This is a genomic window from Cupriavidus lacunae (assembly GCF_003353055.1).
In the GTDB taxonomy this organism is placed as follows: Bacteria; Pseudomonadota; Gammaproteobacteria; order Burkholderiales; family Burkholderiaceae; genus Cupriavidus; species Cupriavidus lacunae.
Map to the genome: position 1 here is coordinate 1 of NZ_QKWJ01000038.1, position 57,411 is coordinate 57,411.

Consider the following 57,411-nt stretch of genomic DNA (forward strand, 5'->3'; position numbering starts at 1 on the left):
GAGCTGATCAATTAGCTCCTTGGGGATGCTCGGAAGGTCCCGGGGTGTGGCTTTTGGTTTGCGTGGCATACATGCTCCTTGTCGACATGTTATGCCCTACACACAAAATCCCGTACAGGCCCGCGGCAGGAATCGAAAGTCACCCTTTACGGTCAATAGCTGGGAAATGCTGACGTCGCTACGACCCCCTGCAGCAGTGGTTAGCTTAAGTTCCCGATGACATACCTGACGAACGCCTCATCTAGAGATCCTGCTCCTGTCAACCCGATAAACTCCGTCGCGTCTTTGAACCTGTGCGTGATTCCGTCCTTCAGGAAGTAGAAGTAGTCACAGTTGTCACCAATTTCCGAAACATGGTGGGTGGAGAAAAGCACGGATTTCCCCTTTTCTCTTAGGGTTTCCAGGGACCTCCACATATAGACGGCGTACTCTGGGTCAACGCCGGCCGTCGGCTCGTCGAGGATGTAGATGTCAGCATCGGTAGACAACAATGTCAGGAAAACGAACCACCTCTTTTCGCCATAGCTACTGCCGGCGGCCCGCCGACCGTAGAGTGCGGTGAATTTGTCCCGCTCACGCGGACCGAGTTGGCCTACCAATTCCTCGAGTGCGGAGCCGCTGCACTTCGCTATACCCTGGACTAACTCTGCTAGTTCGCCGAGCTTGAGTGCATCCGGAATGGTAACTATCTGCGTCAAGTAGGCCACTCTCTCGGCCGGCACCTCACGGGCAATCGTGCCGGTAGTCTGACTCTTTAAGCCGCACAGGATGTCAAATAGTGTGGTCTTGCCAGCGCCATTTGACCCAAGTAAGCCCACGATACTGCCGCGGAGAGCATCAATATCCACGTCTCTCAGTATCTGTCTGGCTCTATGCTGGAATCCCAGATTCCGTGTTGCAAGTGTCGCGTCGATAAGCACTAGCGGTTGCTCCATTGCGGGTTGATGCGTTGCCGGCCTGCCCCATAGATCCCCAGGCAGATGAAGATGAGCGCATGGATAAGCCATGCAATTGCCAGGTCTCGCTCCCAGGACTCCTCCGAGATTACCTTCGCTCCAACTAGAAATGGATTGAACAGCGCCAGAACAGGGTCAGCTCCGCTTGTACTACTGCCGATCCCAATTACGATGATTGCCGTTACCCCAATGGAGAGTAAGCTGCTGGCGGATTGGAATGTGAGAGGAAGTGTGGCGAGAGATGTCGAGGCCAGCATGAGCAGGGAACAGAATGCCGAGAACATGGTGAAGAATCTCAATATGTCAGTCATCGAAATCCTTGTTAGCAGAATCGATGAAAGGGCGAGAAAGGCTACGCCATAAGCCAACGACATGAAAAGCGACGCCAGATATTGCGCAAGCAGAAAACGCCTCCTTCTCGATGCATTGGTCAAAAAGGTGCGGACGAACCCGCTTTCCCGTCGCCCAATCAGGTAAAGACCGAACCCGAACAGAGATCCCATCATCGCGATGTACCCAAGGCACCATCCAATTGCCTGGGCGTAGTGTTCGATATCGAGAGTGTCATGTCCGCCTGTTCTCAGAGCAAGATATCCAACTGGAGCAACAAGCGACCAGAAAACGCCGATCGGCTCCCTGAGCTGCTCGACTAAAAGTATTCGCGTACAACCAATGAGGCTCTTCATTTCTCCTCTCACGGAAATGGAACCATCTTCGCTGCGCGTTCTGGAAGAAGTGCCCTAAAAATCGTGAAATCGAGCAACTGGAAATCGTCGGAAAAAATAGCATAGTAGATCGGGGCGCGAGATTCTTGTTGAATCGGCATGACTCTTGATATGAATCAAATTTTTAGATGAATGGATATTTCAAATAAAAGAAGAAATCTACCCTGAAATTTCGTGTGCGACGACTCGGAAATTTCGTATTGCGAAAGCCAAATGTTGTGGCCCTGTCGAGATCGACGGCATTGATGCTCTGAGCCATTTCGTTATACAGGCTAAGCTCTTATAGAGTTGCACCCAACACCATTTACGGGAATCTCACAATGTCAGTGCCTTTCATCGTAGCGGCAGCCCAATCCGTTTCCATTGCCGGCGACGTGCAGGAGAACGTTGATCGGCATCTGGTGTTTCTGCGCGAAGCCGCCGCGAGAGGTTCACGCATGGTCGTCTTTCCGGAGCTCTCATTGACCGGGTACGAAATGGCTGTCGCGAACGAATTAGCGTTCCGTGATGACGATGCGCGTCTGGCACCGCTCAGGGATGAGTGCGTTCGACGAGGGCTGACCGCTGTCGTTGGCGCGCCGTTGCGGTTCAACGATGTTGTCCGGATCGGCGCCCTGGCATTGGGTCCGGACGGGACAGTTTCCTGTTATACGAAGCAGTATTTGCATCCGGGAGAAGATTCGGTCTTCGTCCCGGGGTCAGGAGGCCGGCTGCTATCCGTCGACGGGATGACCGTCGCCCTCGCGATCTGCGCAGATACCGGGTATCCGGAGCATGCGGTGCAGGCTGCTTCCACCGGCGCGAGCCTGTACGCCGCTGGCGTGCTGATCACCGCGAGCGGCTACGACGCGGATACAGCGTTGCTTCAAGGCTATGCGGCGCAGCACCGATTTGCCGTGCTGATGGCGAACCACGGCGGGGACACGGGCGGATGGTCACCGATCGGGAAAAGCACGTTCTGGGACGAGGACGGACGATGTGTCGTCGCCGCGGAGGGCACGGGCGCGGCGTTGGTGATGGTGAGCCTGGGTTTTCATTCGAACGAGATGAGCCACTCACAGACCGTAATCACCACCATGACGAGAAGTGGTGCAACACATAGCCAACGAAGCCATCTCGGAGCGTGGCGCAACCAGATCCCCATCATCGCGAGGCAACAGGCGGCGAGCGCAAGTCCTGCTGCAATCAGGTAGTGGCGCTGCGACTGGTACGCCCAGAGATTTGCAACCGGCCCCTCTGCGCCAAATGGATAGTGCTGGGGTGAATGCCATGCCTGCCAGGCGTCAGTCGCGATGACTGCCATCATCGCGAGAAGCACGCCGGACGCTACCCACTTAATACATGACCACAAGATCCATGTCCTTTGCATAGTAGATAAACTCACCGATGAAGCTGTCCATCGAACTCGTCAAATCGATGCAGCCAATGGATCCGGGCACCCAACCGCCGTGGATGGAGAAGTTGGACCGACCGTAGGTTCGTGTCCCTGGAAGGGGCTCGAGCCAGACGCGGTGATGCCCCCATGCGATGGGACCAGAGGGGAATGGCCCGCGCTTGACTATCGCCAGGAGCTTCTCTACGAAGGTAGTGTCGTCCCATCTTTCCATTCTTCCCTGGCGCGCCTTGTAGCGACCGGCCGGAATCGGGCCCAAATTCCGCTCTGCCTGGTGCTCGGGGCCGGAATATTCGCGCTTGCCGGAAGTGGCTGGCCATTGTCGATAAGTTCTCCCATTCTCCAACCAAACCAGCGTTACGCCGTTGAAGAGCAGGGATGCCTGCCGCATGTCAATACGGCGAGCCGTCTCTTCCAGGTTCAGCAGTCGGACCAGATTGTGGGTAGACAGATCGTAAGTCCAACCCGCTCGGCACTGCGCAACGGATCTTAGTTCCGATTGCAAGCCTGGATTGCGATCAATCACATCGCAGATTTGCTCCGCACTCATTCGCACGCGTTCCTCTCCATCGTATGGGTTGAACCACGGATGCGCTCACTACGCACCTCCATTGGGGAGTAAGCCGTGTTGAGTGACAATAGGCCGATCCTGAATTTTGCTTGAAAGGATGTACATCGGAGAACATAACGGGCGCGGATTGGCATCGTTGCCTTCAGGCAGGATGGCGAATCCCCTGTGTTGGGATATCAAATGAGACGAACCTACACCGTCGCTGCGTTCTGGCTAGCGGGCGCGGCGACCACCTGGGCCGCCTGCTGGACCGGAAGTCGAATGAGCTTCCGACTCGATCTCGGCTGGGGTTTTCAAAACCTGGAAGGGTGCTGGGACGTGGGCGTTTGTACTGTGCCTGCCTGGTACACACTCTTGCTCTACCTCTACTTTCTGGGGCCATCAACCATGTTCGCAGTGGTGGGCTGGAGGGCTTGCGACGCTACGCCGAGGCGCCTCGTCCAACTGCTGGGCTAACTCGTTGTGGGCACGGCATCGCTCTACCTGGTGACATATGCGGTGAGTTAGTGTCCAATGCCGCTCGCTGTCGAACCTTTCTTACACTGAATCGAGCAACTGCAATGCGGGGAATGAAAACGAAGGCGTTCTGGCGCCGCATGGGCCTTGCGCTATCCGGCGCCGTCCTTCTCTCCGACGCCGTCGCCTTGATAGCCATGGGCCTGTTCAACTTCGGCATCGTCCTGCCAGGCTGCATCGGCGCGTCATTCCTGCTCCTTGCATGGAAGTGGCCCCGCGTAGCCCACTGGCGAGCAGCCAGCCATAGGCGCCAGCAACTATGGCAAGCAGCATGGATCGCGTTCGCACTGTGGCTGGCGACAGTGGCCATCTTCTTCATCAACATCCACCGCAACACCGAAGCCACCATCCCGGTAAGCTCCCCCGTAAAGGCAATCATCATCCTCGGCTCCGGCACACCAAACTGCGTCGCTTCGCCAACGCTGGTTGCGCGGCTTGATCAGGGCTTGAAGCAGGCTCAGTTGTCGCCGCAGGCAAAGATCGCGGTCAGTGGCGGGCAGGATTTCGGGTTGCGATGCCGCGAGGCCGACATCATGGCTGACTATCTGACTGCCCGCGGTATCGCAGCAGACAGGCTGATCCGGGAAGGCCAAAGCACCAGCACGGAGGAGAACCTGGTATTCAGCCGGCGCTTGCTTGAAGAGCAGGGCGTCGCCGCCACCGATCCCATTGTGGTGGTGACCAGCGATTTCCATGTACAGCGGGCGGTGCGGATTGCCCGGAAGGCAGGATTCGGGGAGGTCGCCGGAGTGGGGGCTGGGACGCCGCTCTACCTTCGGTATAACGCCTGGCTCCGAGAGTACTTTGCGGCGATTAGTGGATGGGTGTTTAGGGAGTATTGACTCCTGCGCAGCCCGCCCTCAAGACAATGTGGCAAGCAACTTGATGAAGTTGCGTTTTGCGCGATAGGTCTCGCGAATCTCCTCCAGCTCGCGGGTGAATTCCGCTCGCTCCTTCAGCTTTGTCCGCAGGCTGCCGATGGCGCGCACGATTTCCAATGCTTCGTCATAGCGCGCGTTGCGCGCACCGCTATCGACAGCGACGGGCAGCAGCCGCTGATAGAGGGCAATCGCGTCACGCGGATGCGTCATGCCACGAACAGCTGCCATCTGGGGCCACAGCAGCGTCGAGACCAGACCGCCGGTGAAGGCATCCCAGGCCAGGTCGTTCTTGTTCTCGGAGAGGAAAATCTTGACCAGTTCGGTGCGCGTCGGCGTCTGCAAGGCATCGCGCTTCGATTTTCCGGTCGACTCCTCCTCCTTGATAAGCGCCAAGAGGTGATTGAGTGCGCGTTCCCGGGTTTGGTCATGCTTACCGATGGCCGTTGCAACCTTCATTAATACGGGGAACGCGTCGGCCCTCGGGCGCATCGCGAAACGACGCCATGCCAACGCATCGGCCTGGTCGAACGCTCCGCGATGCAGATAGGCGTCGACACAGAAGTCGAGCAAGCGCAAGTCAACATTCCCGCCCACCTCCCTGAGGCCGCGCTCCGCCCACGCGAGCCCCTCGTCGAGGCGACCGTGCTTCACGCAAACTTCCGCCACCTGCAAAAAGCGGTACTGACTCGACAAGTCCTTGGAGCAGATACGAATGAGTGCATCAACGTCGCCGTCAAGCTCGGCCAGGGCTTGCATGGCGTGCTCGAGCCTCATACGCCGCGAGTCAAATGACTGGCGAAACTCGTTGCCCGGAGCAAGCGCGGGGAGGGCGTCCCAGGACTCGCCAACCAGTTGGCGATAGCGACGCAACCCGCTCTCGCCCAGGGGTTCTGCATATGCCGGCAGGACATCGTAGAAGGTGTCCCAACCTCCCTCTGCTTGCAGCCGGAAGAGTCGCTCCGCGAGCTTCACCGGGTCGGGGCCGGTCTGTTGGCATGCGTCAAGATGGACGGACGCCAGCTCAAGGATGCCAGGCATCACCCCGCCGCCGGAATCGTCAATCTGCTCGAGACTTTTTTCCGCGCCGGCAATGGCCAGTTCCGACAGTTCGACCACTTGCGCCGCGTGCGGTCCAGCGAGCCTCTGGCGCAACATGTCTGCCAGCGACATCAGGCTGTCGCCGTATGCGTCAGCCTCCCTCCAGTCCAGCGGCCGGGAAATGCGTGTTGCCTGCCGCACCGCAGTTTTCATGCTGGGCAAATCGGATGCCTGTGCCGCACGCGCGCCGAGCAGCAGTTTGTCGCGTAACGTCAAGTCATGCTCGACGGCTTCCAGCAGCAGTTCCTGAAGCGCGTCCTTGCCCAGCGTCACCACGTATTCGCGAATTACTTCCGCGTAGGTCTTTCGCTTCTTGCGTGTTTTCTCCTGGGTTATCTCTTCGGCATGGAATACCTCTGCGCCAGAGTTCTCGAGCCAGGAGAGTGCAACGGCTACCGCGTGCTTGCAGAAAACGCCGACATCGCCTACTGGACAGTTGCATGCATAGGCGAGTTGGCCATCGTCGGTAACGGCGAGTTCGACTCGGTAACTGCGCGTGCCGCGGACATTGGCGCGAAGAGCGCCCTCGTGCTCCTCAAGGCGAGACACGGCGCCGTCGTGGAAATAGGCCTTGCCGCGCGCGAATGTCTTCGGGTCGGCTAGCGCCTGGACCTCGGCAAGTGTGAGGGTTTCAACAAGCTTTGAAGATTCGGACATGGAAAGGAGCGTTCCATTGAAGCAATACCGCAACGGACAGCGGACTGTCACGATGATACCTGTCCGAGCGCGCACTGCTTACTCCTGTGTCAGCATCGGCGGCCAGGGTTCGGGGAGGTCGCCAGAGTCGGGGCTGGAACGCCGCTCTACCTTCGGTATAACGCCTGGCCCCATGAGTATTTCGCTGCGATCAGTGGATGGGTATTGAAGGAGTATTGAATCCTATGTAGCTAGGAGCTGCTCTCAACGGAAGGCCAGTCATCCCTCCATCAACCAGGCGCGCCAACTCGAGGTCGAAGGGCAGCACCCAAAGACTGAGGTCAGCGCTGAACCGAAAGGCCGGCAATGGATATTGAAATGCCTGGCGGCGAGGATAGATACCCGCCGTACCGGACTGGGCCGGTACGTCCCCTTGAGCAGTTGCTCGCGAATCACCGGCCACGCCGACACCAGATGGCGAGCGGTCTGATCAATATCCAGACCATCCACGCCAGCGGCACCCTTGTTGCGTCTGACCCGCCTGAACGCCTGCTTCAGGTTCTCTCGCGTCAGCGCCGCTGCCAACGGCGCCGACCCTGTGTTCTCCGGTTCGCGTCGCGGGCCGCAGGCTTCGTCGCAAACGAGTTCCCGGGCGGCTTCACCATCCGTTTCCCTCGCTCGCCCCGCTCGCGCGGGCTTCTGACGCAATGCCTGTTGCATCGACACGGCTTCGAACACTCCCTCTCGTTCGGTCCTTCGTCGGCGGTCTTGAGCCTTCCCGGCGCTACCCCCGACTACTATGACGTCTGCTGAGACCCCGCTCCGGCTCGACGCCGCCGCCCTTTCAGGCGCAAGGCGGGGCGTCCCCAGGTAAGAACGCACTCCTTCGCTGCACAACCGCCGGATTTACGCCGCCTCCCCTTGATCACAAGAACTTCGCGGTTTTCGGCCCGCTCGTCCTGGTCGGCACCGCCTTCTATCCGGTTCGTGTCCCTCGGCTCGCAGCTTCGCTCCACGCTTCCTCCCCACGATCGGTCACCCTTTCGCAGTTGCGCTTCGCTTCGTTCGCTGTGATCAACTTACGGTGGGACTTGCACCCACGAGAGTGCGCCCATGCTGGGCGCACCGAAAAAAAACCAGCCCTTAGGGCTGGCTTCTTTGTCTGATCTTGAGCGCTCTCTCAAACATCAATATTCCGCGCCACCAACGCATTCGACTCAATAAAGTTCCGCCGCGGCTCCACCTCATCCCCCATCAGCGTGGTAAAGATTTGGTCGGCAGCAATAGCATCCTCAATCTGCACCTTCAGCAGACGTCGTTGCGTCACGTCGAGCGTGGTTTCGAAGAGCTGCTCAGGATTCATCTCCCCCAGTCCCTTATACCGCTGACGAGAAACCCCACGCTCTGCCTCAGCAAGCAACCACTGCATAGCCCCGTGGAAATCATTAACAGTCTGATCCCGCAACTTCTCCCCTTCACCCCGCTGCACCTTAGTCCCTTCCGGAGTCAGCCCCTGGAAAGTCTTAGCAGCATTGGAGAGCGCAGCGTAATCCGCCCCATGAACAAAATCCGCATCCAAATGCGACAACCGCACGTTCCCATGATGACGCCGCGCAATCATCAACCGATGCTTATCCGTCTTCTCATCAAACTGCGCGTAGACGTCAGCGGTGCCATCATCATTAACAGCCGCCCCAATCAACGTCTTCGCATGCATCTCAGCCAACTTGGTCTTCAGCGCCACAGCTGACGCCTCAGCAGCAGCTGCGCTATCCAGATCCAGCGCCACCCCATCAGCAATCGCACGCAGGGCATCGGTATCCACAACGCGTGACAGGCGAGAAATCACCCCCTCAGTCAACTGATACTGCCGCGCCAACTCAGTCAGCGCATCCCCATTGATCTCCGTACCATCCGGCCGCACCAGCACAGCCTTTTCCATCGCCAGCTTCAGCAGGTAGGCATTGAGCTCGACATCATCCTTGATATACCGCTCTTCCTTGCCGTGCTTGATCTTGTACAGCGGCGGCTGCGCGATATAGACATAGCCGCGCTCGATGATGTCGGGCATCTGGCGGTAGAAGAACGTCAGCAGCAGGGTGCGGATGTGCGAGCCGTCCACGTCAGCATCGGTCATGATGATGATGCGGTGGTAGCGCAGCTTGTCCAGGTTGTAGTCGTCCTTGCCGATGCCGGTGCCCAGGGCGGTGATCAGCGTCAGCACTTCCTGGCTGGACAGCATCTTGTCGAAGCGGGCGCGCTCTACGTTCAGGATCTTGCCCTTGAGGGGCAGGATGGCCTGGAACTTACGGTCGCGGCCTTGCTTGGCGGAGCCGCCTGCGGAGTCGCCCTCCACCAGGAAGAGTTCTGACAGGGCGGGATCTTTTTCCTGGCAGTCGGCCAGCTTGCCGGGCAGGCCCATGCCGTCCATCAGGCCCTTGCGGCGGGTCATTTCGCGGGCCTTGCGGGCGGCTTCGCGGGCGCGGGCGGCGTCTACGATCTTGCCGCAGATGATCTTGGCGTCGCCCGGGGTTTCCAGCAGGAAGTCGTTCAGGGCCTTGCCGACGAGTTCTTCGACGGGCAGGCGCACTTCGGACGAGACCAGCTTGTCCTTGGTCTGCGAGCTGAACTTGGGCTCGGGCACCTTGACGGAGAGCACGCACGACAGGCCTTCGCGCATGTCGTCGCCGGTGGTTTCCACCTTGGCTTTCTTGGCGACTTCATTCTCTTCGATGTACTTGTTGATGACGCGGGTCATCGCGGCGCGCAGGCCGGTCAGGTGGGTGCCGCCGTCACGCTGCGGAATGTTGTTGGTGAAGCAAAGCACCTGCTCGTTGTAGCCGTCGTTCCACTGCATGGCCACTTCCACGGCGATACCGTCTTTTTCGGTGTTGGCGTAGAAGATGGTGGGGTGCAGCACGCTCTTGGAGCGGTTGATGTATTCGACAAAGCCCTTCACGCCACCGGAGAAGGCAAAGTCTTCTTCCTTGCCGGTGCGCTGGTCGACCAGCTTGATGTGCACGCCGTTGTTCAGGAACGAGAGCTCGCGGATGCGCTTGGAGAGGATCTCGTAGTGGAACTCGACGTTGGTGAAGATCTCTTCGTCAGCCAGGAAGTGGACTTCGGTGCCGCGCTTGTCGGTGGCGCCGATGATCTTCATCGGCGAGACTTCAACGGGCTGGCCGTCGGGGCCGGTCACGGTCTCGACGATGCGGTTCTGCACGTCGCCCTTGGCGAATTCGATCAGGTGGACCTGGCCGTCGCGGCGCACGGTCAGGCGCAGCCACTTGGACAGGGCGTTCACGCAGGACACGCCCACGCCGTGCAGGCCGCCGGACACCTTGTAGCTGTTCTGGTTGAACTTGCCGCCGGCGTGCAGCTCGGTCATGGCGATTTCCGCCGCGCTGCGCTTGGGTTCGTGCTTGTCGTCGAACTTGACCAGGGGCGGGATGCCGCGGCCGTTGTCGACGATGGAGATCGAGTTGTCGCTGTGGATGGTGACCTGGATCTCGGTGCAGTAGCCGGCCAGCGCTTCGTCGATGGAGTTGTCCAGCACCTCGAAGACAAGGTGGTGCAGGCCGGTGCCGTCGGAGGTATCACCGATATACATGCCCGGGCGCTTGCGTACCGCCTCCAGGCCTTCCAGGATCTGGATCGAAGAGGCTCCGTAGGTGTTTTCCTGCTGCGGGTTCTGCTGTTCGGTCATATCTTTCTACTCACGGCAATGGCGGAATTCGGGCAGGGCCGGCATGGTTGACATGCTGGCGGCGGGGCGCGAAAGGGTCCGCATGGCGGGTTACTAAAAACGGCAAAAGGGGCGGATCGTCGTTTCGATCCTGCCCCCGCTGCGGGATGGTTATCCCCAGGACGTCCCGGCTTGGGCCGGGTGTCGTAGCGTACCGTTTGCTGCTCCGGTTCTTGTCTGGTCTGGTCCTGTCACCGGATCATCAGATGCGCATCGGCATGACGACGTACTTGAAGTTGTCGTCTTCCGGCACGGTAATCAGCGCACTCGAATTCGAGTCGCCGAGGCTGACCTGCACCTGCTCGCTCTTCAGGTTGGCAAGCACGTCAAGCAGGTAGGTCACGTTGAAGCCGATATCGAGCGCGTCGCCCGAGTAATCGAGTTCCAGCTCTTCCTGCGCCTCTTCCTGGTCGGCGTTGGTGGAGCTGATCTTGAGCATGTGCGTGTCGAGGATGCAGCGCACGCCCTTGAATTTGTCGGTCGTCAGGATCGCGGTGCGTTGCAGCGCCTGCTGCAGCCGCACGCGGTCGATGGCGAAGGCGTTCTTGTAGCCCTTGGGAATCACGCGCTGGAAGTCGGGGAACTTGCCTTCGACCAGCTTGGAGATCAGTTCGATATTGGCGAACGTGAACTTGACCTGGTTGGCGGCCAGCTGCACCTGCACCGGATCGTCGTTGTCTTCCAGCAGGCGCTGCAGTTCCAGGATGGTCTTGCGCGGGATGATGACTTCCTGGCGCGCGCCCACACCGATGGCTTCGGTCTCAAGCTCAACGCCGCAGTAGGCCAGGCGGTGGCCGTCGGTGGCGACTGCCATGACCTTCTTGCCTTCCACCACCAGCAGCATGCCGTTCAGGTAGTAGCGGATGTCCTGCTGCGCCATGGCGAAGTGGACCATCGCCAGCAGGTGCTTGAAGGTCTTCTGCGGCAGGCTGACGCTGGCGTTGAATTCGCTGGCTTCGGCAACGGTCGGGAATTCCTCTGCGGCCAGCGTCTGCAGTGCGAAGCGGCTCTTGCCGGATTGCACGGTCATGCGCTTGTCATTGAGCGACAGGGCCACGTCGCCGTCAGGCATGGCGCGCAGGATGTCCAGCAGCTTGCGCGCGGCCACGGTGGTGGCAACGCTGTCGCTGCCAACGCCGCATTCGGCGTGCGTGGTGATCTGGATCTCGATGTCGGTCGAGAGGAAGGAAACGTTGGATCCGGACTTGCGAATCAGCAGATTGGCCAGGATCGGGAGGGTGTGGCGGCGCTCCACGATGCCGCTCACGATTTGCAGCGGACGCAGCAGGTTGTCTCGCGAGGTTTTGACCAATTGCATTGAATTTATCCTTCGTCGTTTGTAATCGGCGACCGCAGAACGCAAACAACTCCAAATTCACTTAGGAATCAAGGAGTTAATATGCCATTGTACCAAGGATAAGCCGCTGCGGTGAAGCGGGGCGGGACCGGCCGGCGGGCCAGCTGTGCCCAAAAAGCCACGCTGGCGCAAACCGTACTTGCCATCCCGTCCCGACTCACCGCAAAGCCTTATCAGTGGCCATTTTCCGGACACTTGCCCCGGCGTCGCTGACGTTAGTTCCCCAGGCGCCACGGAATGTCCGTGGCGCGCATCCTACAGTATGCCAGCCCCGAGGGGCCGACCCTTCAAAATACGCCATTCCGGGGTCACCCCGGGCATCGGCCAGGCATCAGCCCTTGAGCGTTTGCTCCAGCACGTGCAGCTCGTGGTTGAGCTGCGCGTCCTTGCTGCGTTCGTCGGCGATCTTGCGCACGGCGTGCAGCACGGTGGTGTGGTCGCGGCCGCCAAAGAGCTCGCCGATCTCGGGCAGGCTCTTCTGCGTCAGCTCCTTGGCCAGGTACATCGCAATCTGGCGCGGCCGTGCAATATTGGCAGGCCGCTTTTTCGAGTACATGTCAGCGACCTTGATGTTGTAGAAATCCGCGCAGGTCTTCTGGATGTTCTCCACAGAGATCTGGCGGTTCTGCACGGTCAGCAGGTCCTTGAGCGCTTCGCGCGTCACCTCGATGGTGATGTCCTTGCCGTGGAAGTTGCTGAACGCCAGGATCTTGCGCAGTGCGCCTTCCAGCTCACGCACGTTAGAGCGCAGGTGCTTGGCGACAAAGAAGGCGACCTCTTCGGGCACGTTGACGCTTTCCGCGGCGGCCTTCTTCATCAGGATGGCCACGCGCATTTCCAGCTCGGGCGGCTCGATGGCCACGGTCAGGCCCGAGTCGAAGCGCGAGATCAGGCGGTCGTCGATGCCGCTGATTTCCTTCGGGTAGGTATCGCTGGTGATGATCACCTGCGCCCGGTTGGCAATCAGGGCCTCGAAGGCATAGAAGAACTCTTCCTGCGTGCGGTTCTTGCCGGAGAAGAACTGGATATCGTCGATCAGCAGCAGGTCCAGCGAGTGGTAGTAGCGCTTGAACTCGTCGAATGCCTTGCGCTGGTACGCCTTGACCACGTCGGAAACGTACTGCTCGGCGTGGATGTAGCGGATGCGCGCGCGCGGGTTCTCCAACAGCATGTAATTGCCGATGGCGTGGATCAGGTGAGTCTTACCCAGGCCCACGCCGCCATACAGATATAGCGGGTTGTAGGACTTGCCCGGGTTGTTGGCTACCTGGATGGCCGCGGCGCGGGCCAGCTGGTTGGCTTTACCAGTGACAAAGTTGTCAAAGGTCAGGATCGGGTTCAGGCGCGAGCGCTCATGCACCGTGTCGCTGGGCTGGTGGCCGGGCATCGGCGTGTTGCCGCCCATCTGCGGGTGAGGCTGATAGGACGGACGCGGCTGCTGGGATTGCTGCGGCTGCACGCCGTAGGAGCGGGCGCTGGCCTCGGCGGGGTCCATGTGGACCACGTCGATCTCGCCCATGTCGGCGCCGTGCTGCGGGTGGTGATGCTGGCCGGGGTGCTGGCCGCCCATGCCGGACGCCTGGCCGCGCGCGCCGGCCGGGACCGGGGCTGCGGACGGCATGCCGGCCGGGTTGCCGTACTGCGGCTGACCCATGCCGTAGGCGGCTGGGGTCGGGTACTCGCCATAGCCGGGCTGGCCGGGCATGGCGTGCTGGCCCATGGGCTGGCCGCCCATCGGCTGGGCGCCGGGATAGCCGGCCATGGCCGTACCCGGTGCTGCGTGGCCGTCCATGCCGCCCGGGCCCATGCCGGGCTGGGCCGGCTGCATATAGGCAGCGGCACGGCCCGACGCGGCGGGATCCAGCACGAACTGGACGCTGACCTGCGCTTCCCAGTACTCGCAGGCCAGTGCGGTGATGCGCCCCGAAAACTGACTCTTGACCCAGTCCAGCTTGAAACGGTTGGGCGCGGCAATGCGCAGCGCGTGCGTCTCTTCATCGAACGCAACGGGCGCCAGCGGCTTGATCCACGTTTTGAACTGTTGCGGCGTCAGCTCGCGCTCTAATTGCGCGGCTGCCGCCTGCCAGAAATCTTGCATTGTTTGTTTTTTGGTAATCGTACCCGGCCGCAATTCAGCGGTTCTCCCGGCACGCCACAAGCGGCGTCTACGCCGCGCGATCCGGGCCGTCCTTACCGTATTAGGAATCAATTCCGTTCGGTGAGGCCTCCGCGGCATGCCAATGCAGCCGCCAGCGAGCCTTCAGGTTCGCCGCACTGGCGTGCGTTCAGTCATGCGTTGCCGCGGTGGGGGCCCGGGTTGCGCCTGCGCCACGCAGCCCGTGTTGTGTTTGGACCCGGATTGTACCCCCGCCCCTGAGTTATCCACAAAGGATAAGTCTGTGGACAACTTGTGCAAATTCAGTGGATTTGTGTGCACAACCCTTGCTGTGATGCGGCTTTGCGGGGTGTGGAAACGGGTAATTTTTCAGGTAAAACAGGGACTTCGCCTGTGGATGACTGCGCTGACGGTGGCCTGGAGGGCACATTCAGTTACCCACCGGGCGTTGTGGACAATGGCGCACCAGGGGTCATGGGGCGGTGTAGCAATTGTGCCGTTTCACACAGACTGGCGTCTTGACAGCGCCGGAGAAAATCGTTTAAATGGCGGGTTCTGCGATGCGGCAGGGGATCACGTATGCGCATCGCCGGGTCTGGCCTGTCCGTGCCGTCCGCGCCCACAGGCCACCCAGCCTGCAGCGCGCGCCATTCGGCCGGCAGCAAAGACAGAACCAGAATCGTCGGACACGCCGCTGTAGTTCCTTGCAAGCGGCAGCCCCATGCGAACCATACGCGGCGGCCACGGCACCCCGGCACCGGCCGGAGTCGGGCGAGCCAAGATCAACCAGAGAGTGCAACATGAAACGTACCTACCAACCTTCCGTTACCCGCCGCAAGCGTACCCACGGTTTCCGCGTGCGCATGAAGACCCGCGGCGGCCGTGCCGTCATCAACGCACGTCGCGCCAAGGGCCGCAAGCGCCTGGCCATCTGAGGCCCGGGCGACCGGCCTGACGGCGCACCCGGCGCCGGCTGCAGCGTACCGCAGCCGTGCCGGGTCGCCGTCAATGCCTTCCGCCTCGGCTTCAGGTCGGCCGGCAGCTTGCCGCGGGGCGCCGCTTTTGCGCCAGCAGTAGTATTCGCCAGCGCTCGCCAGTGTCACCCAGCGTGTCAGCCCATGCCTTCCCCAAAGCCGCAAGGCTAACAAAGACGGATGAGTTTTCATCCGTTTTTGCTTTGCGGCCCCGGCGGCGCAGCCCGCATTTCGTGCTCTACGTGCGCGCCAATGACCGTCCGGAAGGCCGGCTTGGCGTGGTGGTCGGCAAGAAGTTCGCGCCGCGCGCCGCTGAGCGCAACCTGGTGAAGCGCATGGCGCGCGAGCTGTTCCGCCAGCGCCGTGAACACCTCGCGGGGCGCGATGTGCTGCTGCGCCTGCAAGCCAAGTTTCCGCGCGCGGAATTTGCGACGCGCGCGGCGGTCCGAAGGGCATGCGCGGCGGAAATCGCCAGCCTGCTTGACGTAGCGGCCAAGCCACTGCCGCCACCGGCGCCGCCTGCCTCGCCCTCGGCACCGCCATCCGCGGCGCCACCGGCGAGCCCCTCGCAAAGCCAGCCCCCGGGCCTTCCGGCCTGAACGCGCGCCAACGCCCGCCATGAAGCGAATCCTGCTAGTCCTGCTGCGCATCTACAAGATCGCCCTGAGTCCTTACCTGGGCTCGCAGTGCCGCTTCGTGCCGACCTGTTCCGACTACGCCCGCGACGCCGTGGTCCATTACGGCGCCGCGCGCGGCAGCTGGATGGCCGCCTGCCGGCTGTGCCGCTGTCATCCTTTCGCCCAAGGCGGGTATGATCCCGTGCCGGGCACGGAAGCTGACGACACTGCCAGGCCGGACACCCACGCGGGCCGTTCCGTCCATGCCGCCGCAGGCCATGCGCCTGTAGCGATCCGTCTGCCCAGACCCTGAATTCTCCGACCACAGCCAGACATGGATATCAAACGCACCATCCTCTGGGTCATCTTCTCGATGTCCCTCGTGCTGCTCTACGACAACTGGCAACGCTCCCAAGGCCATGCGTCGATGTTCTTCCCGAGCACGACGCAACAGCAGGGCGCTTCGGCGCCGGCCGCCAGCGGCGCTGCCGCGCAGGGCGACGTGCCCAAGGCCAACGTGGCGCCGGGCGCAGCGGGCACTGCTGCCCCGGCCGCGCCGCAGGCCGCGGCCCAGCCCACCGGCGAGAAGATCGTGGTGACCACCGACACGGTGCGCGCCGAGATCGACACCGCCGGCGGCATCGTGTCGCGCCTGGAGCTGCTCAAGGAGCATGAGAAGGACGGCAAGCCGGTGGTGCTGTTCGAGCGCGACAACGTGCGCACCTACATGGCACGCTCGGGCCTGATCGGCGGCGATCTGCCCAACCACACCACGGTGTTCACCGCCACCCCGGGCCCGCGCTCGCTGGATGGCGCCGAGCAGCTGGAAGTGACGCTGACCGCTGAAAAGAACGGCGTGAAGCTGGCCAAGACCTATGTGTTCCACAAGGGCACCTATGTGGTCGACGCCAAGTTCGCGGTGACCAACGCGGGTGCCGCGCCGGTCTCGCCGACGCTGTACCTGGAACTGGCGCGCGACGGCAGCAAGGTCGAGCAGTCGCAGTTCTACAGCACCTTCACCGGCCCGGCCATCTACACCGACGCCGACAAGTACCACAAGATCACCTTCGAAGACGTGGCCAAGGGCAAGGCCAGCGTGCCGGCCGCCACCAACAACGGCTGGGTGGCGATGGTGCAGCATTACTTTGCCTCGGCCTGGATCCCGCAGACCGGCAAGGAGCACAGCTTCTACGTCCAGCAGATCGACCCGAACCTGTACCGCGTGGGCGTCCAGCAGCCGCTGGGTGAGCTGGCCCCGGGCGCCACGGTGACCACCGATGCACGCCTGTTCGCCGGCCCGCAGGAAGAGCACATGCTCGAGAAGATCGCCCCGGGCCTGGAGCTGGTGAAGGACTATGGCTGGCTGACCATCCTGGCCAAGCCGCTGTTCTGGCTGCTGGAGAAGCTGCACGGCTTCCTGGGCAACTGGGGCTGGTCGATCATCGCGCTGACGGTGCTGATCAAGCTTGTGTTCTTCCCGCTGTCGGCGGCAAGCTACAAGTCCATGGGCAAGATGAAGGACCTGCAGCCGCGCATGACGTCGATCCGCGAGCGCTACAAGGGCGACCCGCAGAAGATGAACCAGGAGATGATGGGGCTGTACAAGACCGAAAAGGTCAACCCGCTCGGCGGCTGCCTGCCCATCGTGATCCAGATCCCGGTGTTCATTGCGCTGTACTGGGTGCTGCTGTCGTCGGTGGAAATGCGTGGCGCGCCGTGGCTGGGCTGGATCCATGACCTGTCGGTGCCGGATCCGTTCTACATCCTGCCGATCGTGATGGCCGCGTCGATGTTCGTGCAGACCAGGCTGAACCCGACTCCGCCGGACCCGGTCCAGGCCAAGGTCATGATGATCATGCCGCTGGTGTTCTCGTTCATGTTCTTCTTCTTCCCGGCCGGCCTGGTGCTGTACTGGGTGGTGAACAACATCCTGTCGATCGCCCAGCAATGGCAGATCAACCGCATGCTCGGCAAGGGCAAGGCGGCAGTGGTGGCGAAGAGCTGAAGCTGTTGCAGGATGCGGTAGGTGAAAAGCCCGGCAAATGCCGGGCTTTTTATTTGGTGGAGTAGGGTGCTGACGGCCTGCAACACGCCAGCGGTTTGCTCCCATCTCTCCCGCCTGCGGGAGAGGGGCCGGGGGAGAGGGCAGGCGCTGGCATACCGACACGCTTCACTTCGTGGACACTCCGGCCCTCTCCCCTACCCCTCTCCCGCAAGCGGGCGAGGGGGGCCTTGTTCATGCGGCGTGGGCTACGGCGGATGCAGCAGGCGTATCCTACTGGGCTGCCCTAAAAGTCAGGAGATCCCCATGAGCTGGTCCGCCCACCAATACGTCGCCTTCGAAGACGAACGCACCCGCCCGGTCCGCGACCTGGTTGCCGCCATCCCCAATGAGATCGCGCGCAGCGCGGTGGATATCGGCTGCGGGCCGGGCAACTCCACCGAGGTGCTGCTGGCGCGCTATGCGGGCGCGTCGGTGACCGGGCTGGACAGCTCGCAGGACATGATCGACGCGGCGCGCAAGCGCCTGCCCGACGTGCAGTTCCGCGTGGCCGACATCGGCGCCTGGGACGAGGCCGGACCCTATGATGTGATCCTGGCCAATGCCGTGCTGCAATGGCTGCCGGACCACGCCAACCTGTTCCCGGCGCTGGTATCGAAGCTGGCCCCCGGCGGCACGCTGGCCGTACAGATGCCGGACAACCTGGAAGAACCCGCGCACCGGCTGATGCGCCAGGTGGCGGCGGAAGGCCCGTGGGCCGACAAGCTCGCCGGCGCCAGCAAGGCCCGCGCCGAGCGTGCCCCGGCGCGCTGGTACTACGAACTGTTGCGCCCGCTGTGCCAGCGCGTGGACGTGTGGCTGACCACGTACCACCATCCGCTGGCCGGCGGCCCGGCCGCGGTGGTGGAGTGGTTCAAGGGCAGCGGCCTGCGCCCGTTCCTGCAGCCGCTGGATGAAACCGAGCGCGCCGCCTACCTGGCGCGCTACGAGGCCGAGATTGCCAGGGCGTACCCGGCGCTGCCAGACGGCTCGGTGCTGCTGCCGTTCCCGCGCCTGTTCATCGTGGCGACGCGCTGAGGCGCTACGCGGGCTTGTGGCAGACCGCCTCGATGTTGTGCCCGTCCGGGTCCAGCACGAAGGCGCCGTAGTAGTTGGGGTGGTAGTGCGCGCGCAGGCCCGGCGCGCCGTTGTCGCGCCCGCCCGCGGCCAGCGCTGCGCGATAGAAGGCATCGACAGTCTGGCGGTCGTCCACGCGGAAGGCCACATGCAGCGGCGGCTGGTTGGGCGTGCCGCGGTAGATCCAGAAGTCGGGTTGGCCCGGCGGGCCAAAGCCGGCCACGTCGGTGCTGCCGGTGACGCTGGCCGGGAATTCCTTGTCCAGCACATAGCCGATGGCGCCCAGCGCCGCCCGGTAGAAGGTGCGGCTCTTGCCGTAGTCGCTGACGATTACGCCGGTGTGGTCGATCATGAGTGGCTTCCTTTCGAGGGTGAGAGGGGGGTGTCGCTCAGCAAAAGCCGTTCCTGTTCGGTGGTCATGCTGTTCCTTGTGGGGTCACTGCATCACCGGGGGATGTGCGCATTCCAGCGTGAAGGGCCGGGTGTGTCAACCGCCAAAGAGGCTTGCGCGTCGCTTGGCCGCGCAAGCGCGTGCTGTCACCTACACTGGAAGCATCTGCGTCCCGCATGCGCGCCTGAGCGCATGCAGACCGCCATGACCGCCAACGCCGAATCCCCCACACTCCACCGCAAGACGCGGCCGGCTGCTGCCTTTGCCGCGCTGATACAGGCAAGCCTGGCGCGCATCGAAGCGTGCCTGGACCAGTTGCGGCACCGCGATGAGCCCGAAGACCTGCACGCGCTGCGCGTGGCGGTGCGCCATGCGCGCGCGGTGCTCTGGGCCCTGGGGCCGTCATTGCCACGGCAGGAGCGTGATCGCTGGAAGCAGGACCTGCGCATGCTGGCGCGCGCCACCAGCGATGTCCGCGACTGGGACGTATTCCTGGCCGAGACCATTGCCCCGGCACTTAAGCTGGAACCGGACGACACCGTGCTCGCGGCCATCGCCGACACCGCCCGTGAGCGCCGCAACACGGCACGTGACGCCATGCAGGCGGCGCTGGCCAGCTACCGTGACTGGCCGCTGCCCGCGCTGCATCGCGACCTGGCGCACCTGGCCCATCTTGCCACCCGCGCCCGCAAGGACGGCGGCCGCCTCGGTCCCTTTGCCCGCAAGCGCGTGCGCCGTGGCCGCAAGCAGCTAAGCGCGCTGACCAAGGCCGCACGCCATGGCGATGCCCGCGCGATCCACAAACAACGTATCGCCGGCAAGCGGCTGCGCTATGTGATCGAGGCGCTCATGCCGGTGCTGCCGTCGCGCTACACCAAAGGCCTGCATCGCAAGCTGGTCAAAGGGCAGACGAAGCTCGGCAGCTTTGTCGACGGCATCGTCGCGCGCCGGCTGATGGCCGATTGCCTGGAAGCGCAGGCGATGCCGGATGAAGCGCCGCCGCCGCCACCCGGCGCCAGCTGACCACCCGCTCGCCATGGCGGCCTGCCCACCGTGTGCCACGCCAACTGCACCCGATCTGCGACAATACCGCCATGACTGCTCCCCAGGTTCCCATTGCCGCCATCGCCACCGCGCCCGGACGCGGCGGCATCGGCGTGGTGCGCGTGTCGGGCCCCGATGTCGGCCCCGTGATGCGCGCCGTCTGCGGCCAGGCACTGAAGCCGCGCCACGCTACCTACCTGCCGTTCCTCGATGGCCATGGCAAGGTCATCGACCACGGCCTGGCGCTGTATTTCCCGGCGCCCAACTCGTACACCGGCGAGGAAGTGCTGGAGCTGCAGGGCCACGGCGGCCCGGTGGTGATGCAGATGCTGCTGACACGCTGCCTGCAGGCCGGCGACGGCATCGGCCTGCGCCTGGCCGAGCCCGGCGAGTTCACGCGGCGCGCCTTCCTCAACGACAAGCTCGACCTGGCGCAAGCGGAGGCCGTGGCCGACCTGATCGAAGCCAGCACCGAGGCCGCGGCGCGCTCGGCCGCACGCTCGATGGAAGGGGAATTCTCCAACGCCATCCGCAAGCTTGTGGATAAAGTTATCCACCTGCGCATGCTGGTGGAAGCCACGCTGGACTTCCCCGAAGAAGAGATCGATTTCCTGGAGCAGTCCGACGCGCGCGGCCAGCTTGCCACCATCCGCACGGAACTTGGCGCGGTGCTGGCGCAGGCGCGCCAGGGCGCCCTGCTGCGCGAGGGCCTGTCGGTGGTGCTGGCGGGCCAGCCCAACGTGGGCAAGTCATCGCTGCTGAATGCGCTGGCCGGCGCTGAGCTGGCCATCGTCACGCCGATAGCCGGCACCACGCGCGACCGCGTGCGCGAGACCATCCAGATCGACGGCATCCCGCTGCATATCATCGACACCGCCGGCCTGCGCGAGCACGCCGCCGACGAAGTCGAGCGCATCGGCATCGAACGCACCTGGGACGCCATCCGCCGCGCCGATATCGTGCTGCACCTGGTCGACGCCACCGACTACCTGCGGCACGGCCTGTCCGAGACCGACGACGCCATCGACGACCAGCTCAGCGGCCACCTGCCGCCGGGCTCGCCGATCGTGCGCATCGTCAACAAGATCGACAAGGCACCGCCAGTGGGCGGTGTCGTGTTTGGCGGCAACCGCCCGCACGTGGTCGCCGCCAACGGGCCCAATCCGACGGAGATCTGGATCTCGGCACGCACCGGCTCTGGTATTGAACTGCTGCGCAAGGAATTGCTGCGGATGGTGGGCTGGCAGTCGGGCAATGAAGGCAACTTCCTGGCGCGTGAGCGGCACCTGACGGCGCTGCGCACTGCGCAGTCGCACCTGGATATTGCAGCGGAGCAGGCAGAGCATCAGGCGCAGGCGCTGGACCTGTTTGCTGAAGAGTTGCGGCTGGCGCAGGAGCGTCTGAACAGCATTACGGGTGGGTTCACCAGTGATGATTTGCTGGGGACGATTTTTACGCGGTTTTGTATCGGGAAGTAGCAGGTCTAAGGCGTTCCGCATTGGATGCGCAGGAAAGCCTGCGGCATCAGTGCCCAGGCGCGGACCACCATTTTGAGGTCGTCCTCACAATGGCCGAGATCGGTTCCGGCGCCCGCCGTAGGCAGCGTCAATTGCAGAACGAAGCAGACAAAGCCATACCGGAAGTCCTCTGACAGAAGTTGCCGCTACCCCATGCGCCTGATCCTCATCACCTTCGGTACCCAGGGCGACTGCCGCCCCATCGTCGCCCTGGGCCTCGGCCTGCGCGCAGCCGGCCACGACGTGCTGATGCTGGGCGAACGCTCGGCGGCCACGCTCGCGGCAGAGCACAGTCTGGCCTTTGCGCCGATGGCAGGCGACATCCAGCAAACGCTGGCGCCAGGCGGCGCGCTGCACAAGCTCATGACCGAAGGCGGCAACGTGGCCGAGGCCACCCGCGCATTTGCGCGTATTGCCGAGGACAACACCGAGGTCTGGATGGCGCAGCTGGCCGAGGCCGCGCGCGATGCCGATGGCATCGTGTTCTCGGGGCTGACGGCGTATGTGGCGCTGTCGGTGGGCGAGCAGCTGGGCAAGCCGGTGATCGGCGCGGGCATGTTCCCGATCTCGCCGACGCGGGCCTTTCCGTCCGCGCTGCTGCCGCCGTTCCGTATGCCGGGATGGGCCAACCGCGCCAGCCACCAGTTGATCAACTTTGTGCTGTGGCGCATGTTCCGTAACGCCACCAATGCCGCACGCGCCAGCTTGTTCGGCGCGTCAGCGCGCAAGGCGATGTGGGTGGATTTTCCGACGCTGTACGCGATGTCGCCGCACCTGGTGCCGCGTCCGCAGGACTGGCATGACGACTGGCTGGTGAGCGGCGCATGGAGCATGCCGGCGCAGCCGGACTGGGAGCCGGACGCGCCGCTGCGGGACTTCCTGGCAGCTGGCCTGGCGCCGCTGTACATCGGCTTTGGCAGCATGGCGGGCTTCGATCGAAACCGGGTGGTGACGGCGCTGGTGCAGGCGGTCGATGGCCGGCGCGCGTTGTTCTATCCGGGCTGGAGCGGTATCGACGTGGGCGCGCTGCCGTCCAACTTCCACGTGGTGGGTGCCACGCCACATGACTGGTTGCTGCCGCGCGTGGCGGCGGCCATTCACCACGGCGGCGCGGGCACCACGCATGCGGCGGCCGCGGCGGGCGTACCGGCGATCGTGCTGCCGTTTGCGGGCGACCAGTTCTTCTGGGCGGGCCGGCTGGCGGCGCTGGGCGTGGCGCCGCGTTATGTCGCCGGGCACAAGATCGATGCACCGCTGCTGGCGTCGATGATCGAATTCACCGAGCAACCGGCCACGCGCGAACGGGCCGCCACGCTGGGCCGCGCAATGGCCGCCGAGCGCGGTGTCGACCATGCCGTGGCCGCGATTGAGCGCTGTTGCGGCAGGCAGGGGGCATAATCCGGTTCCGCCTTCCGCTTTCACTGACGCAGGACCTCCAGATGATGAACCGTACCCAGCAAATCCTTATTGCCATCGTCGCCGTGGCTGTCCTTGGCATGTTGTGGTTTGCCGGCAATGACCGCCGCGACGATGTCGGCGGAACCGCGCCCGAGGCACAGGCCGAAGCGCAGGCCGCGGCCAGCGCGGTGCCTGCCAGCGAAGTGCGCGGCGTGCCGCGCAACGGCACGCTGGACCCGGTCAGCATTGACCCGGAACGCCCCGCGGACCGCCTGCCGCAACTCCAGGCCGACGCGCTGCTGAATGATTACCGCGACAACCCCAGGGGAGCCGACACCCGCTACCTGGGCCAGTACCTGATCGTCGAAGGCGTCGCCAGCGGCATCCGGCGCGAGGGCGAGCAGGTCTATGTCGATATCCGCACCAACGATCCCGGCGTGAATGTGCGCGCGCTGCTGCTGCCGCGCCAGATCTGCGGCCCGGCAGGGCGGGTGTGTGAAGTGGAAGCCCGCGCCACCATGGTTCGCCGCGGCCAGAAAGTGGCGGTGGAATGCAATGGCGCAGGGCTGGCGGACGGCTCGCCGCTGCTGCGCGACTGCCTGCTGCGCGGCGGCGCCAACTGATCGCGCTGGTCCACGATTCCGGAGTCTTTCCCCATGCAATCCGTACTGTCCGTCCTTGCCATCCTGATCATGGTGGGCACCCTCGTCGGCGTGGTCTCGCCAGCCTGGCTCAGCCAGACGTTGTTCGGCGGCAAACCCGTCACGCGGCTGCAGGTCGCGGTGATCGGGGTCTGTCTTGCCGGGCTTTGCCTGGTCCTGGTGGGCCGGCTGGCGCAGGGCGGCTGAGGCACCACACCAGCGCGCACCCCGGCGCAGATGAGGCCGTTTTGCGCTTCTTTTTGGACGATTGGATCGGCGTACCGGCACCTACAGTGTGAAGGTATGCGGTGACCATTGCGCCTTGCGTGGCACGCCGCCCAGCCCTCCAGGACATTCCCATGAACAAAGCTCTGCTGGCCGCCGGCATTGGCCTGCTGCTCACCGGCTGCTCGACCTACCAGGCCGTGACGCCGGTCGACCGGCCTGACCGCACCGATCCCCTTGTCGCGTTCCAGGTGCCGGCTGGCGGCGGCCCGCTGGGCAACTACGGCGCCAACGGCACGCTGCTGTGCGTGGTGGTGAACCCGGTCACGGGCAATGACTTTGTCGAGAGCTTTCTCTCATCGCTGCGGCGGCGCAATTTCGAGGTGAAGGTGCTGCAGGCGCAGGCCTCCCCCGCGGCGTGCCCGATGGTGGCGCTGTACACGGCGCGCGGCGCCTGGTACTGGACCGCTTACCTGAACAGCGCGGACATCACCGTGTTCCGCAACGGCGACCGTGTCGGCAAGGCGATCTACGATGCCAACCGCAGCGCTGGCGGCCTCAACCTGAGCAACTTCGTGCAGCCGTCGTCCAAGCTGGATGAGCTGGTCGAGCAGCTGTTCCCCGGCATGCTGCCGCCGCCTCCGCCGCCGGCGGGGACGGTGGCCACACCGGCGGCCTAGCCGATCTGCAGTCAACCGGAGGGCCGGACCATGCCTCTCTGCGCAGCATCTTGCCGGGCGCAGCCGCGCCCGGCCCAGCGTACCCGGGTCAGCGCTCCAGCCGGCCCAGGCGCACCACGGTCACGCCCGGGCGCAACTGGCGCAGCGACGGCATCACCAGCACGCAATTCGGATACGGCGTCACCACTGGCTCGCCGTCGCGCCAGCCGATTACGGTCCCGGCCTCGGTAAAGGTCTCCAGGCCGGTATAGGGGCCGGCGAAGCGGAAGTCCATGCTGGTGGCCACTACCGGCTCGGTCACGCGTACCACGCGCTGCGTGGCGGGCAGCGGCTGGAGCCAGCCGGCGGGCAGGTCGGCTTCGTCCACGATGCCGGCATGCAGCAGGAAACGCGCGGCGCTGTCCTGCGCCACCGTCACGGCGGCGGGCTCCCAGTGCTGGCCGCATTCAATCAGCAGCGCGTTGCGCGGGCTGGCGGCATCGCCAAAGCCATCGTAGTCGCGCATGCGGCGGCCTTCGGGGTGGCCTTCGTCGACGATCACATCGGCCGGCGCACCCAGCGCGCGCGACAGCGCAATGCCCTTGTCCAGCGGGCCGGAGACGATCAGCGGCCGGCTTTTTTCGTGCATCGAATGCAGGTCCAGCAGCAGGTCGACGGTATCGATCACCGGGCGCATGGCGCGCGCGCGGCGCAGCTCGGACGAATCCAGGCTGTTGTCGTCCAGCGTCTTGGCGGTCCATACGCGGTTGAAATCCTGGTCGACGAAGCGCGAGGCATCGGGCCTGGCCGCATCGAAGCGGTGGTAAGCATCGACATTGGCAAAGGCCAGCGTCAGGCGGCCGCGGCGCGGGCGCAGGCCGTGGTCCAGCAGCGCCTTGACGGCGATGGCGCCGCAGACCTCGTTGCCGTGGGTCAGCGCGTTGACCATCACGTGCGGGCCGGGCTGGCCGCTGTCGAAGGTGAACAGGTAGGGGATGCCGGTGTTGCCGGCGGCGTAGGGACGGATGTCGGGGAAGGTGACATCGACGGGGTAGGCGTCGATCGGTGCGGTGGGCTGGGTCATGGGAATCGGTGCGTTCAGGGTGCCTGGCGGGTCGGTGCCTGCCGGGTCGATGTTGTAAATCGGATTGAGGAAGGGCGGTGGCCGTTGCCGGCGCTGGCCCTCTCCCCCGGCCCCTCTCCCGCAAGCGGGAGAGGGGAGCAAACCGGCAGATTGAGAAAGGCTTCAACCCTTGTCCATGCCGATTGTGGTCTCCCCTCTCCCGCGCGCGGGAGAGGGGCGGGGGAGAGGGCCGGCGCTTGCAGAAGCGACGCCGCCTCGCCACCTCACTTACTCATGAATCCCAGCCGTCTGCACGATGGTGCGATAACGCCCGGTCTCGCGCTTGATGAAGCTACCGAACTGCGCCGGATTGGCGGGCGCCACTTCCACGCCGGCCTCGGCCAGCTTCTTCTTCACTTCCGGCATCGTCAGCACGGCCTGCATCTCGGTATTCAGGCGCTCCACCACCGGTTGTGGCAGGTTGGCCGGGCCCATCAGGCCGAACCACACGCCCATGTCGACGCCCTTGAGCGCGGGGGTCTCGGCCAGCGCGGGCACGTTCGGCGCGACGGGAGACCGCTTGGCGTTGGTCACGCCGTAGGCCTGCACGCGGCCAGCCTGGATATGCGGCAGCGCCGACGACAGCACCATCACCGCCAGGTCGATCTGGCCCCCGAGCAGGTCGGTGGCCATGGCCGAAGCGCCCTTGTACGGCACGTGCGTGATATTGACCTTGCCCTGCTGCTTGATCAGCTCGCCGGCCAGGTTCAGCGGCGTGCCCACGCCCGACGAGGCATACGCCAGCTTGCCCGGCTGGGCCTTGGCCAGCGCGATCAGCTCGGCGGCATTTTTGGCCGGCAGGCCGGGCTTGCCGACCAGCACCATCGGCTGGGTGCCGACGAAGGTCACCGGTGCCAGGTCCTTCTCGCCGTCGTAGCGCACGGCGGGGTTGGTCAGGCGGGCGATCGACACTTCACTGCCCGAGCCCATCAGCAGGGTGTAGCCATCGGCCTCGGCCTTGACCACCTTGGCCGCACCGATGGTGCCGCCGGCGCCGCCCAGGTTCTCGATCACCACGCTCTGGCCCAGGCGCTTGCCCAGTTCCGGGGCGATGGTGCGGGCCACCAGATCGACGCTGCCGCCGGCGGTGTAGCCCACCACCAGCGTGATCGGCTTGGTGGGCCAGGTGGAAGCAAGAGCGCCGGCGGAAGCGGCAAGGCAGAGTGCGGCAGCGGCCGCGCGCAGGGTGGTCTTCATGGTCTTGGCTCTGGGGGTCCCGGAATAATGGTTGTGGACTGATGTTAGAGAGCGCGGAACCGGCCCGGCGTGCAGCTTTGGCAAGGGGGGTTGCCGATTCGGCAATAGTGCGGCCGAAGGCGAATCAGCGCGGTGCCCGCACCGCCGCCTGCCAGAAGGCCTCGGCCAGCGGGCGCATCGGCGCGCGCGGGCGGTAAAGGCGGATATCGAGCGCCAGGTCGCCGCCGTCGTCGCCACGTGTGGCGCTGATGGCACGCACCAGGCGCCCGGCGTGCAGGTCGTCGGCAATCAGCCGCGCCGGCAGCCAGGCCAGGCCCATGCGCTGGCGCACCATCTCGTGCACCGACTCGGCAAAGTCGCTGACCGCGATCACGTCCAGTCGCGGCGCCAGCTTGCGGCGCGCGATCTCCTGGTTGACCATGCGGCCCAGCGTCAGAGTCTCGGCGTAGGCGATCATCGGCACTGGCCTGGCAGCTGCTTTGCCAGTCGCCAGACGGTGCAGCGGCGCGCCGCGCGCGTCGGCGGCACTGACGCACACCAGCCGCTCCACGCCGGCCAGGTGGAACTGGTAGCGTGCGTCGTCCAGCATCACCGGCAGGTCCGGCGGGCTGTAGCAGAGCAGGAAGTCGGCATCGCCCTCGGCGAACATGGCCAGCGCGTCGTGCATCGGGAAGGTCGACAGGCGCGTGCGGAAGCCGGCCGCGGCGGGGTCGTGCCGCAGTGCCTCGCGCAGGCCCGCCAGCCACGCCGGCACCATCGAGCGCGCCAGGGTCTTGCCGGTGGCGATGGTGACCGTGCTGGCGTCGGCGCGATGCGCGGCGCGCAGCGCCAGGCGGGTTTCGTCCAGCGTGCGCAGGGCGCTCTGCGCGGCTTCCAGGAACTGGCGCCCTTCGGCGGTCAGCCGCACCGGGAACGCGCTGCGGTCGATCAGCGGGGCGCCGGCCCAGACTTCCAGCGCCTGCATGCGCCGGCCAAAGGCGGGCGGGGTCACGTTGCGCAGTTCGGCGGCGCGCGCCAGGCTGCCGGCCTGGGCCAGGCAGACGAAGTCTTCGAGCCAGCGGATATGCATGGAGGGTGGACGGTTGAGGGTGGGGCGGCAATGCCCTCATTATCGGCAAAACCGGGCGCCACCTTTGCCTGCCGCATTCCTCGGTTAGAATTTTTCGCATGACACTGACCCGGCGCCGCCACCCCTCGTCCCCGACCAGCCAGGCATCGGACACCCCGCCGCCGGCCCCGGAATACACCATCGACGAGCTGGCGCGCGTGGCCGGCACGACGGTGCGCAATGTGCGCTCCTACCAGGACCGCGGCCTGATCGACCCGCCGCAGCGGCGCGGGCGCGTGGGCATCTACACGCAGGCGCACCTGGGGCGGCTCAAGCTGATCCACCACCTGCTGGCGCGCGGCTATACGCTGGCCAATATCACCGAGCTGCTCAAGGCGATTGTCGAAGGGCACGACCTGCGTTCGATCCTGGGGCTGGAAACGGCCATCAGCAGCCCGTGGACCAACGAGACGCCGCGGCACTATTCCTACCTGGCGCTGGCGCGGCTGTTCGGCCGCGCGATCTCGCGCCCGGCGCTGGCCAAGGCGATCTCACTGGGACTGCTGGAACCGGACGGTTTAGGCTATCTCGCGCGCAGCCCGCGCGCGCTGGCCGCGGGCGCGGAAATCGCCCAGGCGGGCTTTGCGCTGGAAGACGTGCTGGAGATCATCGCGCAGTCGCGCGGGCATTTCCAGGCGGTATCGGACCATATCGTCGCCACCGTGGTGCGCGAGCTGGACCGCTTTGGCGAAGGCAAGCTGCCGCCGCCGCAGGACGTGCCGCGGCTGGTGGACATCCTGTGGCGCATCCGCCCGCTGGCGCTGGTGATGGCGGAAACGGAGATGATGCGGGCGCTGGAGATCTCGGCCAACAAGTACCTGGGGGACCGGGTGGCGGCGATCATCGAGCATTTGCATGATGAGGAGAGTGGGGGCGCCACAAAGCCCTAGCGCTCCGATGGTTTGCTCCCCTCTCCCGCGCGCGGGAGAGGGGAGTTCCGCCTTCGGTGGACCGGCCGCCTCAGCCCTTGCCAACCTCAAAACTTCGCCTATAGCGCAACCATGTCGAAATCCGCTTTCGCCATGCCGCAGTCCGGGCAGTTCCACTCCGACGGGACCGCGCCCCACGGTGTGCCCGGCGCGATGCCGTGCTCGGGCATGCCGAGCGCTTCTTCATAAACGAATCCACAGATACGGCACTGCCAGATGGTCATGCCGCCCCCCGCAGCGAGGGCGCACGGGTGGAGACGCCGGCGGCGCGCGCGGTGTCTTCGATCTCTTCGACCAGCGGGGCGATGCGCGCCAGCTCGGCGCGGTTGTCGTCATCCCACGGGTGGAAGCCGGGCCGGAAGTAGCTGAACCACTCCGGGATCATCTTGGGCAGCACGCCGGGCGAGGCCCACAGGAAGCGCATTACGCTGCCAAATCCGGTCAGCTTGTTGCGGCAGCCCTTGTCGCCCATCACCAGCGCGATATGGAACACGAACACCATCGCCCAGAACGTCACCGTGGTGGTCAGCATGGTGAAGGTGCGCAGGAAGTAGCGGTACGGGCCGGGCTTCATCACCGTGTTCCAGACGTCATAGGCCACGGCCTTGTGCTCGGTTTCCTCCAGCGCGTGCCAGGTCCACACCTGCCGGTAGCCGGTCTCCGAAGCCGTGCCCATGTGGCGCTGATCCTGCAGCAGACCGCCGGCCAGCATCGCGGTGTAGTGCTCCAGCGCGATGGTGTGGGCCAGCTGCCACGACTTGGGCAGGATCTTGCGCAGCACGTCCAGCAGCTTCCACACTGCGCGGTCCAGCGCCGCGGCGGGCAGGCCGGCGTCTTCCATCAGCCGGTTGTAGAGGATGTGCTCGCGCGTGTGCATCGCTTCCTGGCCGATAAAGCCGGCGATGGCGCGGCTCAGCTCGGGGTCCTTCACCTGGTCGCGGTAGTTGCGCACGCTGTCCATGAAGAAGCGCTCCCCGCCGGGGAAGAAGATCGACAGCGCGTTGATGAAATGGGTGACGTGACGGCCCCGTTCGTGCCAGTCGCTGATGCGTTCCGGCGGCAGGTGGGGATGCACGTCGCGGCGGACTGGCATCATGGCGGTCTCCTTGGGTGACGGCCGGCGGCGTGTTGCGCCGGCGGGATTCATTAGGCGGCTAGGAACGGCAGCAGGTCTGCGGCCACGCGTTGCGGGTCTTCTTCCATCGGCACGTGGCCAAGCCCCGCGTAGCGGCGCAGCTGCGCGCCGGGGATACGCTCGGTGAAGGCCTGCGCGTGCGCGGGCGGGATCCAGCGGTCGCGCTCGCCCCACAGCACCAGCGTGGGCGCGCGCACGCTGCCGAGCAGGTGGGTGTCCAGCTGGGCAAAGTCCAGCTTGGGCACCATCTTGCCGACGGCCTCGCGGCTGCTTTCGGCATAGAAGAAGTCCACATAGCGGCGGAACGTGGACTCCGGCACGCGCGAGGCATCGCCATAGACGTCGCGCGTGGCCGCGCGGATGATGAACTCGGGCAGCATCCACGGCGCCGACCAGCGCACCGGCGCATGGCGGAACAGGTCGATATAGATCGGCAACCGCATCGGGAAGCCGGCTGCATCGATCAGCACCAGCTTGTCGACTGCATCGGGCCGGCGCACTGCCAGGTCCCACGCGATCAGCCCGCCCAGCGAATTGCCGATGATGCTGGCGCGGCGCACGTTCACCGCGGCCAGGAAGGCGTCGATGAAATCGCGGTAGCGATGCACGTCCATGGTCTCGATGCGCCCGCGCGCATTGCGCAGCGGCCCGGTCAGCCCGAACGGGGCGATGTCCAGCCGCAGCACGCGATACCGTTGCGCCAGCGCCGGCACGATCCCTTCCCATGTATGCAGCGAAGCGCCGAAGCCGTGGATCAGTACCAGCGTTTCGCCGTCGGCGGGACCCTCATCGGTGTAGTGCACCATCGCATCGAGCACGCGCACCCAGCGCGAGGCCGGCAGCGCATGGCGCTGCGCCAGCGTGGCGCGCGACAGGCTGAACAGCCCGACGCGGCCTTGCCCGAACCAGCGCGTGAAAGCACCCGGTGGCGCCAATAGCGCCGCATCCTGTTCGATCGCAATCCGGTTCACGAGCGCTCTCCCTGGCTCACCGAGGCCGGTGCGGCCGCAGGACCGAGATCGCGCTTGCGGCGCGTCTCGCGCACCACCAGCGACTGGTAGGCGGCGGGCAGCAGCCGCGCCATGGCATCGGCGGCGTAGGCGTCCGGTCCGATCAGCACGCGCCGGCGGTTGCGGCGCACGCCTTCCAGGATCACGCGCGCGGCCTTGTCGGGCGAGGTGATGAAGAACTTCTCGAACTCATCCTTGCCATGCTGCGCGTCGCGCACCAGGAAGCCGTTGACGCTGGATGACACGCGGCTGGCCTGGGCGATATTGGTCTTGATGCCGCCCGGGTGCACGGTGGTGGCCGACACGCCGCAGTCCATCAGGTCCAGCTCCTGCCGCAGCGACTCGGTGAAGCCACGCACCGCGTACTTGCTGGCGTTGTAGGCGCCCATGCCGGGCTGGGCGAAGATGCCGAAGATGCTCGACGTATTCACCACGTGACCGTCGCCGCTGGCCTTCAGGTACGGCAGGAAGGCCTTGGTGCCGTACACCACGCCCCAGAAGTTGATGCCGATGATCCATTCCAGGTCGTCGTAGCTCATGCCCTCGACGGTGCTGGACAGCGCCACGCCGGCGTTGTTGAAGATCAGGTTGACGCGGCCATGCGCCTCGGCGGCCGCGGCGGCCCACGCGTAGACCGCGGCGCGGTCGGCCACGTCCACCGTGTGTTGCGTGATGCGGGCATGCGGCGCCGCGGCCATCGCTTGCGCCACGGTCTGCGCCAGTCCGGCCTCGTTGCGGTCTGACAGCGCCAGGTGGCAGCCTTCGCGGGCCAGCGCCACCGCCAGCGCGCGGCCGATGCCCGATCCGGCGCCGGTGATCGCGGCAACCTTGTTGCGGAAGTCCTTCATATCCGGTCTCCTTCCGGTGTGTGTCGTTCTTTTGGGTGGGAATCGATGGGGGACGCGCGCGCGTCAGGCACCAGCGACCGTGGCGATCTCCGCCGACGGCTGCATCGCGGTCTCGTCGGGCAATGCGCGCCGGACCGGGTACAGGTCGTAGTCGGTCATGCGGAAGCTCGCGGTGGCGCGGCGGAACTGCCAGGTGAAGCCCGGCCACAGCGTGGTGTTGCGGCCGCTGCGCGGGTCGATGTACCAGCTGGCGCAGCCGCCGGCGGACCAGATCGCATGGCCGAGGCGGGCCTGCAACTGATCGTTGAAACGGCGTTGCACTGGCTCGCGCACGTCCACCGCCTGCACGCCTTCGCGGCGCATCTGCTGCAGGGCGTCGACGATGTAGGCCACCTGCGACTCGATCATGAACACCATCGAGCTATGGCCCAGGCCGGTGTTGGGGCCGACCACGAAGAACAGGTTGGGAAAGCCCGCTACGGTGGTGCCCAGGTAGGCCTGCGCGCCGTCGCGCCAGGCATCGACCAGGTCCACGCCGTCGAGGCCCGAGATCACGCCGCGCGGCAGCGGGTCGGTGGCATGGAAGCCGGTGCCCAGGATGATGCAGTCGGCCGGCCGGCGCGTGCCGTCGCGCAGCACCACCGCGTCGCGCTCCACGCGGGCGATGCCGGTGGTGACCACGTCCACGTTGTCGCGCGTCAGCGCCGGGTAGTAGTCGTTGGAGATCAGCACGCGCTTGCAGCCGATGGTGTAGTCCGGCGTCAGCGTCGCACGCAATGCGGGGTCGCGTACCTGTTTGGCCAGATGGCGCCGTGCGACGCGCTCCACCACCTTCATGATCTTCGGATGCAGCACGAAGCCCAGCACGCGCGATTCCAGCATCCAGTAGATGCCGGTGCGCACCAGCGTCTGCGTGAACGGCAGGCGGCGGAACAGCCAGCGCTCGGTGGCGCTGACCTCGCGGTCCGGCTTGGGCATGATCCACGGCGGCGTGCGCTGGTACAGGTCCAGCTGCGCCACCTGGGGCGCGATCTGCGGCACGAACTGGATCGCGCTGGCGCCGGTGCCGATCACGGCCACGCGCTTGCCGGCGAGCGCATAGGCGTGGTTCCAGTGCTGCGAGTGGAAGCACTCGCCCTCGAACGACTCAAGCCCGGGGATATTGGGGTACGAAGGCCGGCTCAGCCCGCCCATGCCGGATACCAGCACACGCGCCCGCACCACCTTGCCGTCGGCCATCTCCAGCCGCCACACCTGCGCGGCCTCATCCCAGGCGGCGTGGCGCAACTCATGGTGCAGCCGCAGGTGCGGGCGCAGGCCGAAGCGGTCGGTGCAGCCTTCCAGGTAGGCGCGGATCTCGGGCTGGGTCGAGAACATGCGCGACCAGTCCGGATTCGGCGCGAACGAGAAGGAATACAGGTGCGACTGCACATCGCAGGCGCAGCCCGGGTAGTGGTTGTCGCGCCAGGTGCCGCCGACCGAGCCGGCCTTCTCGAAGATCAGGAAATTGCGCTCGCCGCGCTCGCGCAGCCGCATCGCCATGCCAAGGCCGGCAAAGCCACTGCCGATGATGGCAATGTCTGTGTGCTCAGGGGCAGGGGATGCCTGTTGCGGCAGCTCCGCGGGTGCATTCATGGGCGCTCCTCACCGTGATTACAGTGTTTATTGTGACATTGATCGATGTCATCGTAGGAAGCGCGGCGCGGGTGGTCAATGCCGTGAGTGGAAGGATGGTTCTAATTTTTGGGGTTTTCCAGCGGCGCCTGGCGCACATGAAACAACGCCAGGTGGCCCGGCAGCCGCTTGAGCTGCCGGGTTCGGTCGTGCGTTTGAAACAGGAAGATTTTTTCGGGGCTTCGCGGATCACGAAGGCGTGGCCGCAACATCAGGCTGCTACGCCGCCCGTCCCTTGCGCCGCCAGCCGTGAGGCGTTTCACCAGTCCAGCGCTTGAAAGCGTGGGTGAAGGCACTCTGCTCGGAATAGCCCAGCCGCATTGCACACTGCGCGAGGCTGATGCCAGGATCGGCAAGATACTGCTCCGCCAGCGCGCGCCGCACGTTATCCACAAGCTGTGAATAACTGATGCCCTGCGCCTGCAGCCGCCGCTGCAAGGTGCGCACCGGCAGGCTCAGGTGCGTGGCGACGTCGGCAATGGGCAGTTCGCCCTGCTGGAGCCGCCCGCTGATATAGGCACGCGCCTGCGCCAACGCGTCGGCGCCCGCCGGCACGATCTGCTGCAGCTGGGTGTCGGCGATGCGCGTCATCTGCGCCTGCATGCCCGCGTCGGCCTGCAGCGATGGCAGGTCGAGCAGGGCCTGATCGATATGCATGGCATGACGCCCGGCATTGAAAACCACGGGGCAGCCGAACACCTCGGCATGCAGGCTGGTATCGGCCGGCGCGGGATGCGGGAACTCCACCTGCGTGGCCACGTGCTGGTCCCCGATCAGCCAGCGCGCGAACACCACCCAGGTGGCCATATGCAGTTCATGGGCATGGCGCGACAGCGGGCCATGCCGCGCTTCCCAGGTCATGCAGGCGGCCTGCGGCGTTTCGATCAGGCGGGTGCCGCCGATATCGTTGGCCAGTACTTCATAGCGGATGCCTTGCAGGATGGCGTCGCGCACGGTGGGCGTGGTCAGCACCACGTAGCCCATCTCAGCATAGTGGCGCGGCGCGAAGGCGGCGCCGGCGCGCAGGCCGACATGAGGATCGCCGGTGACCTGCTCCAGCCAGTCGAGCAGAGCCAGGTAGGCCGCGCCGGGAATGCGCGTGGCGGTCTGCGCACCGGTGGCGTGCAGCAGTTCGGGCGGCACGCCGACGGCGCGCATCTGTTCGGCCGGGGCAATGCCCTGGCGCGCGCCGTGGTCGAGCACGGCGCGGAGGTAGGCGAGCGAGACGGTGCCCAATGCGGTGCCCGCTTGCGTCCCACTGGCACTGCCGTCGGGCTGGTTGGCGCGTGGCATCAAATCACCTGTCATGCGGGATCAAGACCGGGCACCGATCTTTATCCAAACTCCGGGTAGCGTCAATGCGGGCCTGCCCCGCCTGAATACAAGAGACCGACGCAAGGAGACAACATGGCCCCCAATCATCCACACCGTCGTGCGGATGCCGATGCGGATACGCTGCACGCGCTGACGCGGCGCGGCTTCCTCAAAGTCGGCATCGGCTTCTCGGCCGCGCTGGCGTGTACCGCGCTGGTGCCGTCGCTGGCCGGCTGCTCGTCGGCCGATCCCGCGCCGCAGGCCGGCATGAAGTGGCTGCGCCCCGAAGACGTGGCGATGTTCCGCGCGCTGCTGCCGGCCATCGTCACTGAGCTGGCCGACGCGCCGCCGCCACGGCGCGCATCTTTGGAGCAGGACGCGCTGCGCAATATCGACACCACCTGCGCCGCGATGGGCGCGGGCGCGCAGGCCGAGCTGCGCAAGCTGTTCGGCCTGCTTGCCAGCATGCCGCTGCGCTGGGCGCTGACCGGCATCCGCCAGGACTGGCGCGCGGCCACGCCGGCGCAGGTGCAGGCCTTCCTGGCGCGCTGGCGCGCCAGCCGCCTGGCCACGCTCAATGCCGGCGCGGTGGTGCTGGTCAAGCTCACCAGCGTGGGCTACTACGTGTTGCCGGCCGCCTGGGCCGGCAGCGGCTATCCCGGCCCCAACGCGGCCGTCTACAAGGCGCTGCACGCCTGATCCCCGACATGGCCATCGACAATCTCTACGACGCCGGCATCGCCGCCGGCTGGAAGGTACTGGACGCTGCCACCTTCACCACCACGCGCACGCTGGATGCCGACGTCGTCATCGTCGGCAGCGGCGCGGGCGGCGGCATCAGCGCCGAGGCGCTCAGCCGCGCGGGCCTGCGCGTGGTGCTGCTGGAAGAAGGGGCGCTGCGCACCTCGGACAGCTTCCGCGACATGGACGAAAACCGCGCCTATCGCGAGCTGTACCAGGAAGCCGCGGCGCGCACCACGGCCGACGGCGCCATCGCCATCCTGCAGGGCCGCTCGGTCGGCGGCAGCACCACGGTCAACTGGTCGTCGAGCTTCCGCACGCCGCCGCAGACGCTGGCGCACTGGGCCACGCAACACGCCGTCACCGGCCACGGCGAGGCCGACATGGCGCCATGGTTCCAGCAAGTGGAAGAGCGGCTGGGCATCGCGCCATGGGCGATGGCGCCCAATCCCAACAACGACGTGCTCAGGCGCGGCTGCGAGACGCTGGGCTGGGAATGGCACGTGATCCCGCGCAACGTGAAGGGCTGCTGGAACTCGGGCTATTGCGGGCTGGGCTGCCCGGTCAATGCCAAGCAGTCGATGCTGGTATCGACCATCCCCGCGGCACTGGCCAGCGGCGCGACGCTGGTACACCGCGTGCGCGTGCGCACGCTGGACCATGATGGCAAGCGGGTGCAGTCGGTCACCGGCGAAGCACTGGGCGCGGACGGCTATACGCCGACCGGGGTCGAGGTGGTCGTGCGCGCGAAGCACGTCATTGCCGCCGGCGGTGCCATCAACACGCCGGCGCTGCTGCTGCGCTCGCGCGTGCCGGACCCCCATGAGCGGCTGGGATTACGCACATTCATCCATCCGGTGAATATCAGTATCGCAAAAATGCCAGACCGCATTGATCCTTATTATGGTGCGCCGCAGTCGATCGCCTCCGACCACTTCCAGTGGAAGGACGGCGCGACCGGGCCGATGGGCTACAAGCTGGAGGTGCCGCCGCTGTTCCCCGGCATCAGCGCGGGCGTGATCAACGGTGTGGGCGAGGCGCTGCGCCGCGATATGGCGCAGTTGCCGAACACCAACGCGATGCTGGCGCTGCTGCGCGATGGCTTCGTGCCGGAGAGCGCCGGCGGGCGCGTGCGGCTGGCGGCCGACGGCAGCCCGCTGCTGGACTATGCAATGACGGACTACGCCTGGGACGGCGTGCGCCGCGCATGGCTGAGCATGGCGCAGGCGCAGTTCGCCGCCGGCGCCGAGCGCGTGCGGCCCGCGCACCTGGATGCCGCCGAATACCGGAGCTGGCCGGAGGCGCGCGATGCCATCGCGCAACTGCCGCTCAGGCCGTTCCGCACTGCGCTGTTCACCGCGCACCTGATGGGCGGCTGCGGCATGAGCGACGATGCGCGCGGCGGCGTGGTGGACAGCCACGGCCATCACCATCAACTGGCCAACCTGTCGGTGTTCGACGGCTCGGTGTTCCCGACCAGCGTGGGGGCGAACCCCCAATTGTCAGTGTTTGCGCTGACGGCGCAGAATGCGGATGCGCTGGCCCGGCGCCTCACCTCATGATGGATTGGCCGTGCAAGCCTGTAATGTCCGGCATTGCAGGCATTCGGCGTACCGGCTCCATGCAGGGCGCGGCCGACATTGTTGCGCGATTCCCCACACCAGTGGCGCAATTAGAATATCCCCTCCAATTCAGGTCTTGTGAAACGCTCGAAGCGCTGGATAGGCTTCGTACAACTGTTTCAAGCATCCGTATGCCGTCAGAGCAGGGAGCGGAACAGCGTAGCAAATTGCTAAGGGGTTTACGGCAGCAAAGAAGAGAGACGCCCCCATGAAGACCGGCAAAAGCTCGGCAGAAGACACCAAGGCCCGGATTCTCGACGCCACGGAAAAGCTGTTCACCGAGGTCGGCTACGAAGCCACCTCGCTCAGGCAGGTCACGTCGCGCGCCATCGTCAACCTGGCCGCCGTGAACTACCACTTCCGCAGCAAAGACATCATGATGCACGCCGTGCTGAGCCGGCGGCTGGATCCGCTCAACGCGCAGCGCCTGGCGCTGCTCGATGCGTGCGAAGCCCGCTGGCCCGGCAACAGCATCCGCTGCCAGCACGTGATGGGCGCGCTGTTCGTGCCCGCGCTGCAGATGGCACGCGACCCGTCGGTAGGCGGGCCATCGTTTCTGCGGCTGCTCGGGCGCGTGTATTCGGATACCTCGCCCTTTATCCAGCAATACCTGCTGGAGCACTACGCCCCGGTGTACGGGCGCTTCTTCGATGCCTTCTCGCGTGCCATTCCGGCGCTGCCGCGGCATGAACTCGGCTGGCGCCTGCAGTTTGCGCTCAAGGCACTGGCCGGCGTGCTGGCCGGCGAAGAGATCACCAAGCTGCTGCCGGCGTTCACGCAGGGCAAGCAGATGAGCGATGCGCACGTGCTGGCCCAGCTCACCGCGATGGTGGAAGCCGTGCTGAACGTGGCGCAACCCGGTGCGGACGAGTTCTCAGCCCTGCAGTCGGTATTCGACCTCGGCGAGCAGCAGCAGGCCGAGCAACGCGCCAGCAAGCTGGCCGCGGCGCAGTCCGCCGACGACCTGAGTGCCAGTTGCGCCGCGATGGCGGCAACGAGGGGCGACCCGGCCAGCCAAACCGCCGCCGCCCTCGACAAGGCCCGCATCAGCGCGCGCACCGTGCGCAATGCGGGCACGAAACGCGCCGCCGTGACCAGCGTGCCGGTCCGCGCACGCGAGCACACTGTGAGTTTCCCCAGCAACCCGCTGGATGACTGGATGCGAATGCGCACCAGGACATAGCGGCGCGCGTCGCGCCCGGTTACCGCCGGGCCGGCGCCGCCGCCCTCACGCAAACCTGAACCGTCGATCCATCCAGCGAGGCCACGCACAGGCCCCGCGGACCCCGTGCGCCCTGTCGGCATTCCCGCGGGCGCGGCGGTGGCCCCGTTCGTCCCCGCGCTGCCACGCTCCGCCCCTGGCGGACACCCTGAGGAGGAAGCTGCCATGTCGATCCAACCGCTGTATTTTGCCGCCGTCGCCGGCGCCGTCATCGGGCTGCTGGCTGCGCCACTGGCCATGCCACCCGTGGCCATGGCCCAGACGGGCACAACCACTGCCGCCGCGGGCACGGGCTATGACGGCCTGCCATCCGCACAGCAAGCCGCACTGTTCTCGCGCCAGGTCGCCAGCGGCGAACTCGCGCGCCTGTCCGATGAGCAGGTGCTGGCCGTGTTCCAGGCGCTTCAGCCGGATTCGCTGCTGAAATGGGCACGCGCCGAGATGAACCGCTATCCCGAGTACGAGTACTCGATGTCGCGCCAGGAACGGCTCAACAACCAGTGGCAGGACCAGCCCGCGAAGATGCAGATCCGCTACCGCCATCAGCCGCGCCAGCTCTATGCGAAATGGCTGTCCGGCGGCGCGCAGTCGGGACAGGAAATCCTCTATGACGAGACCCGCCGCAAGGACGAGATGTACGGCCACCTGGGCGGCGTGCTGGGCTTCACCTCGATGTGGATCGCACTGGACGGCACGCTGGCGCGCTCGCAGTCCAACCACACCGTGCGCGACCTAGGCTTCCAGTTCGTGCTGTCGATGCTGGAGCGCGATGCCAGGTCCCTGCGCGCCGCCGGGCTGTCCGAGAAATACAGCAAGGCCGAGATCGTGCAGGAGCAGGGCGTGCGCATGGTGGCGCTGACCTGGGACCTGCCGGCCGGCGCGCCGCAGTACTACGCCAAGAAGGTGCAGCTGATGCTGGACCTGAAGCATCCGTATATCCGCGTCGAAACCGCATGGGATGCCGACGGCAACATGGTCGAGAAGATCGTGTTCGACAAGCTGGTGCGCAAGACCTTCGAAGCCTCTGCGTTTGATCCGGCCAATCCTGACTATCGCTTCTGAGATGCGGCAAAGCGGCGCGCACCGTGCGTTTGAATCGCTGGCCGCGCCGCTTGCCGCGCAGTCCGTGCAAGACCCGCAATCCACCGCCACACGCGGCACGCACGGCAGGTACGCCTGTTTGGAACGGCCGCTCTATTGACGCAAAAACACGCGAGCGGCGAGAGTCGCCGCACCCGGGAGGGATCCGGACACAGAGCCGGACAGCAGATCCAGAACCAGGGGTCGCCAGAAAAATCAGGAGACAGGCCATGACCATGTCGATGCTTCGACGCAGCACTTTCGTTTTGACAGGGGTGAGTCTTGCCGCGACGCTGGCCGGCTGCGGTGGCGGCGGCGGCAATGAAGAGGCGCCGCGCGCCAGCACGCAGGCACCGCCGCAATGCGCGGACACGGGCACCTGCCCCGCGCAGGGGCCGGTCACCATCGGCGGCCCGCCCGGATCGCTGTGCCCGGCGGCGCTGGACTACAGCACCACCTTCACCGGCGGCTCCGGCGCCGGCGAGCTGGTCAGGCTGCGCTTCGACACCGCGGCCCGCACCTACCAGCTGGACATCATCGAGTCGCCGGTACCCAAGCAACCCGGCAGCGTCAGCCCGACGCGCGCGGGCGTGACCTTCACCGGCACCTTCGCCAAGCTGACCTCGCTGCCGACCGCCGAGCAGAACCGCTGCGCGGTCGCGCTGCAGACCGCCACGGCGTCTGACGGCACCTCGCAGGCCAATATCGACAGCGCCAAGCCGCCGGTGATCTTCCTGGGCAACGGCGTCGCCGGCGGCGGCATCCCGGGTGCCACCATCTCCTACCCGGGCGTGCTCGGACTGGGCGCGATCCCGGCCACCACATTCCCGTTCTATCCGGTGCTGGCATTCGCGCAGACCGAGACCGACTTCACCAAGGTGGCCGGCAGCTACAACCTGCTGGGCTACCACCAGGTGCCGTCCGGCGGCTCGTTGACTGCGTCGAGCCACTTCACGCCCGCGACCGCGCAGACCACCGAGACGCTGAAGACCGATGGCAGCTGCACGGCGTCGGCCGGCAACTGCCTCAGCACCGGCAACAGCTGGAAGCTGCGCAGCGCCGACGGCGCCTTCGAAAGCAGCAACGCCGACGGCAGCCGCCGCTACCCGTCGTTCCAGAGCCAGGCCATCACCAGCAACAACGCCAGCCGCGCCAAGGGGCTGATGGTGGTGGGCAAGCTCAATGGCGCGCTGGTGCCGCTGCTGGTGCGCACCGGCTACGCGCAGATCTCGCTGCTGCCGCTGACGGTCAATGTCGACGATGAATCGGGGCTGGCCTTGATGGCGCCGGCCAGGCTGGTGGCCAGCGGCCAGCTTGACGGCGGCTATATCGGCTCGGGCAGCGACTTTGCCTACACGGCATCGCTGATCAAGGGTGCGCGCGTGGACCTGCTCGATCCGATGACGATGAACCAGACCGGCGGCTTCCAGCTCGACTTCACGCAGACCGCACCGGGCATGGTGGCCACCACCGATAACAGCGGCACTACCGGCGCGCTCGTCGCGAGCGGCCGCGTCTTCAGCCACCTGTCCGGCACCGGCGGCGCCAGCCCGACCTTCCGCGTCGGCGTGCTGGCGGCACCCTGAACACACCACAGACAAAAACACCGAGGAGACAACGCCATGCAATCCCATCGAATGATCCTGTCGCGGGCTTCGCGCCCATCCACGGTGCCGGCGCGTGCGCTGGCCGTGGCCGCCACCGCCATGCTTGCCGCCTGCGGCGGCGGAGGCGGCGGCGACGACGCGCCGTCCACGCCCGCGGCCGTGCAGACGCGGCTATGCCCGGCATCGCTGGACTACACCACCACCTTCACCGGCGGCACCGGCTCCGGCGAGCTGGTGAAGGTGCAGATCGACACCACCAAGAAGACCTGGCAGGTGACCTTCCTGGATTCCTCGGTGCCGCGCCAGACCGGCACCGTGCAGCCCACGCGCAGCGACCCGACCAACGGGCAGAACGTGATGCGCGGCACGCTGAAGGCGGAGACGGGGTTGCCGACCGAGAAGCTGAACCAGTGCGCATTCGAGCTGACCGGGGCCAGCCTCGATCCGAACCGCCCGGCCAAGCTCTTCGTCGGCGAAGGCGTGATGGGCGGCACCATCCCTGGCGCGCGCATCCAGTTCAACGGCGTGCTCGGTGCCGGCGCGGTGCCGGATACCACCTTCCCGTATTTCCAGTTCATCGGCTTCGCGCAGACCGAGACCGACCTGTCGAAGATTACCGGGCAGTACAACGGCACGGGCTTCCACGAAGTGCCGTCCAAGCAGTTCAAGACGGTGGCGCAGGACTACCGCATGGCGCTGGCCGCGGATGGTTCATTCACCGTCTGCGACAACGCCACCAACACCTGCGAGCGCAAGGGCAACAACTTCGTACCGCAGGCCAACGGCGCGCTGCTGTCGACCAATTACAAGGCCGAGAGCCAGCCGCCCACGCTGGGCAGCACGCTGGGCAAGGCCTACCTGATCGTGGGCAAGCTGCGCGGCCAGCTGGTGCCGATCATGATCCGCGTGGGCTATGCCAATGACTCGCTCGCCAACGGCCCGCTCGGCGCCGACGACGAGATCGGCATCGGCATGATGGCGCCGGCGATGACGATCACCCAGGGCACGGTCAACGGCGAGTACGTCGGCGTCGACAGCAACTTCAACTACCGCGTGACCGCGCTGGTCGGGGCCGCCGCGACCATGATGGATCCGTTCCGGCCGTCCGACGCGTCGCTGGCGATTCCCTACCAGCTGGACTACTCGCAGCAGGTGCCGGGCGTGGTCCGCACTTCGCGGCGCGATGCGCCCGCGGGTTCGGCGCCGACCGGCAAGCTGATGTTCACCGGCGGCGTGTTCGGCTTCCTGGAACAGCGCGACAGCGGCCCGTACTTCACCGTCGGCGCGTTCGTGCAGTAAGCACGCTGCAATGCCCGGGCCACCGCAGCCCGGGCCACCACGACTCGACCAACAAAGACATCCACTGCCGGGGGACACAAGATGAAGACCATACGCCTCACTCTCACGCTGATGCTGGCCGCGCTGGCCAGCTTCGCCCTGCCTGCCCATGCCCAGAAGAAGGGCGACAACGTGGTATCCGCCGGCTGGTTCTATATCCAGACGCACGGCCAGAGCGACCCGCTGACGACCACGCTGCTCGACGTGCCGATCAACTACCCGCTCGGGCTGCCGTCCAGCTTCACCGCACCGGGCAGCAGCCTCTCGTCATCCAATGCCAATACGCTGGGGCTGACCTTCAGCCACTTTGTCACCGACCATATCGCGGTCACCGCGGTGGGCGGCATCCCGCCGGAGTTCAAGCTCTATGGCCACGGCGAGCTGATCCCGCCGGGTCCGGCCGGCGCGCTCGGCCGCCAGAGCCTGGGCGACCCGTCGCTGAATCCCATCATCACCAAGGCACGCCAGTGGAGTCCGGCGGCGATGGTGCAATACCACTTCCTGGATCCGGGCACGCGCTTCCGGCCGTTCCTGGGGCTGGGGGTTTCGTACAACTTCTTTACCAACATCGAGGTCAATCCGGCGTTTGCGAGTTCGGTCAACAACAACCTCGGCGCGATCCTGGCGGCGGGGGCGGGGATTCCGGGCCCGACGTCGGTGAGCGCGGATGCGTCGTCGTCATGGGCGCCGGTATTCAATGTCGGCGGCACCTATAACTTTGACGAGCATTGGGGCGTGACGGCGGCGGTGACGTATATTCCGCTGAAGACGACGTCGACGATGACGATCAAGGCGGCCAATGGGATGGTGCTGTCGACGTCGAAGACCAAGCTGGAGCCGGATCCGTTGGTGTTCTTTTTGGCGGCTTCGTATAAGTTTTGATTGGGTGGGCTTTCTGCTTGTTGGGTTGGGGATGTAGGTCGGGTTCGATGTTGTCGTAGGTTTAAGCGCCTGGTTCCGCCCTGCTGGGCGGGTCACTTTTTGTCCGAGCGACAAAAAGTAACCAAAAAACGCGTCGCCTCAGGCGGCTGCCATCCATTTGGTGGTGGGGGTGGTTCGGGCGGCGGTGCTTGCCATTTGGCGTGATTGGCCGTTCGACCCTGCTACGCACCCTGTCCGGTGCCTACGTCGACGGACTATTGGACGAACCCGACTTTAGGTTATTGGCAGCCTACTAATGAGGTCATCGGTGGGACGCCTTCGGCTGCGCTGCGCGCACTCAGTATCGCAGGTCGGGGGCTCGGGCACGGAGTGCGTCGCTGCGCTCGCACGGCGCGGTCGGGATGCCGGGCCCCAAAAAAAAGAGCGCAAATCAGAACGTGGTCGTCCGCCTGCCACGTTAGGGCCCGCGCGAAGCGCAGCCGTAGGCGTCCCACCGACGCGGTACTTAGCAGGCTGCCAACCGCCTAAAGTCGGGTTCGTCCAATAGTCCGTTGATGTGGGCACAGACAGGGTGCGTAGCAGGCTCGAACGGCCAACCACGCCAAATGGCAAGCACCGCCGCTCGAACCACCCCCACCACCAAATTGGTGGCCAGCCGCCTGAGGCGACGCGTTTTTTGGTTACTTTTTGTCGCTCGGACAAAAAGTGACCCGCCCAGCAGGGCGGAACCAGGCGCTTAAACCTACGACAACATCGAACCCGACCTACATAACCAAGCCAAAGAGCAAGAAGCCCCACCGGCTAAACCGGCGAAACACCCCACGCCAGCCAAGCACGATAACCCCCCGCGGCCCTCCCCAAAAAAAAACGACGCACCTGAGCGCGTCGTTTCTCATTGCAGCAACAGCAAACAGCAACCCTACTGCGTCACCGTCCCCTGTCCCGCAGGCATCCCCTGCTGCGCCACCGAACCGCTCTCCTGCAACCCGCCACCCAGCGACCGGTACAAATCGATCGCGTTGTTCAGCCGCAGCTGCCGCGCCTGGATCAGCGCCTGCTCGGCGGTGAACAGCTGGCGCTGCGCATCGAGCTCGTCCAGGTAGCTGGCAATCCCGCTGCGGAAGCGCACGCGCGCCAGTTCGTAGCGCGCGGCTTCGGCATTGCGCACATCTTCCTGGCCGGCCACCTGGTCTTCCAGCGTGCCGCGCGCCACCAGCGCATCCGCCACTTCCGCGAAGGCCGTCTGGATGGTCTTCTCGTAGTTGGCCACCTGGATGTTCTTGCGCACATTGGCCAGGTCCAGGTTGGACTTGTTGCGGCCATAGTCGAAGATCGGCAGCGTCAGTTGCGGCGCGAACGACCACGCCTTAGTGCCGGCATCGAACAGGTTCGAGAACGTCGGGCTGATAGTGCCAATGCTGGTGGTCAGCGTGATGCGCGGGAAGAACGCCGCGCGTGCCGCGCCGATATTCGCGTTGGCCGACAGCAACTGCTGTTCGGCCTGGCGGATGTCCGGGCGTTGCTCCAGCAGGTCCGAAGGCAGGCCCGCGGGAATATCGCTGATGATGCGTTCGTCGGACAGGCGCATCGGCTCGGGCAGGTTCTCGATGCTGCCGATCGGCTTGCCCACCAGCACTTCGAGCGCGTTCTGCGCCTGCGCGCGCTGGCGTGCGAGCTGCGCGGCGGCGACACGCGCCTGGGCCACGAGCGACTCGTTGTCGCGCAGGTCCAGGGCGGACGTGGCGCCGACGTCGAAGCGCTGCTTGGCGAGCCCATAGGTGCTCTCGCGCGCCTTGAGTGTGTCCCGTGCAATCTCGTATTGCTCGGCGAAGGAACGCTCGGACAGGTAGGCCTTGGCCACTTCCGACACCAGCGAGATATACGCCGAACGATGCGCCTCTTCGGTGGAGAAGTACTGCGCCAGCGCCGCGTTCGACAGGCTGCGCACGCGGCCGAAGAAGTCCAGCTCGTAGGACGAGATGCCGAGGCTGGCCGAGTAGACTTGCGATACCGCAGGCTGGCCCAGAACCGATACCCCCGTGGCAGCGTTGGTGCTGGCACGAGTATAGCCAGCATTCGCGTTCACCGTCGGCAGCAGGTCGGCGCGCTGCACCTGGTACTGCGCGCGCGCTTCCTCGATGCGCAGCGCGGCGGTGCGCAGGTCGCGGTTGTTTTCCAGCGAGGTCGCAATCAGCGACTGCAGGCGCGGGTCGCGGAAGAACTCGCGCCAGCCGATGTCGACGGCGCGGCGGGTCTCGCCGCTCTTCGCCTCGGCGGTGGCGTAGCCCTCGGGCGCCACCGGGAAGCTGCCTGCCACCGGCGGGGCAGGGCGGTCATAGTGGGGCGCCAGCGTGCACCCCGTCAGAACGCCGGCCACCAGCAGCAGCGTGGTCAGAGTCTTGGTCATGTTCAGATTTCCTCTTTCGGCTCGTGCCACTTCTGGTCCAGCATGTGCTGGCGGGCACTGCCCTTGAAGCGCTTGCGCACCACGACGAAGAAGACCGGCACCAGGAAGATCGCCAGCACCGTGGCCGTGATCATCCCGCCCATCACGCCGGTACCGATGGCGCGCTGGCTGCCCGAGCCCGCGCCGGTGGCGATCGCCAGCGGCAGCACGCCCAGGATGAACGCCATCGACGTCATCAGGATCGGGCGGAAGCGCAGGTGCACCGCTTCCAGCGTGGCTTCGAGCAGGCCCTTGCCTTGCGCCTGCAGGTCCTTGGCGAATTCCACGATCAGGATGGCGTTCTTCGCCGACAGGCCGATGGTGGCGATCAGGCCCACCTTGAAGTACACGTCGTTGGGCATGCCGCGCAGCGTCACGCCGAGCAGCGCACCCAGCACGCCCAGCGGCACCACCAGCAGCACCGAGAACGGGATCGACCAGCTTTCATACAGCGCGGCCAGGCACAGGAACACGATAATCAGCGACAGCGTGTACAGGATCGGTTCCTGCGAGCCGGCCAGGCGTTCTTCATACGACTGACCGGACCACTCGAAGCCGAAGCCCGGCGGCAGCTTGGCGAAGTTCTCTTCCATCACGCGCATGGCTTCACCGGTACTGCGTCCCGGCGCGGCCTGGCCCGCCAGCTTCACCGCCGGCATGCCGTTGTAGCGCTCCAGGCGCGGCGAGCCCATCACCCACTTGGACGTCGCGAACGCAGCAAAGGCCACCATGTCGCCGTTGCTGTTGCGCACGCGCAGCTTGGTCAGGTCGTCCGGCAGGCGGCGGTCGGCGCCGTCGGCCTGCACGATCACCTTGCGCACGCGGCCTTCATAGATGAAGTCGTTGACGTAGTTCGAGCCAAACGCGATCGACAGCGTCGAGTTGATGTTCGCCACCGTGACGCCGAGCGCCTTGGCCTTCTCGCGGTCGATGTCGATCTGCAGCTGCGGCGCATCTTCCTGGCCTTCCGGGCGCACGCCCATCAGCACCGGGCTCTTGGCCGCCATGCCGAGCATCATGTTGCGCGCTTCCATCAGCTTGGCGTGGCCCTGGCCGGTGCGGTCCTGCAGGCGGAAGTCAAAGCCTGAGGAATTGCCCAGCTCGGAAATCGCCGGCGGGTTGAGCGGGAAGATGATCGCGTCCTTGATGAACGACAGTGCACCGAAGGCACGGCCGACCAGCGCCTGCGCGGTTTCGTTCGCGCCGGTGCGCTCCTTCCAGTCCTTCAGGCGCACGAACGCGATACCGCCGTTCTGGCCGCGGCCGAAGAAGGAGAAGCCCGCCACGGTGATCATCTGGTCCACCACCTTGCTTTCCTTCTGCAGGTAGTAGTCCTCGATCTGCTTGAGCACGCCGATGGTACGGTCCTGGGTCGCGCCGTTGGGCAGCTGCACCACGGTGATCATGTAGCCCTGGTCTTCGTCAGGCAGGAACGACGACGGCAGGCGCTTGAACAGCACCACCACGCCGACGATGATGACCGCATAGATGATCAGGTAGCGGCCGGTGCGCTTGAGGATGCGCGCCACCACGCCCTGGTAGCTGGTCGAGGCGCGCGCGAAGGTGCGGTTGAACCAGCCGAAGAAGCCCTTCTTCTCATGGTGGTGGCCGGCTTCGACGGGCTTGAGCAGCGTCGCGCACAGCGCCGGAGTCAGCGTCAGCGCCAGCAGCGCCGAGAACGCCATCGAAGCGATCAGCGACAGCGAGAACTGGCGGTAGATGTTGCCCACCGAGCCCGAGAAGAACGCCATCGGGATGAACACCGCGGTCAGCACCAGCGTGATGCCGACGATGGCGCCGGTAATCTGGCCCATGGCCTTGCGGGTCGCTTCACGCGGCGAGAGCCCTTCCTCGCTCATGATCCGCTCGACGTTCTCGACCACCACGATGGCATCGTCCACCAGGATACCGATGGCCAGCACCATGCCGAACATGGTCAGCACGTTGATCGAGAAGCCGAATGCCAGCAACGCGCCGAACGTACCCAGCAGCGCGATCGGCACCACCAGTGTCGGAATGATGGTGGCGCGGAAGTTCTGCAGGAACAGGAACATCACCAGGAACACCAGCACCACGGCTTCGAGCAGCGTCTTGATCACTTCCTCGATCGAGATCTTGACGAAGGCCGACGTGTCGTAAGGCACGCTGTACTCGTAGTCCGCCGGGAAGTTCTTCGACAGCTCTTCCATCTTGGCGCGCACGGCGGTGGCCGTGGCCAGCGCGTTGCCGGTCGGGGCCAGCTTGATGGCGATGGCCGCCGACGGGCGGCCGTTGGTGCGGGCCAGCGTCGAGTAGTCGGCACCGCCCAGTTCCACGTGGCCGACGTCCTTGATGCGCACCGAGGAACCATCGGAGTTGGTGCGCAGCAGGATGTTGCCGAACTGCTCAGGCGTGGTCAGGCGGCTTTCGGTGGTGACGGTGGCATTGAGCTCGGTGCCCCTGGGCGAGGGGGTGCCGCCCAGTTCGCCCACGGCGACCTGGATGTTCTGCTCGCCCACCGCGGCGGTAACGTCCAGCGGGGTCAGGTTGTAGCCGGTCAGCTTGGCCGGATCCAGCCAGATCCGCATGGCGTACTCGGTGCCGAACAGGTCGGCCTGGCCCACGCCGGGCACGCGGCGGATCGAGTCGATCACCTGCGACGAGATGTAGTTGCCAAGCTGGATGGCGTCGGCCGTGCCTGACTTGGACGCGACCGTCAGGAACATCATGTAGTTGTTCCCGGCCTTGTCCACGCGCACGCCCTGCTGGCGCACTTCGGCCGGCAGGCGCGCTTCCACGCGCTTGAGGCGGTTCTGCACTTCGACCGAGTTCAGGTCGATGTTCGAACCCGGCGCGAAGGCGATCGTGATCGACGCCAGGCCCGACGACTCGCTGGTCGAGTTGTAGTACAGCAGGTTGGGCGCGCCGTTGAGCTCCTGCTCGATCACCGAGGTGACGGAATCCTCCAGCGTCTTGGCCGACGCACCCGGATAGGTGGCGGTGACCGAGATCGTCGGCGGGGCGATGTTCGGGTACTGCGCGATCGGCAACTGCAGGATCGACAGCACGCCGCCCAGCACGATGATCAGCGCGAGCACCCACGCGAACACCGGCCGGTCGATAAAAAACTTGGCCATAAAACTGGCTCCCTTTGGTCTGGCGGTCTAGCCGTATTTGCCGTATTGCTGATAGGGCAGGGTTCAGCCCTTCTTGGCGTCAGACTTGGCTTCGGACTGGGCCTCGGTCTTCGGGGCCGAGGCCGGGGCGGTTGCCGAGGCTGGCGACGCGGCCGGCGCCGAGGCTCCGGCCGCGACAAACGGCACCGCCCTGGCGGGCGCGCCCACCTTGATCTTCTGCAGGCCCTCGACGATCACCTTCTCGCCGCCCTTGAGGCCCTCGGTCACCACCCAGCTGTCGCCGATGGCCTGGGGCGCCTTGACCGGCACCGCCGCGACGTTGCCGTCCGTGCCCACTACCATCACGCTGGCACCCTGCGCGCCGCGGATCAGCGCCCGCTGCGGCACGGTCAGCGCGTTCTCGTCCATGCCCTGCTCGATCTTCACGCGCACGAAGGTGCCCGAGAGCAGTTCGCGCTTCGGGTTCGGGAACTGCGCACGCAGCGTGATCGCGCCGGTGGTCGGGTCCACGGTCATGTCCGAGAACAGCAGCTTGCCGGTTTGCTCGTATTCCCGGCCGTCTTCGACGTACAGGTGCACCTTGGCGCCGCCGTTCATGCCCTTGACCGCGCCGGACTCGATGGCGCGGCGCAGGCGCGTGACTTCCGAAGCAGGCTGGGTAAAGGTGACCCACATCGGGTCGACCTGCTCCACCAGCGCCAGCTTGGTTGCCTCGCCCTTGCCCACCAGCGCGCCCTCGGTCACCAGCGCACGGCCGGCGCGGCCGCTGATCGGCGCGGTCACGGTGGTGTAGCCCAGGTTGATCTGGGCGGTGCGCACCGCCGCCTTGGCCGAGGCCACGTCGGCGTTGGCCTGGCCGGCACCGGCCACGGCGTCGTCGAACTCCTGCTTGCTGACCGCGTTGACGGCCACCAGCGGCTTGTAGCGGTCGGCCTTCAGGCGCGCCGACACGGCGTTGGCCTCGGCGCGCTGCAGCGCGGCCTGGGCCGAGGCCAGCTCGGCCTGGTAGGGTGCCGGGTCGATGCGGAACATCACCTGGCCGGCCTTCACTTCGCCGCCTTCGGTGTAGTTGCGCGACAGCACGACGCCTTCGACGCGAGCCCGCACTTCGGCCGTGCGCACGCCTTCCAGTCGGCCCGGCAGTTCATTGACGACGGCGACCTGCGACGGCGTCACGGTCACCACACCCACTTCGGGCGGCGGCGGGGCAGCGCCCGCGGCCTTCTTGTCGCCGCAGGCGGACAGCGCCACGGCCGACAGCGCCGCTAGTGCATAAGCTGCAACGCAGCTGATACGTTGGGACTTCCTCATCGATAACCCCATGATGGCAATTTGAGATCTGCCGCATTGCCCCGATCTGTCATCAGACAAACGGAAACGACACGGCGCGCCGCACGGTTTGCGGCGGACAAAAGCGTGATGCTAGCCACAAATCGCGGCGTCGCAGTGTCAGATGCGACGAACGGTGGCCTTTATGTAACGACTGGATTCATGACCGGCTGGCCTGCGGCAGGAATTGCCAACTGTGCTGGGTATGTCACAGAAGGCGGCTGGCCGAATGCCGGGCAAGCGCGTATTATATATACATTCAAGCATGTATGTTAAGTTGATGTTGCGGAAGGGCCTTTCGGCGCACAACCCTGTACCCCAAGGCCGCGGCAATACGGATCCAACGCCGGTCAATCCATCGGATCGATCCGAAATGTCCCGCAATCCGCCCGGAATCACGGCGCAAACCGCCGGCCCGGGTTAGGATGCGCGCCGTCGTGTCGGCTCGTAAGCTGCAACCACATTGCCATGTGACGACAACGACCCGCCGGCGCGTGCGCCGGCCCGTGCGGCTGCCCGGCGGCCGCACCAGGGAGAACCAACAAAGCTGGCCATGACTGCCCCGTCGTCATGCCGCCGGCACCAGAGACAAAAATGGTCAGACGCACCAAGGAAGAGGCGCTTGAAACGCGCCACCGGATTCTCGACGCGGCCGAAGCCGTGTTCCACGCGCGCGGCGTGGCACGCCCGTCGCTGGCCGACATCGCCGAGGCCGCGGGTGTCACCCGCGGCGCGATCTACTGGCACTTCAAGAACAAGAGCGACGTGTTCGCCGCCATGTGCGATCGCGTCCACCTGCCGGTGGAGGCGCTGTGCGACCCCGAGCGGCTGGCGCGCCAGGAAGACCCGCTCGGCGGCATCCGCGATATCTGCGCCTATGTGATGCGCCAGACCGTGATCAACCCGCGCTGGCGCCGGATTTTCGAGATCATCTTCCACAAGTGCGAAATGGTGCAGGACAACGGCGCCATCTTCGAGCGCCAGCGACAGTCGCACCAGGACGGGCTGGTCAAGATGCGCGAACACCTGCGCCTGGCCCTGGAGCGCGGCCAGCTGCCCGCCGACCTGGACCTGGACCTGGCCGTCAATGCCTTCCATGCCGCCATCGGCGGGGTGCTGGCGCACTGGCTGTTCTCACCGCAGGACTTCGACCTCGACACCAACGCCGAGCGCCTGTCCGACGCCTTCATCGATACCCTGAAGTTCTCGCCGGCGCTGCGCCACGGCTACGTGCCGCGCCCGATGGCGGAGCTGGACCAGGAACTGTCCACGCTGTGCCAGCAGGCCTGCCCGGACGGACGCCTCGATACCGGCGACCTGGTGCCCTGAGCCCGCCAGCGCCGTCGTCCTACCCGCGCATGGCCTCGCGCCAGCGCGCCAGGAACGCGCGCTTGCGCATCGCGTCCTGCGCCGCCAGCAGGCCCGGGCCGACGCTGATCGGCTTGAGCGCGTAGCCCAGCCGCTCCGACAGCGCCGCCGCGGTGTGCACGCTGTCGGTATCGGTGCGGATGGTATAGAGCTGCGAGGTCGACTTGGCCAGCAGCGCCTGGCCCTCGCGCGACAGCAGGTAGTCCAGCCACAGCCGCGCCGCATTGGGCCGCGGCGCGCGCCGGGCGATAAAAGCCACCCGCGACATCACCAGCGTGTAGTCGCGCGGGGCGATCACATCGATGGCCGCGCCGCGCTCCATCAGCGACAGCGCGTACGGGCCCAGCAGGTTGTAGCCCATCACCAGCTCGCCGCTGGCGATGCGCTCGATCATCTCGGCCGTCGACGCCGACAGCTGCACCCCGGCGCGTCCCAGCGCCTGCGCCAGGTACCAGAACTCACTGCCCATGCGCGCGTCCTGCTGCGCCAGCAGGTAACCCACGCCCGAACGCTCCACGTCATACGTCACCACCTTGCCATGCCAGCGCGGCGCATTTTCCTGCAGCAGCCGCGCCAGGCCGCTGCGGCTGCGCGGCGGGCGCATGCCGGCCAGGTGGCGGCGGTTGTAGACGATCACCGCGGGCTCGAAGGTGGTGCCCCAGGCCTCGTCGCGCCACACCGCCCAGCCGGGCAGGCCGGCGCGCTCGGGCGAGGCGTAGCGCTGCGCATGGCCGTCATTGACCAGCTTGATCTGCAGGTCCATGGCTGTGCTCCACAGCACATCGGCGAAGGCCGCGCCGGGTGCGGGCGGCTTGCCGTCCAGCGCCGCGGTCTCGGCCAGGAAGCGCTGGTTGAGCTCGACCGTGTTGAGATCCTGGTAGTGCACGCGGATGCCGGGGTAGCGCGCCTCGAACGCGGCGATCAGCGGCCGGGCCACGTCCAGGTCGGTCGATGCGTACACCGTGACCATGCCTTCGCGCAGGGCGCCGGCAATGGTGGCGTCATACCCGGACGGATACCCCGGCGGCGCTGCCGGCGGCCTAGACTGGGCATGAAGGGGCGACGCGGCCGGCAAGGCGGCGCCGGCCAGCAGCGATGCGCCCAGCAGTCGGCGGCGCTGCCCCGAGGCAGGCGCGTCGCAAGCGGACGGCAGGGACGGCTGGGACGGACGCGTGGGCACGGTGGTCGGAAACGGAAGGGGACGGCTGCGTGGAAAGTCGCTGGTGCGCGGACAACGCGCGCCGGGACCGGCGGGGCGGAGGTATTATAGGCGCCCGCGGCGGGCACGCTCCATCGGGGCAGCCCCCTTGTTGTCCGGACGTTTTCCGTCGCCGCAACCGAAACATGAACCCAACCGGCAGAGGAGGAGACCGGCATGCGCATCCTGCTGGTGGAGGATGAAGTCGAACTGGCGCGCTGGGTCGCCCGCGCACTGGAGCAGGGCGGCTTTGTGATCGAGCACGTCGCCGACGGACTGCAGGCCGAGGCCCGCCTGCAGGCCGAGGAATACGACGCGGTGCTGCTCGACCTGCGCCTGCCCGGCAAGGACGGGCTGGCCGTGCTCAAGTCCATGCGCGGGCGCGACGACCGCACCCCGGTGCTGATCCTGACCGCGCAGGACACTCTGGACGAGCGCGTGCGCGGCCTGAACCTGGGTGCCGACGACTATCTGCCCAAACCTTTTGCCATCGCCGAGCTCGAAGCGCGGCTGCTGGCACTGATCCGCCGCAGCCGCGGGCGCGCGCATCCGCGCCTGCAGTGCGGCACGCTGGTGTTCGACGGCGAGACCCGCAGCTTTACGCTGGACGGCGCGCCGCTGGCGCTGACCCCGCGCGAATCGACCCTGCTGGGCGCGCTGCTGGCACGCAGCGGCCAGCCGCTGACCAAGGCGCAGCTGCTCGACAAGGTGTTCTCGCTCGACGCCGACGTCTCTCCCGACGCGATCGAGGTGCTGGTCTACCGGCTGCGCAAGAAGCTGGCCGGGCACGGCGTCACCATCGTCACCCTGCGCGGCTTCGGCTATCTGCTGGAGCCCGAGGCCGGCCGCTGACATGCGGCTGAGCCCGCGCCATCCCGTGCTGCTGTGGCGCCGCGGCAGCCTGCGCCGGCAGTTGCTGTTGCTGCTGGTACCGGCGCTGGCGGCGATGATGGCGATCGACACCTGGCTGACCTACGGCACCCTGCGCGACGCCGCCAACACCGCCTACGACCGCTCGCTCTATGGCTCGATCCGCGCCATCGACAACGCCATCGGCATGGCCGGCGACAGCGTCCAGCTGACCCTGCCCGACGCCGCCATGGAGATGTTCGAAACCGCGGCGCAGACCCATGTGTTCTACCGCGTGTCGACTGAGCGCGCCGGCCAGGTCGAAACCGTCACCGGCTACGACGACCTGCCGCTGCCCGCCGGCAACCTCGTCAACAACCAGCCGCGCTTCTACGACGCCGAATACCGGGGCGACGCCGTGCGCATCGCCGCCATGGCGCGGCCGGTGTACCGGCCCGATGCGCATATGCGCGTGGTCATCCAGGTGGCCGAGACCGCCGAGCCGCGCACCGCGCTGATCGGCTCGGTCTGGCGCAGCGCGCTGGCGCGCGACCTGCTGCTGATCCTGCTGAGCGCCGGCATCCTCGTGGGCGGCGTCACCTACGTGCTGCGCCCGCTGGCGCGCGTGCGCGACGATGTCGAAGCGCGTTCGCCGGACGACCTGACGCCGCTCGCGTTCGAGCGCGTGCCCGCCGAGGTGCGCCCGCTGGTGGACGCGGTCAACCTGCACGTGTCGCGCTCGGCCGCGATGGCGCAGGCGCAGGCCCAGTTCATCGCCGACGCCGCGCACCAGTTGCGCACGCCGCTGGCCATCCTGAAGACCCAGGCCGAATTCGCCCAGCGCCAGCTCCACGCGCCCGACCCCGAGGCCGCGCGCCAGGCCGCCGGCGAGGCCGTGGGCGGCATCGTCATCCAGCTGGAGCAGGCCGCGCGCCTGACCAACCAGCTGCTCGCGCTGGCACGGGTACGCCAGCACCCCGGCGACACCGCGCAGCCGGGCGAGGTCAGCGACGGCATCGACATTATCGACGCCGTCACCGTGGCCGAGCAGGTGGCGCTGGACTACCTGCCGCTGGCGCGCGGCAAGCAGCAGGACTTCGGCTGGGAGCCGGTGCCGGGGCTGAAGCTGCCGGTGCGCGCCGATGCCGCGCTGCTGCGCGAGGCGCTGGCCAACCTGGTCCACAACGCGATCCAGTATTCGCCGCGCGGCAGCCGCATCACGCTGTCGGCCACGCGCGCCGACCAGACCGCCTGTCTGGTGGTGGAAGACGACGGCCCGGGCATCCCGGCCGAAGAGCGCGAGAAGGTCTTCGCGCGCTTCTACCGGCGCGTGGGCAATGCCGAGCCGGGCTCGGGGCTGGGCCTGGCGATCTCGCGCGAGATGGCGGCGCGGTTCGGCGGCACGGTGGAGTTGGGCGAGGGCCTGCAGGGCACCGGCGTGCGCGCGGTGCTCAAGCTTCCGGTCGGCGAATAACCGCTAGCCGAACAATTCCTCCGCCACGGTCGGATGCAACTGCACCGTGGTCTGCAGGTGCGAGTCGCGCACGCCCAGGCGCAGTGCCACCGCCAGCGTCTGCACGATCTCGGGGGCGGCGTCGTCCATCAGGTGCGCACCCAGCACGCGCCCGCTGCGCGCGTTCAGCACCAGCTTGAACATCGACTGGTGCGCCGTGCCGCCAAAGCGGTTTTCCAGCGAGACAAAGCGCTTGACCACCGTACGAATGCGCTCGGGCTTGCCGGCGGCCGCGATCGCCTGGGCCTCGGTCAGGCCCACGGCGCCGATGGCGGGCTCGCAGAACACGGCGGTGGGCACGAAGTCGAAATCGGCGCGTTCGCCGCGCCGGCCGTACAGCCGGTCGGCCAGCCAGCGGCCCTGCGCGGTGGCCACCGGGGTCAGGTGCAGGCCGTCGATGGCGTCGCCCAGCGCGTAGATGCCGCGCACGTTGCTGCGGAACTGGCGGTCCACGCGGATGCCGCCCTTGTCGGCAAACGCCATGCCCAGCGCTTCCAGCCCAAGGCCCTGCGCATTGGAAATGCGCCCGATCGCCGCCAGCGCGGCCTGGGCGCGCACCGTCTCGGTCTGGCCGGGCCGGTCAGTGGGGCGGTAGCAGACTTCCACCGCGCCATTGGCCTGGCTCAGCAGGTGCACGCGGGCGTTCAGGTGCAGCCGCACGCCGCGAGCCACCAGCGCATCGGCCAGCGCCGTGGAGATATCGTGGTCGAAGTGCGGCAGCACCCGGTCGCCCGCGACCAGCAGGTCGACCTTGACGCCGTAGCGCGACAGGATCGAGGCCTGCTCCACGCCGATATAGCCGCCGCCGATGACCGCAATCGAGCCCGGCAGGCTTTGCCAGGTGAAGACATCGTCGGAACTGGCGGCCAGGTCGCCGCCGGGCACGTCCAGCACGCGCGGGCGCGCGCCGGTGGCAATCAGGATGCGGCGGGCGTGGATGGTCTCGTCGCCGACGCGCACCTCGTCGGGGCCCGTGACCAGCGCATCGCCGTGCAGCACCTCGACGCCGGACTCGGTCAGGCGCTGGGTGTAGCCGACGTTCAGCCGCGCGACTTCGGCGTTGACGCGCACGATGGCATCGCGCCAGTCCTCATGCCCGCCGGTATGCGACAGGCAGCCCGACAGGATGGCCGACCAGGATGCGCCGTAGGACAGCATCTTCTTGGGCACGCAGCCGCGGTTGACGCAGGTGCCGCCGATGGCGTCGCGCTCCACCAGGATCACGCGCGCGCCGTGCGACGCTGCGCGCCGCGCGCAGGCCACGCCGCCCGAGCCGCCGCCGATCACCACCAGGTCTGCCTTGCGCACCTTGTCGTTGCGGCGCGTGCGGCCATTGCGCACGCGTGGCACCTGCTCCACCGGCGGCGCCGCGCTGACCTCGCGGGCGCGCCGCGGTTCCCTGGCCCCGGCGGGGGTTGTCTGGCGCTTAGTCATCCATGCCTCCTGTCGCGGCACGCGGGCCGCATCGACAACAATCAGGCCAGCGCCAGAAACAGAAACTAGGCGGCCGGCCGCAGTTCGGTATTCAGGATCGACGGCCACTCGCGCAGGAAAGTTTCCCCGTCGCGGCGGCCCAGCTCGTAGGCGTGCGTCATGGCATCGGGCCGGGTGTAGTCCCAGCTCGAGATCGGCACGCGCTGCGAGGGCTGCAGGTACAGGCGGCGCTGGCCGCCTTGCTCAAGCACGAAACGGCGCGGGCGCGGGTACAACCGCGTGACCAGCACCAGCACATTGCCCGGCGCGGCATCGAGCGCGTCCACGGGCACATTGTCGACCAGCCCGCCGTCCAGCACCGGGCGGCCGTCGCGGCGCAGCACCGGCGTGAACGGCGGCGTCGAGGCCGATTGCAGCAGCAGGTCGGCCAGCTGCTCGGGCGAGGCGCAGTCCTGCGCGCGCACGAACTCCGGCCGGAAACCCAGCTTGCGCCCCAGCCGCGGGTGCAGCGTCTTGAGCACATGCTTGTCGATGTTGTACGCCAGCAGCCCCGCGGCCACCGCCAGGCGCGGGCCGCTCCAGCGCGGGATATGCGCCACGCCGATGCGGATCTCCGGCGCCTGCTGCAGGTGCGACAGGCGCCCGTCGGCAAAGATCGTCAGCAGCGCGGTGCGGTAGATGCCGTAATGCGGGAACACGCGCTCGTTGCGCAGCAGGTTGCCCCAGTACGCATTGCGGCGGTTGTTGGAC

The 57,411-nt window shown here is 66.1% G+C and carries 47 protein-coding genes and 1 pseudogene (1 of these 48 only partly in view); 24 read left to right on the forward strand and 24 right to left on the reverse strand.

The annotated features are described in order from the left end of the window. Window positions 1-200: 200 nt before the first annotated feature. Window positions 201-920 (reverse strand): ATP-binding cassette domain-containing protein, encoded by a 720-nt coding sequence (locus tag DN412_RS25020; protein WP_161564042.1) that lies wholly within the window; start codon window positions 918-920, stop codon window positions 201-203. Then, entirely contained in the window at window positions 920-1,642 is a 723-nt protein-coding gene (locus DN412_RS43075) for a hypothetical protein (RefSeq protein ID WP_133303080.1), read from the reverse strand. Before DN412_RS43075 ends, DN412_RS25020 begins: the two co-directional genes overlap by 1 nt. A 359-nt stretch (window positions 1,643-2,001) precedes the next feature. Between DN412_RS43075 and DN412_RS25025 the strand changes: the two genes are divergently transcribed. Further along, window positions 2,002-2,874, forward strand: coding sequence for a carbon-nitrogen hydrolase family protein (locus DN412_RS25025; protein WP_115214044.1), 873 nt, complete (start codon window positions 2,002-2,004; stop codon window positions 2,872-2,874). 141 nt (window positions 2,875-3,015) lie between these two features. On the opposite strand, the gene DN412_RS25030 is transcribed toward DN412_RS25025, so the two are convergent. Further along, the gene (locus DN412_RS25030) at window positions 3,016-3,624 is read right to left on the reverse strand and encodes a DUF2778 domain-containing protein (RefSeq protein WP_115214045.1); all 609 of its coding nucleotides are present in this window, start codon (window positions 3,622-3,624) and stop codon (window positions 3,016-3,018) included. Window positions 3,625-4,214: 590 nt separating this feature from the next. Between DN412_RS25030 and DN412_RS25040 the strand changes: the two genes are divergently transcribed. Then, window positions 4,215-5,003, forward strand: a complete 789-nt coding sequence (locus tag DN412_RS25040) for a YdcF family protein (RefSeq protein WP_244222779.1) — start codon at window positions 4,215-4,217, stop codon at window positions 5,001-5,003. 18 nt (window positions 5,004-5,021) lie between these two features. Here the strand turns inward: DN412_RS25040 and DN412_RS25045 are convergent, their stop codons facing one another. From DN412_RS25045 to dnaA, 5 genes and pseudogenes are all read right to left on the reverse strand, one after another. Next, the gene (locus tag DN412_RS25045; protein WP_115214047.1) at window positions 5,022-6,797 is read right to left on the reverse strand and encodes an SWIM zinc finger family protein; all 1,776 of its coding nucleotides are present in this window, start codon (window positions 6,795-6,797) and stop codon (window positions 5,022-5,024) included. Between the two features lie 372 nt (window positions 6,798-7,169). After that, window positions 7,170-7,502 (reverse strand): annotated as a pseudogene (locus DN412_RS25055) (group II intron reverse transcriptase/maturase); the annotation flags it as partial. Window positions 7,503-7,956: 454 nt separating this feature from the next. Then, window positions 7,957-10,482 carry a DNA topoisomerase (ATP-hydrolyzing) subunit B gene (gyrB, locus tag DN412_RS25065; RefSeq protein ID WP_115214048.1) on the reverse strand — a complete coding sequence of 842 codons (2,526 nt, stop codon included), beginning with the start codon at window positions 10,480-10,482 and terminating at the stop codon, window positions 7,957-7,959. A gap of 241 nt (window positions 10,483-10,723) precedes the next feature. Next, the gene (gene dnaN, locus DN412_RS25070; RefSeq protein ID WP_115214049.1) at window positions 10,724-11,839 is read right to left on the reverse strand and encodes a DNA polymerase III subunit beta; all 1,116 of its coding nucleotides are present in this window, start codon (window positions 11,837-11,839) and stop codon (window positions 10,724-10,726) included. Window positions 11,840-12,209: 370 nt separating this feature from the next. Beyond that, on the reverse strand, window positions 12,210-13,976 hold the full coding sequence (dnaA, locus tag DN412_RS25075) for a chromosomal replication initiator protein DnaA (RefSeq protein ID WP_115214050.1): 1,767 nt from the start codon (window positions 13,974-13,976) through the stop codon (window positions 12,210-12,212). 818 nt (window positions 13,977-14,794) lie between these two features. Here dnaA and rpmH point away from each other — a divergent pair. From rpmH to tam, 5 genes are all read left to right on the forward strand, one after another. Further along, complete coding sequence (rpmH, locus tag DN412_RS25080) at window positions 14,795-14,929, forward strand: 50S ribosomal protein L34 (RefSeq protein WP_008650850.1); 135 nt, start codon at window positions 14,795-14,797, stop codon at window positions 14,927-14,929. 173 nt (window positions 14,930-15,102) lie between these two features. Continuing rightward, complete coding sequence (gene rnpA, locus DN412_RS25085; protein WP_106062075.1) at window positions 15,103-15,567, forward strand: ribonuclease P protein component; 465 nt, start codon at window positions 15,103-15,105, stop codon at window positions 15,565-15,567. A gap of 19 nt (window positions 15,568-15,586) precedes the next feature. Further along, window positions 15,587-15,898: a membrane protein insertion efficiency factor YidD gene (gene yidD, locus DN412_RS25090; protein WP_115214051.1), complete on the forward strand. Its 312-nt coding sequence runs from the start codon at window positions 15,587-15,589 to the stop codon at window positions 15,896-15,898. 21 nt (window positions 15,899-15,919) lie between these two features. Next, entirely contained in the window at window positions 15,920-17,590 is a 1,671-nt protein-coding gene (gene yidC, locus DN412_RS25095) for a membrane protein insertase YidC (protein WP_115214052.1), read from the forward strand. 303 nt (window positions 17,591-17,893) lie between these two features. Beyond that, window positions 17,894-18,664, forward strand: a complete 771-nt coding sequence (tam, locus tag DN412_RS25100; protein ID WP_115214053.1) for a trans-aconitate 2-methyltransferase — start codon at window positions 17,894-17,896, stop codon at window positions 18,662-18,664. 4 nt (window positions 18,665-18,668) lie between these two features. On the opposite strand, the gene DN412_RS25105 is transcribed toward tam, so the two are convergent. After that, a complete protein-coding gene (locus DN412_RS25105) occupies window positions 18,669-19,055 on the reverse strand; it encodes a VOC family protein (RefSeq protein ID WP_115214054.1) in 387 nt (128 codons plus the stop codon). A gap of 243 nt (window positions 19,056-19,298) precedes the next feature. Here DN412_RS25105 and DN412_RS25110 point away from each other — a divergent pair, with 243 nt between their 5' ends. From DN412_RS25110 to DN412_RS25135, 6 genes are all read left to right on the forward strand, one after another. Continuing rightward, window positions 19,299-20,117: a CHAD domain-containing protein gene (locus tag DN412_RS25110; protein ID WP_167471126.1), complete on the forward strand. Its 819-nt coding sequence runs from the start codon at window positions 19,299-19,301 to the stop codon at window positions 20,115-20,117. Between the two features lie 71 nt (window positions 20,118-20,188). Next, complete coding sequence (gene mnmE / locus DN412_RS25115; protein ID WP_115214090.1) at window positions 20,189-21,616, forward strand: tRNA uridine-5-carboxymethylaminomethyl(34) synthesis GTPase MnmE; 1,428 nt, start codon at window positions 20,189-20,191, stop codon at window positions 21,614-21,616. Window positions 21,617-21,808: 192 nt separating this feature from the next. Then, window positions 21,809-23,053 (forward strand): glycosyltransferase, encoded by a 1,245-nt coding sequence (locus DN412_RS25120; protein WP_115214056.1) that lies wholly within the window; start codon window positions 21,809-21,811, stop codon window positions 23,051-23,053. Window positions 23,054-23,094: 41 nt separating this feature from the next. After that, the gene (locus tag DN412_RS25125; RefSeq protein ID WP_115214057.1) at window positions 23,095-23,676 is read left to right on the forward strand and encodes an OB-fold putative lipoprotein; all 582 of its coding nucleotides are present in this window, start codon (window positions 23,095-23,097) and stop codon (window positions 23,674-23,676) included. Between the two features lie 33 nt (window positions 23,677-23,709). Next, entirely contained in the window at window positions 23,710-23,901 is a 192-nt protein-coding gene (locus tag DN412_RS25130) for a hypothetical protein (RefSeq protein WP_115214058.1), read from the forward strand. A gap of 152 nt (window positions 23,902-24,053) precedes the next feature. Next, on the forward strand, window positions 24,054-24,599 hold the full coding sequence (locus DN412_RS25135) for an Sbal_3080 family lipoprotein (RefSeq protein WP_115214059.1): 546 nt from the start codon (window positions 24,054-24,056) through the stop codon (window positions 24,597-24,599). Window positions 24,600-24,687: 88 nt separating this feature from the next. Here DN412_RS25135 and DN412_RS25140 read toward each other — a convergent pair whose 3' ends face one another. The 3 genes from DN412_RS25140 to DN412_RS25150 all read right to left on the reverse strand — a co-directional run bounded on the left by DN412_RS25140 (window position 24,688) and on the right by DN412_RS25150 (window position 27,967). Beyond that, entirely contained in the window at window positions 24,688-25,662 is a 975-nt protein-coding gene (locus DN412_RS25140) for a M14 family metallopeptidase (RefSeq protein WP_115214060.1), read from the reverse strand. 267 nt (window positions 25,663-25,929) lie between these two features. Then, the gene (locus DN412_RS25145) at window positions 25,930-26,898 is read right to left on the reverse strand and encodes a Bug family tripartite tricarboxylate transporter substrate binding protein (protein ID WP_115214061.1); all 969 of its coding nucleotides are present in this window, start codon (window positions 26,896-26,898) and stop codon (window positions 25,930-25,932) included. Window positions 26,899-27,022: 124 nt separating this feature from the next. Beyond that, complete coding sequence (locus tag DN412_RS25150) at window positions 27,023-27,967, reverse strand: LysR family transcriptional regulator (protein WP_115214062.1); 945 nt, start codon at window positions 27,965-27,967, stop codon at window positions 27,023-27,025. A 98-nt stretch (window positions 27,968-28,065) separates the two neighbouring features. Here DN412_RS25150 and DN412_RS25155 point away from each other — a divergent pair, with 98 nt between their 5' ends. Continuing rightward, a complete protein-coding gene (locus DN412_RS25155) occupies window positions 28,066-28,896 on the forward strand; it encodes a MerR family transcriptional regulator (protein WP_115214063.1) in 831 nt (276 codons plus the stop codon). A 98-nt stretch (window positions 28,897-28,994) separates the two neighbouring features. On the opposite strand, the gene DN412_RS25160 is transcribed toward DN412_RS25155, so the two are convergent. From DN412_RS25160 to DN412_RS25185, 6 genes are all read right to left on the reverse strand, one after another. Beyond that, entirely contained in the window at window positions 28,995-29,159 is a 165-nt protein-coding gene (locus DN412_RS25160; protein WP_078198384.1) for a rubredoxin, read from the reverse strand. Then, the gene (locus DN412_RS25165) at window positions 29,156-30,031 is read right to left on the reverse strand and encodes a metal-dependent hydrolase (RefSeq protein WP_115214064.1); all 876 of its coding nucleotides are present in this window, start codon (window positions 30,029-30,031) and stop codon (window positions 29,156-29,158) included. Before DN412_RS25165 ends, DN412_RS25160 begins: the two co-directional genes overlap by 4 nt. Window positions 30,032-30,081: 50 nt before the next feature. Then, window positions 30,082-31,041, reverse strand: coding sequence for an alpha/beta fold hydrolase (locus DN412_RS25170; protein WP_115214065.1), 960 nt, complete (start codon window positions 31,039-31,041; stop codon window positions 30,082-30,084). After that, window positions 31,038-31,928 (reverse strand): SDR family NAD(P)-dependent oxidoreductase, encoded by an 891-nt coding sequence (locus tag DN412_RS25175; RefSeq protein WP_115214066.1) that lies wholly within the window; start codon window positions 31,926-31,928, stop codon window positions 31,038-31,040. Before DN412_RS25175 ends, DN412_RS25170 begins: the two co-directional genes overlap by 4 nt. A gap of 63 nt (window positions 31,929-31,991) precedes the next feature. Then, window positions 31,992-33,563 carry a flavin-containing monooxygenase gene (locus tag DN412_RS25180; RefSeq protein ID WP_115214067.1) on the reverse strand — a complete coding sequence of 524 codons (1,572 nt, stop codon included), beginning with the start codon at window positions 33,561-33,563 and terminating at the stop codon, window positions 31,992-31,994. A 258-nt stretch (window positions 33,564-33,821) separates the two neighbouring features. After that, window positions 33,822-34,895, reverse strand: a complete 1,074-nt coding sequence (locus DN412_RS25185) for an AraC family transcriptional regulator (RefSeq protein WP_115214068.1) — start codon at window positions 34,893-34,895, stop codon at window positions 33,822-33,824. Window positions 34,896-35,009: 114 nt separating this feature from the next. Here DN412_RS25185 and DN412_RS25190 point away from each other — a divergent pair, with 114 nt between their 5' ends. From DN412_RS25190 to DN412_RS25220, 7 genes are all read left to right on the forward strand, one after another. Beyond that, a complete protein-coding gene (locus DN412_RS25190) occupies window positions 35,010-35,615 on the forward strand; it encodes a hypothetical protein (protein ID WP_115214069.1) in 606 nt (201 codons plus the stop codon). Window positions 35,616-35,623: 8 nt separating this feature from the next. Further along, entirely contained in the window at window positions 35,624-37,219 is a 1,596-nt protein-coding gene (locus tag DN412_RS25195; RefSeq protein ID WP_115214070.1) for a GMC family oxidoreductase, read from the forward strand. A gap of 268 nt (window positions 37,220-37,487) precedes the next feature. Then, window positions 37,488-38,462 (forward strand): TetR/AcrR family transcriptional regulator, encoded by a 975-nt coding sequence (locus tag DN412_RS25200; protein ID WP_115214071.1) that lies wholly within the window; start codon window positions 37,488-37,490, stop codon window positions 38,460-38,462. Between the two features lie 204 nt (window positions 38,463-38,666). After that, window positions 38,667-39,563 (forward strand): DUF1571 domain-containing protein, encoded by an 897-nt coding sequence (locus DN412_RS25205; protein WP_115214072.1) that lies wholly within the window; start codon window positions 38,667-38,669, stop codon window positions 39,561-39,563. Between the two features lie 248 nt (window positions 39,564-39,811). Further along, window positions 39,812-41,167 (forward strand): DUF2957 domain-containing protein, encoded by a 1,356-nt coding sequence (locus DN412_RS25210; protein WP_115214073.1) that lies wholly within the window; start codon window positions 39,812-39,814, stop codon window positions 41,165-41,167. Window positions 41,168-41,203: 36 nt separating this feature from the next. After that, complete coding sequence (locus DN412_RS25215; protein ID WP_115214074.1) at window positions 41,204-42,487, forward strand: DUF2957 domain-containing protein; 1,284 nt, start codon at window positions 41,204-41,206, stop codon at window positions 42,485-42,487. Between the two features lie 81 nt (window positions 42,488-42,568). After that, a complete protein-coding gene (locus DN412_RS25220; protein ID WP_115214075.1) occupies window positions 42,569-43,408 on the forward strand; it encodes an OmpW/AlkL family protein in 840 nt (279 codons plus the stop codon). A 919-nt stretch (window positions 43,409-44,327) separates the two neighbouring features. Here the strand turns inward: DN412_RS25220 and DN412_RS25230 are convergent. The 3 genes from DN412_RS25230 to DN412_RS25240 form a co-directional block, all read right to left on the reverse strand. Continuing rightward, on the reverse strand, window positions 44,328-45,815 hold the full coding sequence (locus DN412_RS25230; protein ID WP_115214077.1) for an efflux transporter outer membrane subunit: 1,488 nt from the start codon (window positions 45,813-45,815) through the stop codon (window positions 44,328-44,330). Between the two features lie 2 nt (window positions 45,816-45,817). After that, window positions 45,818-48,970 carry an efflux RND transporter permease subunit gene (locus tag DN412_RS25235; RefSeq protein WP_115214078.1) on the reverse strand — a complete coding sequence of 1,051 codons (3,153 nt, stop codon included), beginning with the start codon at window positions 48,968-48,970 and terminating at the stop codon, window positions 45,818-45,820. A gap of 63 nt (window positions 48,971-49,033) precedes the next feature. Further along, a complete protein-coding gene (locus DN412_RS25240; protein ID WP_115214079.1) occupies window positions 49,034-50,281 on the reverse strand; it encodes an efflux RND transporter periplasmic adaptor subunit in 1,248 nt (415 codons plus the stop codon). Between the two features lie 612 nt (window positions 50,282-50,893). On the opposite strand from DN412_RS25240, the gene DN412_RS25245 reads away from it, so the two are divergent. Continuing rightward, window positions 50,894-51,628 (forward strand): TetR family transcriptional regulator, encoded by a 735-nt coding sequence (locus DN412_RS25245; RefSeq protein WP_115214080.1) that lies wholly within the window; start codon window positions 50,894-50,896, stop codon window positions 51,626-51,628. A 19-nt stretch (window positions 51,629-51,647) separates the two neighbouring features. Here the strand turns inward: DN412_RS25245 and DN412_RS25250 are convergent, their stop codons facing one another. Next, a complete protein-coding gene (locus tag DN412_RS25250) occupies window positions 51,648-52,742 on the reverse strand; it encodes an ABC transporter substrate-binding protein (RefSeq protein ID WP_208647656.1) in 1,095 nt (364 codons plus the stop codon). A 300-nt stretch (window positions 52,743-53,042) separates the two neighbouring features. Between DN412_RS25250 and DN412_RS25255 the strand changes: the two genes are divergently transcribed. Together DN412_RS25255 and DN412_RS25260 are read left to right on the forward strand one after the other, a co-directional pair. After that, window positions 53,043-53,717, forward strand: coding sequence for a response regulator (locus DN412_RS25255; RefSeq protein ID WP_078198368.1), 675 nt, complete (start codon window positions 53,043-53,045; stop codon window positions 53,715-53,717). Between the two features lies 1 nt (window position 53,718). Then, on the forward strand, window positions 53,719-55,188 hold the full coding sequence (locus tag DN412_RS25260; protein ID WP_115214081.1) for a sensor histidine kinase: 1,470 nt from the start codon (window positions 53,719-53,721) through the stop codon (window positions 55,186-55,188). A 3-nt stretch (window positions 55,189-55,191) separates the two neighbouring features. Here the strand turns inward: DN412_RS25260 and DN412_RS25265 are convergent, their stop codons facing one another. Continuing rightward, on the reverse strand, window positions 55,192-56,661 hold the full coding sequence (locus DN412_RS25265; RefSeq protein ID WP_115214082.1) for a dihydrolipoyl dehydrogenase family protein: 1,470 nt from the start codon (window positions 56,659-56,661) through the stop codon (window positions 55,192-55,194). Between the two features lie 65 nt (window positions 56,662-56,726). After that, window positions 56,727-57,411, reverse strand: the 3' portion of a protein-coding gene (locus DN412_RS25270; RefSeq protein WP_115214083.1) for a patatin-like phospholipase family protein. 212 nt of this gene lie beyond the right edge of the window; only the last 685 of its 897 coding nucleotides appear in the window; the start codon falls outside the window, past its right edge; its stop codon occupies window positions 56,727-56,729.

What these genes read in the sequence shown, in the direction of transcription:
- DN412_RS43075 (WP_133303080.1), bottom strand. Translation starts at nt 1,642, where the DNA reads ATGAAGAGCCTCATTGGTTGTACGCGAATACTTTTAGTCGAGCAGCTC.
- DN412_RS25025 (WP_115214044.1), top strand. Translation starts at nt 2,002, where the DNA reads ATGTCAGTGCCTTTCATCGTAGCGGCAGCCCAATCCGTTTCCATTGCC.
- DN412_RS25030 (WP_115214045.1), bottom strand. Translation starts at nt 3,624, where the DNA reads ATGAGTGCGGAGCAAATCTGCGATGTGATTGATCGCAATCCAGGCTTG.
- DN412_RS25040 (WP_244222779.1), top strand. Translation starts at nt 4,215, where the DNA reads ATGAAAACGAAGGCGTTCTGGCGCCGCATGGGCCTTGCGCTATCCGGC.
- DN412_RS25045 (WP_115214047.1), bottom strand. Translation starts at nt 6,797, where the DNA reads ATGTCCGAATCTTCAAAGCTTGTTGAAACCCTCACACTTGCCGAGGTC.
- gyrB (WP_115214048.1), bottom strand. Translation starts at nt 10,482, where the DNA reads ATGACCGAACAGCAGAACCCGCAGCAGGAAAACACCTACGGAGCCTCT.
- dnaN (WP_115214049.1), bottom strand. Translation starts at nt 11,839, where the DNA reads ATGCAATTGGTCAAAACCTCGCGAGACAACCTGCTGCGTCCGCTGCAA.
- dnaA (WP_115214050.1), bottom strand. Translation starts at nt 13,976, where the DNA reads ATGCAAGATTTCTGGCAGGCGGCAGCCGCGCAATTAGAGCGCGAGCTG.
- rpmH (WP_008650850.1), top strand. Translation starts at nt 14,795, where the DNA reads ATGAAACGTACCTACCAACCTTCCGTTACCCGCCGCAAGCGTACCCAC.
- yidD (WP_115214051.1), top strand. Translation starts at nt 15,587, where the DNA reads ATGAAGCGAATCCTGCTAGTCCTGCTGCGCATCTACAAGATCGCCCTG.
- yidC (WP_115214052.1), top strand. Translation starts at nt 15,920, where the DNA reads ATGGATATCAAACGCACCATCCTCTGGGTCATCTTCTCGATGTCCCTC.
- tam (WP_115214053.1), top strand. Translation starts at nt 17,894, where the DNA reads ATGAGCTGGTCCGCCCACCAATACGTCGCCTTCGAAGACGAACGCACC.
- DN412_RS25105 (WP_115214054.1), bottom strand. Translation starts at nt 19,055, where the DNA reads ATGATCGACCACACCGGCGTAATCGTCAGCGACTACGGCAAGAGCCGC.
- DN412_RS25110 (WP_167471126.1), top strand. Translation starts at nt 19,299, where the DNA reads ATGACCGCCAACGCCGAATCCCCCACACTCCACCGCAAGACGCGGCCG.
- mnmE (WP_115214090.1), top strand. Translation starts at nt 20,189, where the DNA reads ATGACTGCTCCCCAGGTTCCCATTGCCGCCATCGCCACCGCGCCCGGA.
- DN412_RS25120 (WP_115214056.1), top strand. Translation starts at nt 21,809, where the DNA reads ATGCGCCTGATCCTCATCACCTTCGGTACCCAGGGCGACTGCCGCCCC.
- DN412_RS25125 (WP_115214057.1), top strand. Translation starts at nt 23,095, where the DNA reads ATGATGAACCGTACCCAGCAAATCCTTATTGCCATCGTCGCCGTGGCT.
- DN412_RS25130 (WP_115214058.1), top strand. Translation starts at nt 23,710, where the DNA reads ATGCAATCCGTACTGTCCGTCCTTGCCATCCTGATCATGGTGGGCACC.
- DN412_RS25135 (WP_115214059.1), top strand. Translation starts at nt 24,054, where the DNA reads ATGAACAAAGCTCTGCTGGCCGCCGGCATTGGCCTGCTGCTCACCGGC.
- DN412_RS25140 (WP_115214060.1), bottom strand. Translation starts at nt 25,662, where the DNA reads ATGACCCAGCCCACCGCACCGATCGACGCCTACCCCGTCGATGTCACC.
- DN412_RS25145 (WP_115214061.1), bottom strand. Translation starts at nt 26,898, where the DNA reads ATGAAGACCACCCTGCGCGCGGCCGCTGCCGCACTCTGCCTTGCCGCT.
- DN412_RS25150 (WP_115214062.1), bottom strand. Translation starts at nt 27,967, where the DNA reads ATGCATATCCGCTGGCTCGAAGACTTCGTCTGCCTGGCCCAGGCCGGC.
- DN412_RS25155 (WP_115214063.1), top strand. Translation starts at nt 28,066, where the DNA reads ATGACACTGACCCGGCGCCGCCACCCCTCGTCCCCGACCAGCCAGGCA.
- DN412_RS25160 (WP_078198384.1), bottom strand. Translation starts at nt 29,159, where the DNA reads ATGACCATCTGGCAGTGCCGTATCTGTGGATTCGTTTATGAAGAAGCG.
- DN412_RS25165 (WP_115214064.1), bottom strand. Translation starts at nt 30,031, where the DNA reads ATGATGCCAGTCCGCCGCGACGTGCATCCCCACCTGCCGCCGGAACGC.
- DN412_RS25175 (WP_115214066.1), bottom strand. Translation starts at nt 31,928, where the DNA reads ATGAAGGACTTCCGCAACAAGGTTGCCGCGATCACCGGCGCCGGATCG.
- DN412_RS25180 (WP_115214067.1), bottom strand. Translation starts at nt 33,563, where the DNA reads ATGAATGCACCCGCGGAGCTGCCGCAACAGGCATCCCCTGCCCCTGAG.
- DN412_RS25185 (WP_115214068.1), bottom strand. Translation starts at nt 34,895, where the DNA reads ATGCCACGCGCCAACCAGCCCGACGGCAGTGCCAGTGGGACGCAAGCG.
- DN412_RS25190 (WP_115214069.1), top strand. Translation starts at nt 35,010, where the DNA reads ATGGCCCCCAATCATCCACACCGTCGTGCGGATGCCGATGCGGATACG.
- DN412_RS25195 (WP_115214070.1), top strand. Translation starts at nt 35,624, where the DNA reads ATGGCCATCGACAATCTCTACGACGCCGGCATCGCCGCCGGCTGGAAG.
- DN412_RS25200 (WP_115214071.1), top strand. Translation starts at nt 37,488, where the DNA reads ATGAAGACCGGCAAAAGCTCGGCAGAAGACACCAAGGCCCGGATTCTC.
- DN412_RS25205 (WP_115214072.1), top strand. Translation starts at nt 38,667, where the DNA reads ATGTCGATCCAACCGCTGTATTTTGCCGCCGTCGCCGGCGCCGTCATC.
- DN412_RS25210 (WP_115214073.1), top strand. Translation starts at nt 39,812, where the DNA reads ATGACCATGTCGATGCTTCGACGCAGCACTTTCGTTTTGACAGGGGTG.
- DN412_RS25215 (WP_115214074.1), top strand. Translation starts at nt 41,204, where the DNA reads ATGCAATCCCATCGAATGATCCTGTCGCGGGCTTCGCGCCCATCCACG.
- DN412_RS25220 (WP_115214075.1), top strand. Translation starts at nt 42,569, where the DNA reads ATGAAGACCATACGCCTCACTCTCACGCTGATGCTGGCCGCGCTGGCC.
- DN412_RS25230 (WP_115214077.1), bottom strand. Translation starts at nt 45,815, where the DNA reads ATGACCAAGACTCTGACCACGCTGCTGCTGGTGGCCGGCGTTCTGACG.
- DN412_RS25235 (WP_115214078.1), bottom strand. Translation starts at nt 48,970, where the DNA reads ATGGCCAAGTTTTTTATCGACCGGCCGGTGTTCGCGTGGGTGCTCGCG.
- DN412_RS25240 (WP_115214079.1), bottom strand. Translation starts at nt 50,281, where the DNA reads ATGAGGAAGTCCCAACGTATCAGCTGCGTTGCAGCTTATGCACTAGCG.
- DN412_RS25245 (WP_115214080.1), top strand. Translation starts at nt 50,894, where the DNA reads ATGGTCAGACGCACCAAGGAAGAGGCGCTTGAAACGCGCCACCGGATT.
- DN412_RS25255 (WP_078198368.1), top strand. Translation starts at nt 53,043, where the DNA reads ATGCGCATCCTGCTGGTGGAGGATGAAGTCGAACTGGCGCGCTGGGTC.
- DN412_RS25260 (WP_115214081.1), top strand. Translation starts at nt 53,719, where the DNA reads ATGCGGCTGAGCCCGCGCCATCCCGTGCTGCTGTGGCGCCGCGGCAGC.
- DN412_RS25265 (WP_115214082.1), bottom strand. Translation starts at nt 56,661, where the DNA reads ATGACTAAGCGCCAGACAACCCCCGCCGGGGCCAGGGAACCGCGGCGC.